General features: G+C 65.2%; 50 protein-coding genes and 8 pseudogenes (1 of these 58 only partly in view). 32 read left to right on the top strand and 26 right to left on the bottom strand.

Features of this window, described 5'->3' with window-relative positions:
* From ACFYVR_RS23810 to ACFYVR_RS23795, 4 genes are all read right to left on the bottom strand, one after another.
* On the bottom strand, positions 1-290 hold the 5' portion of the coding sequence (locus ACFYVR_RS23810; protein ID WP_387477845.1) for a DUF1330 domain-containing protein. Its footprint begins 19 nt before the window's first position; the window shows 290 of its 309 coding nt (coding positions 1-290); its start codon is at positions 288-290; its stop codon lies beyond the left edge, outside the window.
* A gap of 58 nt (positions 291-348) precedes the next feature.
* Positions 349-846 (bottom strand): VOC family protein, encoded by a 498-nt coding sequence (locus ACFYVR_RS23805; protein ID WP_387477843.1) that lies wholly within the window; start codon positions 844-846, stop codon positions 349-351.
* A gap of 496 nt (positions 847-1,342) precedes the next feature.
* On the bottom strand, positions 1,343-2,827 hold the full coding sequence (locus ACFYVR_RS23800) for an aldehyde dehydrogenase (RefSeq protein ID WP_387477840.1): 1,485 nt from the start codon (positions 2,825-2,827) through the stop codon (positions 1,343-1,345).
* Between the two features lie 92 nt (positions 2,828-2,919).
* Positions 2,920-3,699 carry an IclR family transcriptional regulator gene (locus ACFYVR_RS23795; RefSeq protein WP_387477838.1) on the bottom strand — a complete coding sequence of 260 codons (780 nt, stop codon included), beginning with the start codon at positions 3,697-3,699 and terminating at the stop codon, positions 2,920-2,922.
* Between the two features lie 469 nt (positions 3,700-4,168).
* On the opposite strand from ACFYVR_RS23795, the gene ACFYVR_RS23790 reads away from it, so the two are divergent.
* From ACFYVR_RS23790 to ACFYVR_RS23770, 5 genes and pseudogenes are all read left to right on the top strand, one after another.
* A complete protein-coding gene (locus tag ACFYVR_RS23790) occupies positions 4,169-4,753 on the top strand; it encodes a helix-turn-helix domain-containing protein (protein WP_387477836.1) in 585 nt (194 codons plus the stop codon).
* Positions 4,734-4,925: a ferredoxin gene (locus ACFYVR_RS23785; RefSeq protein WP_387477834.1), complete on the top strand. Its 192-nt coding sequence runs from the start codon at positions 4,734-4,736 to the stop codon at positions 4,923-4,925. The genes ACFYVR_RS23790 and ACFYVR_RS23785 overlap by 20 nt, the downstream gene beginning before the upstream one ends.
* Before the next feature lie 7 nt (positions 4,926-4,932).
* Positions 4,933-5,313 (top strand): annotated as a pseudogene (locus ACFYVR_RS23780) (CoA transferase); the annotation flags it as partial.
* A gap of 79 nt (positions 5,314-5,392) precedes the next feature.
* Positions 5,393-6,607 carry a cytochrome P450 gene (locus tag ACFYVR_RS23775; RefSeq protein ID WP_387477892.1) on the top strand — a complete coding sequence of 405 codons (1,215 nt, stop codon included), beginning with the start codon at positions 5,393-5,395 and terminating at the stop codon, positions 6,605-6,607.
* Positions 6,608-6,785: 178 nt separating this feature from the next.
* The gene (locus ACFYVR_RS23770; RefSeq protein WP_387477832.1) at positions 6,786-7,439 is read left to right on the top strand and encodes a transposase; all 654 of its coding nucleotides are present in this window, start codon (positions 6,786-6,788) and stop codon (positions 7,437-7,439) included.
* Positions 7,440-7,953: 514 nt separating this feature from the next.
* Here the strand turns inward: ACFYVR_RS23770 and ACFYVR_RS23765 are convergent.
* From ACFYVR_RS23765 to ACFYVR_RS23745, 5 genes are all read right to left on the bottom strand, one after another.
* The gene (locus ACFYVR_RS23765; protein WP_387477830.1) at positions 7,954-9,324 is read right to left on the bottom strand and encodes an alpha/beta hydrolase; all 1,371 of its coding nucleotides are present in this window, start codon (positions 9,322-9,324) and stop codon (positions 7,954-7,956) included.
* A complete protein-coding gene (locus ACFYVR_RS23760; protein WP_387477827.1) occupies positions 9,321-10,997 on the bottom strand; it encodes an FAD-dependent oxidoreductase in 1,677 nt (558 codons plus the stop codon). The genes ACFYVR_RS23765 and ACFYVR_RS23760 overlap by 4 nt, the downstream gene beginning before the upstream one ends.
* 107 nt (positions 10,998-11,104) lie before the next feature.
* A complete protein-coding gene (locus ACFYVR_RS23755; protein ID WP_387477825.1) occupies positions 11,105-11,596 on the bottom strand; it encodes a VOC family protein in 492 nt (163 codons plus the stop codon).
* Positions 11,593-12,195, bottom strand: coding sequence for a carboxymuconolactone decarboxylase family protein (locus ACFYVR_RS23750; RefSeq protein WP_387477824.1), 603 nt, complete (start codon positions 12,193-12,195; stop codon positions 11,593-11,595). Before ACFYVR_RS23750 ends, ACFYVR_RS23755 begins: the two co-directional genes overlap by 4 nt.
* Positions 12,196-12,435: 240 nt before the next feature.
* A complete protein-coding gene (locus ACFYVR_RS23745; RefSeq protein ID WP_387477821.1) occupies positions 12,436-13,302 on the bottom strand; it encodes a mycofactocin-coupled SDR family oxidoreductase in 867 nt (288 codons plus the stop codon).
* A 236-nt stretch (positions 13,303-13,538) separates the two neighbouring features.
* Here ACFYVR_RS23745 and ACFYVR_RS23740 point away from each other — a divergent pair, with 236 nt between their 5' ends.
* Together ACFYVR_RS23740 and ACFYVR_RS23735 are read left to right on the top strand one after the other, a co-directional pair.
* Positions 13,539-14,363 carry a TauD/TfdA dioxygenase family protein gene (locus tag ACFYVR_RS23740; protein ID WP_387477818.1) on the top strand — a complete coding sequence of 275 codons (825 nt, stop codon included), beginning with the start codon at positions 13,539-13,541 and terminating at the stop codon, positions 14,361-14,363.
* A gap of 108 nt (positions 14,364-14,471) precedes the next feature.
* Entirely contained in the window at positions 14,472-15,698 is a 1,227-nt protein-coding gene (locus ACFYVR_RS23735; RefSeq protein ID WP_387477815.1) for a cytochrome P450, read from the top strand.
* A 131-nt stretch (positions 15,699-15,829) separates the two neighbouring features.
* Here the strand turns inward: ACFYVR_RS23735 and ACFYVR_RS23730 are convergent.
* The 4 genes and pseudogenes from ACFYVR_RS23730 to ACFYVR_RS23715 form a co-directional block, all read right to left on the bottom strand.
* Positions 15,830-16,512, bottom strand: a pseudogene (locus tag ACFYVR_RS23730) (transposase); the annotation flags it as partial.
* A 425-nt stretch (positions 16,513-16,937) separates the two neighbouring features.
* Entirely contained in the window at positions 16,938-17,171 is a 234-nt protein-coding gene (locus ACFYVR_RS23725) for a DUF3263 domain-containing protein (RefSeq protein WP_387477889.1), read from the bottom strand.
* A 96-nt stretch (positions 17,172-17,267) separates the two neighbouring features.
* Entirely contained in the window at positions 17,268-17,636 is a 369-nt protein-coding gene (locus tag ACFYVR_RS23720; protein WP_387477813.1) for a hypothetical protein, read from the bottom strand.
* Positions 17,637-18,022: 386 nt separating this feature from the next.
* On the bottom strand, positions 18,023-18,418 hold the full coding sequence (locus ACFYVR_RS23715) for a nuclear transport factor 2 family protein (RefSeq protein WP_387477886.1): 396 nt from the start codon (positions 18,416-18,418) through the stop codon (positions 18,023-18,025).
* A 197-nt stretch (positions 18,419-18,615) separates the two neighbouring features.
* Here ACFYVR_RS23715 and ACFYVR_RS23710 point away from each other — a divergent pair, with 197 nt between their 5' ends.
* The gene (locus ACFYVR_RS23710; protein ID WP_387477810.1) at positions 18,616-19,575 is read left to right on the top strand and encodes an SDR family NAD(P)-dependent oxidoreductase; all 960 of its coding nucleotides are present in this window, start codon (positions 18,616-18,618) and stop codon (positions 19,573-19,575) included.
* A 166-nt stretch (positions 19,576-19,741) separates the two neighbouring features.
* A complete protein-coding gene (locus tag ACFYVR_RS23705; protein ID WP_387477807.1) occupies positions 19,742-19,990 on the top strand; it encodes a hypothetical protein in 249 nt (82 codons plus the stop codon).
* A 339-nt stretch (positions 19,991-20,329) separates the two neighbouring features.
* Here ACFYVR_RS23705 and ACFYVR_RS23700 read toward each other — a convergent pair whose 3' ends face one another.
* Complete coding sequence (locus tag ACFYVR_RS23700) at positions 20,330-21,142, bottom strand: mycofactocin-coupled SDR family oxidoreductase (RefSeq protein ID WP_387477804.1); 813 nt, start codon at positions 21,140-21,142, stop codon at positions 20,330-20,332.
* A 228-nt stretch (positions 21,143-21,370) separates the two neighbouring features.
* On the opposite strand from ACFYVR_RS23700, the gene ACFYVR_RS23695 reads away from it, so the two are divergent.
* On the top strand, positions 21,371-21,736 hold the full coding sequence (locus tag ACFYVR_RS23695) for a carboxymuconolactone decarboxylase family protein (protein WP_387477802.1): 366 nt from the start codon (positions 21,371-21,373) through the stop codon (positions 21,734-21,736).
* A 107-nt stretch (positions 21,737-21,843) separates the two neighbouring features.
* Complete coding sequence (locus ACFYVR_RS23690) at positions 21,844-22,185, top strand: alpha/beta fold hydrolase (protein ID WP_387477883.1); 342 nt, start codon at positions 21,844-21,846, stop codon at positions 22,183-22,185.
* A gap of 201 nt (positions 22,186-22,386) precedes the next feature.
* On the opposite strand, the gene ACFYVR_RS23685 is transcribed toward ACFYVR_RS23690, so the two are convergent.
* On the bottom strand, positions 22,387-22,851 hold the full coding sequence (locus tag ACFYVR_RS23685; RefSeq protein ID WP_387477800.1) for a cupin domain-containing protein: 465 nt from the start codon (positions 22,849-22,851) through the stop codon (positions 22,387-22,389).
* A gap of 120 nt (positions 22,852-22,971) precedes the next feature.
* On the opposite strand from ACFYVR_RS23685, the gene ACFYVR_RS23680 reads away from it, so the two are divergent.
* From ACFYVR_RS23680 to ACFYVR_RS23670, 3 genes and pseudogenes are all read left to right on the top strand, one after another.
* The gene (locus ACFYVR_RS23680) at positions 22,972-23,430 is read left to right on the top strand and encodes a hypothetical protein (RefSeq protein ID WP_387477798.1); all 459 of its coding nucleotides are present in this window, start codon (positions 22,972-22,974) and stop codon (positions 23,428-23,430) included.
* A 308-nt stretch (positions 23,431-23,738) separates the two neighbouring features.
* Positions 23,739-24,515 (top strand): SDR family NAD(P)-dependent oxidoreductase, encoded by a 777-nt coding sequence (locus ACFYVR_RS23675; protein ID WP_387477796.1) that lies wholly within the window; start codon positions 23,739-23,741, stop codon positions 24,513-24,515.
* 15 nt (positions 24,516-24,530) lie between these two features.
* A pseudogene (locus tag ACFYVR_RS23670) lies at positions 24,531-24,653 on the top strand (steroid 3-ketoacyl-CoA thiolase); the annotation flags it as partial.
* On the opposite strand, the gene ACFYVR_RS23665 reads toward ACFYVR_RS23670, so the two are convergent.
* From ACFYVR_RS23665 to ACFYVR_RS23650, 4 genes and pseudogenes are all read right to left on the bottom strand, one after another.
* The gene (locus tag ACFYVR_RS23665) at positions 24,637-25,083 is read right to left on the bottom strand and encodes a Zn-ribbon domain-containing OB-fold protein (protein ID WP_387477794.1); all 447 of its coding nucleotides are present in this window, start codon (positions 25,081-25,083) and stop codon (positions 24,637-24,639) included. The pseudogene ACFYVR_RS23670 and the gene ACFYVR_RS23665 overlap by 17 nt on opposite strands.
* The gene (locus tag ACFYVR_RS23660; RefSeq protein ID WP_387477791.1) at positions 25,080-26,147 is read right to left on the bottom strand and encodes a nonspecific lipid-transfer protein; all 1,068 of its coding nucleotides are present in this window, start codon (positions 26,145-26,147) and stop codon (positions 25,080-25,082) included. Before ACFYVR_RS23660 ends, ACFYVR_RS23665 begins: the two co-directional genes overlap by 4 nt.
* A gap of 239 nt (positions 26,148-26,386) precedes the next feature.
* Positions 26,387-26,574: pseudogene (locus ACFYVR_RS23655) on the bottom strand (CoA transferase); the annotation flags it as partial.
* A 113-nt stretch (positions 26,575-26,687) separates the two neighbouring features.
* On the bottom strand, positions 26,688-27,968 hold the full coding sequence (locus ACFYVR_RS23650) for an amidohydrolase family protein (protein ID WP_387477788.1): 1,281 nt from the start codon (positions 27,966-27,968) through the stop codon (positions 26,688-26,690).
* 236 nt (positions 27,969-28,204) lie between these two features.
* Between ACFYVR_RS23650 and ACFYVR_RS23645 the strand changes: the two genes are divergently transcribed.
* The 3 genes from ACFYVR_RS23645 (at position 28,205) to ACFYVR_RS23635 (ending at position 33,390) form a co-directional block, all read left to right on the top strand.
* Positions 28,205-29,665 carry an aldehyde dehydrogenase family protein gene (locus ACFYVR_RS23645; RefSeq protein WP_387477785.1) on the top strand — a complete coding sequence of 487 codons (1,461 nt, stop codon included), beginning with the start codon at positions 28,205-28,207 and terminating at the stop codon, positions 29,663-29,665.
* 193 nt (positions 29,666-29,858) lie between these two features.
* Positions 29,859-31,358 carry a class I adenylate-forming enzyme family protein gene (locus ACFYVR_RS23640; RefSeq protein ID WP_387477782.1) on the top strand — a complete coding sequence of 500 codons (1,500 nt, stop codon included), beginning with the start codon at positions 29,859-29,861 and terminating at the stop codon, positions 31,356-31,358.
* Positions 31,359-31,671: 313 nt separating this feature from the next.
* The gene (locus ACFYVR_RS23635; protein ID WP_387477779.1) at positions 31,672-33,390 is read left to right on the top strand and encodes an FAD-dependent oxidoreductase; all 1,719 of its coding nucleotides are present in this window, start codon (positions 31,672-31,674) and stop codon (positions 33,388-33,390) included.
* Between the two features lie 306 nt (positions 33,391-33,696).
* On the opposite strand, the gene ACFYVR_RS23630 is transcribed toward ACFYVR_RS23635, so the two are convergent.
* Positions 33,697-34,503 (bottom strand): FadR/GntR family transcriptional regulator, encoded by an 807-nt coding sequence (locus ACFYVR_RS23630; protein ID WP_387477777.1) that lies wholly within the window; start codon positions 34,501-34,503, stop codon positions 33,697-33,699.
* Between the two features lie 238 nt (positions 34,504-34,741).
* Between ACFYVR_RS23630 and ACFYVR_RS23625 the strand changes: the two genes are divergently transcribed.
* The 13 genes and pseudogenes from ACFYVR_RS23625 (at position 34,742) to ACFYVR_RS23565 (ending at position 48,702) form a co-directional block, all read left to right on the top strand.
* Positions 34,742-35,212, top strand: a complete 471-nt coding sequence (locus ACFYVR_RS23625; protein WP_387477775.1) for a nuclear transport factor 2 family protein — start codon at positions 34,742-34,744, stop codon at positions 35,210-35,212.
* A gap of 56 nt (positions 35,213-35,268) precedes the next feature.
* Positions 35,269-36,225: a zinc-binding dehydrogenase gene (locus ACFYVR_RS23620; RefSeq protein WP_387477773.1), complete on the top strand. Its 957-nt coding sequence runs from the start codon at positions 35,269-35,271 to the stop codon at positions 36,223-36,225.
* A gap of 1,304 nt (positions 36,226-37,529) precedes the next feature.
* Positions 37,530-38,102 carry a carboxymuconolactone decarboxylase family protein gene (locus ACFYVR_RS23615; protein ID WP_387477771.1) on the top strand — a complete coding sequence of 191 codons (573 nt, stop codon included), beginning with the start codon at positions 37,530-37,532 and terminating at the stop codon, positions 38,100-38,102.
* 66 nt (positions 38,103-38,168) lie between these two features.
* Positions 38,169-38,342, top strand: coding sequence for a hypothetical protein (locus tag ACFYVR_RS23610; protein ID WP_387477769.1), 174 nt, complete (start codon positions 38,169-38,171; stop codon positions 38,340-38,342).
* Between the two features lie 15 nt (positions 38,343-38,357).
* A pseudogene (locus ACFYVR_RS23605) lies at positions 38,358-38,675 on the top strand (ABC transporter permease subunit); the annotation flags it as partial.
* Between the two features lie 11 nt (positions 38,676-38,686).
* Positions 38,687-40,255, top strand: a complete 1,569-nt coding sequence (locus ACFYVR_RS23600; protein WP_387477766.1) for an ABC transporter substrate-binding protein — start codon at positions 38,687-38,689, stop codon at positions 40,253-40,255.
* Complete coding sequence (locus ACFYVR_RS23595) at positions 40,240-40,650, top strand: ATP-binding cassette domain-containing protein (RefSeq protein ID WP_387477763.1); 411 nt, start codon at positions 40,240-40,242, stop codon at positions 40,648-40,650. The genes ACFYVR_RS23600 and ACFYVR_RS23595 overlap by 16 nt, the downstream gene beginning before the upstream one ends.
* 986 nt (positions 40,651-41,636) lie before the next feature.
* A complete protein-coding gene (locus ACFYVR_RS23590) occupies positions 41,637-43,217 on the top strand; it encodes an ABC transporter substrate-binding protein (RefSeq protein WP_387477880.1) in 1,581 nt (526 codons plus the stop codon).
* Between the two features lie 58 nt (positions 43,218-43,275).
* Positions 43,276-43,347: pseudogene (locus ACFYVR_RS23585) on the top strand (hypothetical protein); the annotation flags it as partial.
* A gap of 175 nt (positions 43,348-43,522) precedes the next feature.
* The gene (locus ACFYVR_RS23580) at positions 43,523-44,470 is read left to right on the top strand and encodes an ABC transporter permease (RefSeq protein WP_387477761.1); all 948 of its coding nucleotides are present in this window, start codon (positions 43,523-43,525) and stop codon (positions 44,468-44,470) included.
* 40 nt (positions 44,471-44,510) lie between these two features.
* On the top strand, positions 44,511-46,451 hold the full coding sequence (locus ACFYVR_RS23575; protein ID WP_387477759.1) for a dipeptide/oligopeptide/nickel ABC transporter permease/ATP-binding protein: 1,941 nt from the start codon (positions 44,511-44,513) through the stop codon (positions 46,449-46,451).
* Between the two features lie 2 nt (positions 46,452-46,453).
* Positions 46,454-47,509: an ABC transporter ATP-binding protein gene (locus tag ACFYVR_RS23570; RefSeq protein ID WP_387477878.1), complete on the top strand. Its 1,056-nt coding sequence runs from the start codon at positions 46,454-46,456 to the stop codon at positions 47,507-47,509.
* Between the two features lie 407 nt (positions 47,510-47,916).
* Complete coding sequence (locus tag ACFYVR_RS23565) at positions 47,917-48,702, top strand: SDR family oxidoreductase (RefSeq protein WP_387477757.1); 786 nt, start codon at positions 47,917-47,919, stop codon at positions 48,700-48,702.
* A gap of 497 nt (positions 48,703-49,199) precedes the next feature.
* On the opposite strand, the pseudogene ACFYVR_RS23560 reads toward ACFYVR_RS23565, so the two are convergent.
* The 3 genes and pseudogenes from ACFYVR_RS23560 to ACFYVR_RS23550 form a co-directional block, all read right to left on the bottom strand.
* Positions 49,200-49,346: pseudogene (locus ACFYVR_RS23560) on the bottom strand (2-oxo acid dehydrogenase subunit E2); the annotation flags it as partial.
* 309 nt (positions 49,347-49,655) lie between these two features.
* Complete coding sequence (locus ACFYVR_RS23555) at positions 49,656-49,775, bottom strand: biotin/lipoyl-containing protein (RefSeq protein WP_387477755.1); 120 nt, start codon at positions 49,773-49,775, stop codon at positions 49,656-49,658.
* A gap of 42 nt (positions 49,776-49,817) precedes the next feature.
* On the bottom strand, positions 49,818-52,112 hold the full coding sequence (locus tag ACFYVR_RS23550; protein ID WP_387477876.1) for a pyruvate dehydrogenase: 2,295 nt from the start codon (positions 52,110-52,112) through the stop codon (positions 49,818-49,820).
* 319 nt (positions 52,113-52,431) lie between these two features.
* Here ACFYVR_RS23550 and ACFYVR_RS23545 point away from each other — a divergent pair, with 319 nt between their 5' ends.
* Positions 52,432-52,923 (top strand): Lrp/AsnC family transcriptional regulator, encoded by a 492-nt coding sequence (locus tag ACFYVR_RS23545; protein ID WP_387477874.1) that lies wholly within the window; start codon positions 52,432-52,434, stop codon positions 52,921-52,923.
* A gap of 261 nt (positions 52,924-53,184) precedes the next feature.
* Positions 53,185-53,535: pseudogene (locus ACFYVR_RS23540) on the top strand (ArsI/CadI family heavy metal resistance metalloenzyme); the annotation flags it as partial.
* A gap of 81 nt (positions 53,536-53,616) precedes the next feature.
* On the opposite strand, the gene arsA reads toward ACFYVR_RS23540, so the two are convergent.
* Genes arsA through ACFYVR_RS23525 form a run of 3 tightly spaced genes read right to left on the bottom strand, consistent with a single transcriptional unit; the run spans position 53,617 to position 56,321 of the window.
* The gene (gene arsA / locus ACFYVR_RS23535; protein WP_387477752.1) at positions 53,617-55,470 is read right to left on the bottom strand and encodes an arsenical pump-driving ATPase; all 1,854 of its coding nucleotides are present in this window, start codon (positions 55,468-55,470) and stop codon (positions 53,617-53,619) included.
* Positions 55,471-55,485: 15 nt separating this feature from the next.
* Positions 55,486-55,899, bottom strand: coding sequence for an arsenite efflux transporter metallochaperone ArsD (gene arsD / locus ACFYVR_RS23530; RefSeq protein ID WP_387477749.1), 414 nt, complete (start codon positions 55,897-55,899; stop codon positions 55,486-55,488).
* Complete coding sequence (locus ACFYVR_RS23525; RefSeq protein WP_387477746.1) at positions 55,896-56,321, bottom strand: low molecular weight phosphatase family protein; 426 nt, start codon at positions 56,319-56,321, stop codon at positions 55,896-55,898. Before ACFYVR_RS23525 ends, arsD begins: the two co-directional genes overlap by 4 nt.
* Positions 56,322-56,472: the final 151 nt, after the last annotated feature.

Genomic DNA, 56,472 nt, shown 5'->3' with positions numbered 1-56,472 from the left:
AGGCCCGACACGATGGTGATGTCGCAGTCCGAAGACGCTTGACGGAACTTGCGCGCGGCTCCGTACCCGGGAGACTCGTACCAGGCGTGCGCAGCAGCAACCGAGTCGAACTCGATCAGGACCACCATGGCCGATCCCGCGCCGCCCTCGAGCTCGTCCGGGCTCATCTGCGCGACGATCACTCTGCCGCCGTGTTCGCGCAGCACGGGTGGCGCGGCTGTCGCATAGTCGGCCATGCCGTCAGGGTCGTGGATGGTCCTGTAGTTGGCGATGACATATCCCTTGGGCACGGAACCTCCTTGGTTCGCTCGCTGGCTGCGTCTCTGCTCGGTCTGGGGGTTCGCTCGGTCAGAGGATTTTCATGTACTTGTTGTTGGGCGTGTGGTCGCCGCCAAGCCAACGAGCCAGTGTCTGGTGTGCGTTCTGCCGTTGGTCCTGCATGATCTCGTCGATGTTGTCCGGCTCGCTCACGAACTCCACGGTGGTGCCGTCGGGGTCCTTGCTGTAGAGCGACACGCAGTAGAAGTGGTCGATGAGCAACGGCTCCTGGCCGGCAGCCACGAGCTGGGCCTTGAGCTCGAGCTGATCCTCCCGGCTCACGTGCATCGCGATGTGTGCCAGGCCGTTCTGCTGGCGACCCCATTCGTAGACGTCGTCGTCGACGTAGCCGAAGAAGGCGATGGTCGACCCGTCGGCGAGTCCATAGAAGGCGTGCAGGTACTCGATCTTGCGCCCAGGGAAACTGGGGTATTCGTTGACCTCCGCCCAGGCAGCGATCAGTGGCATGCCGAGGACGTCCTCGTAGAAGTGCCGCGTCGCTTCGTGGTCCTTGCAGACGTAAGCCACGTGATGTCCCCGCTGGGGCATGATCCGGGCTGCGGTCGCGCGTGAAGCCGCCGCCGTCGAGGATTCCAGTGATTCCGTGTTGGTAGTCATGGACTTTCCCTCTCTCGATGATGGGCCTCTCGCGCTGGTATTCGCGAGTGAAGTCCCTCGATGGATAGTGCTCCGTGACGACGTGGGTCGTCGCCTCGATGTCTCGGTGAACGGAAAGCGCCACACCGTGTCCCACACCGTCAGGCCCGTTCGTATGTGCCCAAAGGGACCGGCCTGCCTCCGGAACGGAGGAGCGGTCCCTCGAGTGTCGTGGAAGTGGCGCCAACGGGCAGCGTCGTCGAGTGCAGGTCGCCCCATCGGTGCAGCTCTGCGGCCAGCAGGGTCAGCATCCGCGAGCGGGCGAGGGGGCCTCGAGGTGGAGGCCGTCCCCCATCCCGACCTCACGGATGTCGACGGTCGAAGGCATTGTGTCCGTGGGGTTTTCTGTTCCTGTTGACGGACGACGTCAGTAGCCGGCGGGAACGCCGTCGAGGATGACGGTTTTCGATTCGAGGTAGGACAGCAGGCCCTCGGTGCCGCCCTCGCGGCCGAGTCCGGACTGCTTGAACCCGCCGACCCCGATGCCGAGGTCCGCCCGCAATGCGTTGTGACCCACGGTGCCCGAGCGCAACCGTGCCGCGACTCGCCGGGCTCGCGTGGCGTCGGGCGTGAATACGGAGGCGTTCAGGCCGTAGATGGTGTCGTTCGCCATCGCGATCGCATGGTCCTCGCTGTCGGCGGGGATGACGCTGAGGACCGGACCGAAGATCTCCTCCTGCGCGATGGTGGAGGAGTTCTGGACGTTCGAGAAGACTGTGGGCTCGATGAACCAGCCACGGTCCAGGTGCTTGGGACGTTGTCCTCCGTGCATCAGCGTGGCGCCTTCCCCGATGCCCTTGGCGATGTAGCCCTCGACGCGATCGCGTTGACGCTCGAGCGCGAGTGGACCGATGCCCGATGCTGGATCGAAGGGGTCCCCCACCCGCACCTGCGCGAACACCGCTGCGATCGCCTCGGCGACCTCGTCATGATGCTCGCGGGGCACGATCACGCGGGTCAGGGAGAGACAGGCCTGGCCAGTGATGCCGAGCTCCGCGGTCGCCACCGTCCGCGCTGCGCTGACGGGGTCCGCATCATCGAGAATCACCGCAGCGGACTTGCCGCCGAGCTCCAGCGTGCACCGCGCGATCCGGTCGCCGCAGAGCGAGGCGATCCTGCGGCCGGCAGCAGTCGAGCCGGTGAAGCTGATCTTGTCGATCCTTGGATCGCGTACGAGCTGCTCGGACACCTCCCGTTCGGCGGTCACGACGTTGAGCACCCCGGGGGGCAGGCCGATCGCCTCGGCGATCTCTGCGAGAAGGTACCCCTCGCCCGGCGCCTCGGGCGAGAGCTTGAGCACGACCGTGCAACCGGCGAGCAACGCGGGCGGCAGCTTCGACGAGATGAGGGTCAGGGGAGCGTTCCACGGGATGATGGCTCCCACGACCCCGACGGGTTCGCGGACGAGGAGACCGAACTGACCGCCGCTGGTGGGCTCCACGAGTTGTTCGAACGCGTAGGTGTCGGCGTAGCCGGCGTACTGGTCGTACATCCCTGCGGCCATCGTGGAGACGTAGCCGGCAATGCCGTGCAGGACGCCGGCCTCGCGGGGCCAGATCTGTGCGAACTCCGCTCTGCGATCCCGGATCGCAGTCGCCATCGCCCGGAGGTAGCCGGCCCGTTCGGTGTGGCTCATCCGTGGCCACGGGCCTTCGTCGAATGCGAGGCGCGCGGCTGTGATCGCACGAGCCATGTCCCCCTCCCGCGCTTCAGCGACGCTGAGGATGACCTCTTCGGTGGCTGACTCGACCACCTCGAATGTGGCCGAGGTCGACGGAAGGACCCACTCCCCACCGATGTAGAAACGCTTCGGGTGCTTCACGACCGTAGTGAGGTCGGCGGTAACAGTCACGACTGCTCCTAATTCTTCGTAATGTGTATGCGTTGGATGTCCCTGGTCCTGGGCGGCACTGATTGCTGTGTCCGCACCTGGGCGTCCCGGACTCAGGTGGCGACGGCTGTGCTCTGTTGCGGCATCAGGTCGCAGGTCGCGTGTGGTCGACCCGCGGACACGCCGGCCTGTCCACTTGAAAGCTGAAGTGAGATGCGATGTGCCCGCTGCAGCAGCATTGGCGCGAAGCGGTCCAGGGGTGCGCCGGTGCCTGCGTCGCACAGCGAGATGCCCCCGACGATCCGCTCCTCGTTATCGAAGATGGGGGCTCCGACACATGAGACCCCCGTCAAACGGGTGCTGCGATGTTTGGCGAGACCGCCGCGCATACGCACCGCCGCCAGGTCACGGTGGAGCGAGAAGGGCGAGAGCGACGGGTCGATCGAGGGTCCCCGCTCCAGGATCGTGTCCAATGACTCTGCGTCGACGTAGGCCAACATGGCCTTGCCGACGGCGGTCGTGTAAGCCGGTGCGGAGCCGCCGACTCGCGTGGGGACGTTCCGCGCGGTTGCACCACCGACCTTGTCGAGGTACCGGATCACCGTGCCGTCGAGTACGGCAAGGTGGACGATGAGCTGGCTCTGAACGGCCAGCTCGTGGATGTGCGGTGCGGCCTCTACGCGCAGACGGGAGTCCTCGTTGGCGCGGGAGGAGAGATGACTGGCGCGCCAGCCCAACTGGTAGCCGGTCACACTGCGTTCGACCCAGCCCAGCTCAACCAGCTGGTCGAGGATTCGATGCGCGGTCGAGCGCGGGAGCCCAGTCAGCACGGCGATGTCATGAAGGCTTCGATTGCGCTGCGGTGAGTCGAACGTGTCGAGGATGATGGTCATTCGGGTGACCATCGACGGCAGTGGCCTCACTGGGCCCGACATAACTGTCATGTTCATCTCCTGGTTCACCTCTCCCCCTTCGGGGGAGCCCGGCTGGGGTGTCTTGTGCGTGCACCGGACGTGGTGTGGCCTACGTTACATCTGACTAATATAGATACGTTATATCTGACCGATTTAAAATAGGTAGATATTTGAACGGATTGCTCTGGCGGTGTCGTGATGCCCGAACTCAGTGCTCCGGGTGGATGGAACACGCGTGGCTCAGGCCAGGCGCCTCCCGGGAGTGGTCCCTGAAGTTGACAGCTCAATCAAACCTCATGCGGTGATGGATGTTTGAGCGCGGTACCCGTCGGGGCTGAGGTACTGTTGCGGCGGCGCACAGGCACTGCAATCCGAGCCCGCGCATAGTTGAGCACGGTCTTCTCGGGCACCCTCCACCCTGCAGGAGCAGGACGGAGAGGATGCGACGGTGCCCGAGACAGCGGATGGTGAGCGGCAACGCATCGCCACCCTCCGAGCAGCCGGACACTCGATTCGTGAGGTTGCCCGGCGACTGGGGCGATCGGCATCGACGATTAGCCGTGAGCTGCAGCGCAATACGATCCCGCACGATCGCGGCGGCTACGACGCCGTGCAGATGAACGCCGGATTCGGTTCATCACCCCGTCACGGTCGATCGATGCCCGCCCCTGAGTGGTCGAAACCCGCACCCGAACAGGAGATTGGGAAGGAGGACTCTGTCCCGGCGGGTGGGAGTGCCAATTGCCGGAGCTTCCATCGGCCCGCAGACTGCATCAAGGGCGCGGGCACGCCTCACAAGGGAGCTGGGGATGACCCGCCAGCTCTCCGACCAGAAGCGTTCCACGACCTTGCGTACCGCCTCTCGCCTGGCGTGGCGACAAGCGGCACAAGCGGACCCGAACTGTCGGTTGAAGGTCGACCACACAGGCCCGAGTGGAGTGTGCGCCCTGTCAGGGTGTGGATCACCTGCTACTCGCATGAGACATCGATGAAGAAGATGGAGAGGTACGCGTATGAAGATCCAATTCGATGAGGCCGTCTGCCAAGGACACGGACGTTGCTACGAGATTGCGCCGGACGTCTTCAGTGACGACGACCGCGGGCACGCAGAGCTCCGCGTGGCCGAAGTGACAGGCGATCTGGTCACACCTGCCCAGGAGGCGGCTTGGGCCTGCCCCGAGCGCGCCATCACCGTCACGGAGTGAGGGCCTGATGCATCAGCCGACGGCAGGCGTGCGGGTGCTCGAGGTCGCCGCGTTTACGGATGGTCCCATCCGCAGCAGCAGTGCTGGCCGAGTGGAGCGCTGAGGCCATCAAGGTCGAGCATGCTGAGCGAGGAGACGCCCAGCGCGGGTTGACCACGGTCCTCGGCATCGACGCCATCATCAACGACAGCAGCTTCTCGCCGATCCTCGACGCACCCAACCGAGGCAACGCAGCGTCGGCCTGGCCCTGGAGAAGCCGGAGGCCCGCGAGGCCCTGGAGGAGCTGATCCGCCGCAGCGACGTCTTCATGACCAACTACCTCCCCGGTGTCCGGGCGAAGCTCGGTAACGAGCTCGAGGACGTCCACAGGATCGACCCGGACATCATCTGATGTCCCGCACGATGGGGCCTTTGTTGCGGCCAAACGGTTCACCCCAAACACACACGCTGATTGGAAGGATTCCCAGATGACACACCTGGAGACAGTGACTGAAGAGGAACGGTTCCGGGATATCGCGTACCGGCGCTCTGCTGATCCCGCGGGCTACTACGAGGAGCAGCGTGCTCGGGGCCCTGTGATGACCGATCAGCACCCCTTGGGGCACGTCGAGGTGATCGACCGCGGGGATGTCGAGTACGTGCTCCGCAACCCTGACATCTTCTCCAGCAACAAGGGGATCATGGGCAGCGCCCAGCCGGTCATTCCGATCGGCATCGACCCGCCCCTGCTCTCGTCGTATCGACGCCTGCTCGACCCCGCGTTCTCGCCGCGACAGATGAACGGGCTGATTCCGAAGGTCGCCGACAAGGTGAACGCCCTCATCGACGAGATCATCGACAAGGGTGAGTGCGACTTCTCCGAGGCCATCTCCGTTCCGCTGCCGGCGACCACCTTCATCGATCTCCTGGGACTTCCACGGTCGAAGCTGCCGACGCTGCTGTACTGGAAGGAGGTGATGGTCCATCACGCCGATATGACCGAAAGCGCGGAGGCCGCTCAGGCACTCCTGGCTGAAACCGTGCCGAAGATCTACGAGTACATCTACAGCGTCATCGCCGATCGCCGGGGCAAGCCGGCCGACGACGTGGTCACCCGCCTGCTGGAGTCCAAGCTCGAGGACGGGCGTGCCCTGACCGACGACGAGATCGCGCGCACGCTGTTCCTGCTGATCTCGGCCGGGCTCGACACGGTGTCGATCTCCTTGCAGTGCATCTTCCACTTCCTGGCCACCCACCCCGAGGCCCGCGAGATGCTGGTCGAGGACCCGGATAGCACCAACAACCTGATCGAGGAGCTGATGCGCTGGGAGTCTCCGGTGCAGACGGTCCTCGGGCGGATCGCGACCCGCGATGTCGAAATCGGCGGGTGCCCCATCAAGGCCGGCTCCATAGTGGAGGTCTCCATCGGCGGCGCCAACCTCGATCCCACGGTACCTGGTGCCGACACGGTCGACCTGACGCGTGGCGACAAGCCGCACCTCGCCTTCGGTAGCGGACCGCACCGTTGCCTCGGTTCGCACCTTGCTCGCATGGAGCTGCGCACCGTGGTGCGGGAGTGGCACAAGCGGATCCCGAACTATCGCCTGAAGGCCGACTACACACCCGAGTGGAATTCGAACGTGCTGCGCGGCGTCAACCACCTGATGCTCGAGTGGGATCCCGAGGAGACCATGTCTGCCTAGACGACGGTATGGAGTGACACACGATTTGCGTTGGGAGGTCACCCTCCCGTGCCGGGGGCGTCCCCCTCCCGGTTGATGGGGAGGATCGCACGGCGCGGGTCGATGTCAACGTCGTTCATGCGCGCTGCGCTGCGTGTGCTCCACGTTGACATCGGCCGGATCGCCGGGCGGGTCAGCGGTGATCGAGGGGGACGCCCCCCAAGTGCTGTGGACCGCTCTTGCGGGCCGGGACCTCACTCACAAGATTCGTGGGTTACCGAGCAAACGAAACCGCCTGCTCGGCTACGTCGGCGCCGCCTGGACCGGAGCGCACGATCGGTGGCTGCGCACCGAAGCGGCACCGCAGTTGACTGCACTGGCGACACGGATGGCGTTCGCCGCCGCCGACGATCACGTCCTGACGGTGCAGGCCCGCCGCGGGCGCCTCGACACCGCGATCGAGGAGATGGCCGCCGACAGTGAGTTCACACCGGTCGTGCGCCGCATGTGTTGCCTGCGCGGGGTGAGCACCCTGACCGGATTCGCATTGGCTGTTGAGATCGGAGACTGGAATCGATTCACCGGCAACACCATCGGATCATTCGTCGGCCTGGTGCCATCGGAGTACTCGTCGGGGGCATCGCGGGTGCAGGGGGCGATCACCAGAACCGGGAACAACCACACCGGCGGCTGCCCGGGCCCGCTGCGACGAGGGCAACTGTTCGCCTGCACGCCAGGTGGGTGGGTTCCTCGAACGCCGCAAGCGCCCGCCGGTGGCGAACGTGGCCATCGCCCGCGAGCTTGCCGACTGGTGCTGATCCCTGGCGGTCATGAACGACTGACCGTCACCTGATCTGCTTCCTCCCCGAGTCGGTGGTGGCAGCGCGTGGGTCGACCCGCGCAACTACTATGAGCAGACCTTCCCGGTCGACGCTCGACGCTGGACAAGCGGATCTCGGTCCAGCCGAAACACCGTCCTGCGGTAACCAACCCGCGAATATGCCCCCAAGCAGTTCGTGCAGGGAGGGTCCCCCGGTCCGACCGCGCGTCGCCAACCGACCGGCTCACCACCAGGACTCTCGCCGAGGAAGCACCGAGGCGCGCCGTCGGGGTAGCTCCCCGGCGGCGCCCCATCATGCCTCCTGACAACCTCGCTACATATCAGTAGTGGGCCGGCGGCACCCCAGCGAGAGACTTTGATCGGCCATCCCGGACGGGGTGGCCGATCGGTCGTTTGTCGGTGAACGACGGCTCCGGTTCCCGTGTGGCTCGAAAGCTGCATCCGACAACGAGCTGATGCGGCAGGAAGTGCGTAGGGCCGGCACCCGCCTGGGTGCCGGCCCTACCCCCCCGGGGGTGAACTCATTTCAGGAGACCGGGTAACGCTCCTTCAGCCACGTCACGAGCTTGTCGGCGCCTTCGATGATGGGCGCGTCCACCGGCTCGGTCTGGGCGTGTGCGTAGTGGTCCCCCTCGACGAAGACCAGCGACTTGTCGTTGGTCGCAGCGTTCTCGTGCATGGCCTTCGCCTCGTGCGGAAGGATTCCCTCGTCTGCGGTGTAGCTGACCACCAGCACGGGCTGATCGACCTTCTTGATGTTCTCCAAGGCATTGGCGCGTGACGAGAGCCCGGACCAGGTCGACAGCCAGCCCTCGGGCGTCATCACGGAGGCGAACCCGCCGAGGAAGTAGTTGCCGATATGCGGGTCCGGGTGAAGCAGGGATCCGACGACCCGCGTCGAGGGGTCGATCGAGAGGTCTGCGTAGGCGGGGTTGGCGCCGACTCGAGCGACAGTGAGGTACTCGGAGGACGTTGCGAGCCGGGTGATCTGAAGGCGCTCGTGGAAGGGCAGATCAGCGAAGCTCGGATCCTGCATCTGAGTGCGGTACTTGCGCTTGCGCTCGACGATCTCACGTGCCTTGGCGTCCAGCCGCTCGCACCGCGCGACCTGGGCCGCACGGTAGCGCTCGAGGAACTCAGAGGTGTAGCTGCTCGAGAGCGGGGGCTCGCGATATCCGTTCTCCGGGTTGTACATGTCCAGCGAGGGGTCGCACGAGAGCGGGTCGTTCTCGTCGGTGACCGACGGGTCGAGGTTCTCCAGCCCGAAGAGGCCTTCACCAATGTGGGCGGCGAACAGGACGAGCCCGTCGGCCGGCGGCAGATCCAGCGTGTTCAGGTCGTAGGGGTCGCCGGCGGCGGTGTCGGTCAGGCGGTCCGGCGGCTGCGTGTTGGCCTGGGCCTGGTAGAAGGTCGAGAGGCTGCCGCCGCCACTGTTTCCGAGCAGCACGATCTTGTCGTAGCCCATCTTGCGGAGGTACTGGACCTGCGCGGCGATGTCTGCGAGGAGGTATTCGTGCACACACGGCGTGTCGTTGTGGAAGTTCCGCCCCATCGCGCCGAAGACGGCGAAGCCTGCTTCCAGCAGGAAGGGGGCGAGGTAGGGAGAGGGAAAGCCCGCGCGCGGATGGTTGAAGACCACGACGGTCTTCTCGCCGCCGCGTTGGTAGAGGATGCCCTGCGACTGTGCGTAGTCCTCGGCCTGCAGTCGGACGAAGGTCTGCCTCGTGTCCTCGGGAAGGGCGAACCGCGATGATCCCCACAGCGTCACTGGCTCCATGCCAGAGGGTGTCTCGGCCTCGGACCGCGCGAAACCGTGGGGTCCCTTTACCAGGTTTTTTGGCTTGACTGACAACGTCTTACCTCTCTCAGATGAGTTTCGGGTGTATTGAGCGGTCATTCACCGATGTCTCGCGGCGCCTTCGCCGCAAGGTGTCGGCCGGCGAGGTAGCCCGTGACCATGCTGGAGCCGACGGCGGCGCCACCGCCTGGGTAGGCGCCGCCGAGAACTGCCGCGGAGGTGTTGCCAGCCGCGTACAAGCCATCGATGACCGGCGTGTCCTCGCCGAGGACGCGGGCATCGGCATCGATCCGGCAACCGCCGTTCGTGCCGATGCTGCCCGGCCACTGCTGGATCGCCCCGTACACCGGTCCCTCGACGGGACTGTGGTTGAGGGTGTCCGGGCCGAACATGACCGATTTCTGCGCCGGAGCGCCCCAGTCGGGGTCCTCGCCGTTCTCGGCGAATTTGTTGTACCGGGTGACCGTCTCCTCGAGCGCGTCGGCGTCGACGTTCATCTTGGCGGCGAGCTCACGGATCGAGTTGGCCACCACCAGCCAGCCTGGAGAGGGGGTGCCGTCCGGTCCCTGCAAGGCAGGATCCTCGCCGGGAACGTAGCTCGAGCCGAACAGGCCCTTCTCGACGTGCTTGGCGCCGAACACAATCCAGCCCGGCGGCTTGTTGGGGAAGCCGGGGTCGCGCTGGTCGAAGATGCCGAAGGGGTGGGAGAAGTCGTTGTAGGTGTAGCCGCCGTGCATGAACCGCTGGCCCTGTTGGTTCACGATGATGGAACCGGAACCCAGTCCCTGCGTCATCTGCGGCAGCGGCTTGGCGTCGGGCCCCTTCAGCCACGGGTCGTAGACCACGCCGTGGCTGAAGAACGTGGTCATGCTACCCATCTTGGCGCCGACCGCCATGGCCATACGATGACCATCTCCGGTGTTCGCCCAGGGCGTGACCGGCTTGACGTCGAGGCCGATGTAGGTCTTGACCATCTCGGGGTTCCACTCGAACCCGCCGCATGCCAGCACGACGCCCCTGCGGGCCCCAACCCGAGTCTCTGCGCCATCCGCCTCGATGACCACGCCGATGACGGCACCGTCGTCGTCCGTGACGAGTCGGCGCGCCGGTGTCGAGGGACGGACCTCGACACCGCGGTCGAGGAGTGCCTTGAGCAGTGGAGCGATGAGCCCCCCACCCTTCGCCCGGTAGCCCTCACGCTGCCGCCGTGCGAGCTCGTCGGCGGAGATGTCGCTCTCACCGAATGCGATCTCCTGCGGCTGCACCCATGGGCTCGGGTGCACCAGCTTGGCATGTTCGCCGAGCTCGGCCTGGGCGGGATACGACTCGGCGGCCACCGTGCGGGGATAGATCTTTCCGCCGGGAATCCGACCAGGGATGACCGTGTAGTAGTCGCTCATCGCGAAGGTCGGTGTGATGCTCGGCCGGGAGGCGTAGCCAGTGTGCGACTCGAGGTAGTCGAGCGCCTCGGGAGCCGTGTCGACGTAGACCTCGATCATCTTCGGATCTGCGGCGCGTCCGTCGGAGAGCCGTGAGATGTAGGCGATGGCCTCCTCGCGAGAGTCCTGGTCGGCGATGTAGCGGTTGTTGGGGATCCACATCTCGCCGCCGGACGTCGCCGTTGTCCCACCGATGTATTCAGCCTTTTCGGCGACCATGACGCTGGCGCCGCCATCGCTGGCAAGCAGGGCAGCGGTCAACGCGCCGACGCCGCTCCCCACCACCACGACATCGACGATTTCGTCCCAACGAGCACTAGTTGTCTCAGGCATCGCTGCGCCTCACATTCTAATTTGGGTAACTGGAAGCTATTTGGGTAACTGGAAGATCGGTCAGTTCTTCTCGGGCTGATCGACCCACGAGCGGGTGCGCTGCTCGGTCATGCGCGCGCGCCCGGGATCAGGTCATCGCCGGCCCACCACCGCTCGTGACTGCTGCGCGAGATCGTCGAGACGGGCTCGTACAGGACCCCGCTCGGTGACCGAACGTAGGCGTATACCCCGAAGCCCTCCTCAGGGGAGGCGCCTGCCATCTCGACGACCCAATCTTGTTCCACCAGAGAGCGAACCGTCTCGCCGACGTCCTCCACCCAGAATCCGAAGTGGTGTAGTCCAGCGCCGAGTTCGGCATCCCAGATGCTGCCAGGAGGCCCTTGGGTGACCTCGGTGTGCACCGGTCCCTCGACGGACTCGGTCAGGATGATCTCGAGGTCCTGGTATCCCGTGTCGGGTAGCCAAGGACGCATCGCCACGCGTTGTGGTGGGGCCCACGCGAGACCGGTCGAGGCGGTGAGCTCCGCCATCGTGTGCCTGACGTCGGCCACGCGGAGACCCACGTGGAAGAGCTCTCCGAGCGGACTGGACGGACTCATCGTGCGGCGAATCCTTTCATTCCCGGCTCGAGCTCGACGCCGAAGGTGTTCAGGGTGGCTGCGAGGGCGATGTACGTCGTGATCACCACCACGAGGTCCATCCTCTGCTGAAGATCGAACTCGGCGCAGAGCCGCTTCCAGTTCTCGTCGCCGACCTTCTGTTTCTCACAGAGGTCGTCGACCGCGTGGAGGAGCGCTGCCTCGGCAGGTGTCCACGAGGGGTCGTCGCCCCCGACGATGAGCGCCTCGACCTCTGTCTCAGAGATGTCCCAGGCGCGGACCAGCCGACAGTGTGTCGCCCACTCGTACTCGCCGTTCTGGAGCCAGCTCGTGCGTAGCACCGCCAACTCGTAGAGGCGAGGCGTCAAGGTCTCGGACCACAGGTAGGCGAGGAAGGTGTAGTAGGCCTCTGTCAGGGCCGGGTGCCGGAGGAACGTGCCCAACGAGTGGGCGACCGGCCTCTCCTCGGGATCGAGGTTGCGGAAGCCGTCGAGGCTTCTGGAAATTCCATCCGGCGACTGCGGCGCAGGGATTTTCGACAGTATGTCGAAGATGCTCTCGTCCCAATCCTTCGGGTTGAGCGGAGTGATACGCGCCATGTTTCTCGATCTCCTGTCGATCATTGTCGGCCAGTCCCTGCTGCGCAGACGGGAGAGGCTTGTCGCTGTGCTTCGGAAACCTGGGAGTCCTGGCCGGAGAGTTCCACCACCGGAACCAAGGGGGCTCGTGGGTTCATCCCGGGTATCCGGCGGGGTGCGATGCCGCTGCTCCTTCACGGGATGAACCGCCGCTGGAACCCGGCGGCGGTTCACTCTCGCACCGCTGTGGACGCCGTCAGGTCACATGTAGAGGTGGCCGTTCTTCAGCTTCGCTCCGCCGTCGATCCTGATGTTCTCGCCGGTGATGTAGCGGGCCTCGTCGCTGGCGAGGAACAGCACGAGGTTGGACGTGTCCTCCACCTCCAGGTACGGGATGGGGAGCGCCTGCCAGTTGTAGAACGCGGGCATGACGTCCTCGAGGGTCGGCTCTTCCAGGTCGGGCCGGAAGCCCTTGTAGAGCTCACGGTTGTGCAGGAGGGCCGTGTTGACATTGGTCGGGTGCACTGCATTGACCCGGATCGACCGCGGGGCCAGGAGCGACGCCATCTTCTCGGTGTACTCCTGGAGCTGGCGCTTGGACCAGGCATACCCAGCGCCTCCAGGACCGAAGGCGGGGTTGTCCGCAGCCCCCTTCATCATGCCGGCCGTCGAACCGATGATGATGACGGAGCCGTGGTCGCGCAGGCGGGGCAGAGCCACCGCGACGGTGTTCATCACGCCGATCAGGTCGACATCGGTGACGTCCACGAAGTCCATCGGATTCGCCTCGTCGCCCTTGCCCATCGGCATGATGCCGGCGTTGGGCACGACGATGTCGAGGCCGCCGAGCTCGGCGACACCCTGCTCGACGGCTGCCTTCAGCTGGGAGCGCTCGCGCACGTCGGCCTTTACGGCGACGGCTCGGCGACCGGTCTTCTCGACGAGCTTCCTGGTCTCCTCGAGGTCCTCCGGAGTGGCCAGCGGATAGAGGTTCGACTCGATCTGCTCGCAGATGTCGACTGCGATGATGTCGGCACCCTCTTCGGCCAGGCGCACAGCGTGGCTGCGTCCCTGGCCCCGGCCTGCGCCGGTGATGAACGCGACCTTGTCTTCAACCCGTCCTGCCATGGTTTCTCCGTATCTCTGAATTATCCACGCTCGGGGTGCATCTCGGCTTGGGCTCGGCCCCTTGTGCGATGCGTGCGTGTTCACTCAGGGTGCGCACTGTGCGGCTCTTGTGCACGGACGGCTCCCGGCTAGCGGAACGCACCAAGCAGACGGTGAGAACCGGTCCTACTCTGCCCATCGTGGGCTTCCAAGAGTGGAGCGCCCTATGCCACCAGCGCGAATGAGAGGACCGGGAAATGGGCACCCTGACCATCAATCCACTGACGGAGCACGTCGGAGCAGAAGTCATCGGAGTCGAGGTTGATCGTCTACTGAATGATGAGTCGCTTCCGGGCCAGATCAATGAGCTCTTGGAAGAGCGCGGCGTTCTCGTGTTCCCGAAGCTGAGTCCCGACCCCGAGAGCCAACTCGCGATCTGTCACCGTCTCGGCGAGGTCGACATGGGTCAGGGCGTCATGGTCGTCTCGCTCGACGAGGCCAAGACGCACCAGGCCATTCACCTTCGCGCTGCCTTCATGTGGCACATGGACGGCGTCACTCTGCGAGAGGGCCTGTACCCCCAGAAGGCCACCTTCCTGACGGCGGTCTCGCTCTCGGACGAGGGGGGCGAGACGGAGTTTGCCAGCACGTACTCGGCGTACGACGCCCTCACCGACGAGGAGAAGGAGCGCTTCGAGAATCTCCGTGTCGTTCACAATCTTTCGGTGATCGAGCGGCGCGTCACGGAGAACCCGACGCCCGAGCAGGAGGAGGCGTGGTCCAAGTGCTGGGACCGCGAGCACCCGCTGGTGTGGACGCGGCGTTCGGGCCGAAAGTCGCTCCTGGTCCCCATGTCTGCTGACTACATCGTGGGTATGGATCGTGCTGAAGGGCGCGCTCTGCTCGAAGACCTGACCCGGCGTTCGACGACGCCGGACCGTGTGTACCGGCACCACTGGTCCGTCGGGGACACCGTGCTGTGGGACAACCGCGGTGCGCTGCACCGTGTTGAGCCGTACGCCGCGGATTCCGGACGGGAGATGATCCGGACCACTTTCGTCGGCGACGAGCCCATCCAGTAGTTCCACGAGGCGGACCGCACGGGTCGCCGGGCCAGGTGTGACTCGACGTCCCTTCCGCATCCGTCGCTGACGTAGTGCGTTTCGATTGCAGGATTGAGGAGCCCGAGTATGAAAACAAGCAGTGCCTGTCCGGTGGTCCGCTTTGATCACCACTCTGCGGAGTTCAATGCCGATCCCCACGGGGCCTGGCTGGCGCTCCAGGACACGCCGTTGGCCTGGTCCGAGGAGTACGGTGGCTTCTGGGTGGTTTCGGACCATCAGGGCAATGCCGATGTCCTGCAGAACGCCGACGTCTTCACGTCCACACGCTTCCGCCCGAACGCCGGTCTGAACATCCCCAGCTACGCCGACCCCAACGGTGAGCCGGTCCTGCCGATGGAGGTCGATCCACCGGAGCACGGTCCGATACGGGGGCTGTTGAACTCCCACCTGTCGCCGGGAGCGGTCCGGAAGATGTTGCCGCTCATCGAATCCTGGACGACGAAGTGCATCGACGAGGTGATCGAGTCGGGAGAAGCCGATCTGCTCTACGACGTCGCAGGCCCGGTGCCCGCGTACATCACGATGAACTGGCTGGGGTTCCCGGAGGAGCACATCCTCGAGGTCGCCGAGACCGTTCACCACTTCGTCGGGTATCCGCCCGGATCGCCGGAGTTCGAGAAGGCTCGGGTGGAGAACGACAAGATCATTCCGACGCTTCTCCAGACGTGTGCGGCTCGGCGGGCAGAGCCGCGCGACGACCTGATCAGCAGGCTCATGACCCAGACGCTCAACGGTGAGCCGGTCACGGACAGCGTCATTGCCAGGTTGTCCTACATCCTCGTGCTCGGTGGGGTCGACACGACGACGTCGTTGACGTCGAGTGCCCTCGTCCACCTGAACCGCGACACCGAGCTGCGGCGACGCCTGATCGACAACCCGGAGCTGATCGAGTCGGCGACGGAGGAGTTCCTGCGGGTCTACCCGCCTTTGGCGTCCATCGGACGCGTCGCCCGGCAGGACTCCGAGTACCGAGGGTGTCCGATCAGCTCCGGCGACCAGGTGCTCATCAGCCGCCACGCGGCCAACTTCGACGACGAGGTGTTCGACAACCCGGACGAGTTCCGGCCGGATCGCTTCCCGAACCGGCACGTGTCCTTCGGGCTCGGTCCACACAGGTGCGTGGGTTCGCACCTCGCGCGACTCATGTTCCAGGAGATCATCCGTCAGGTGCTCACGCGGATGCCCGATTACGAGCTGGACGAGTCCCGCATCGCTCCCTACCCGGACCGGGGGGTCTTTGCGGGCTGGACCGCCCTGCCCGCTCGTTTCACTCCGGGGCCGCGCCTCGCGTGAGCATCGTCGCCCACCGGATCAGCACGTAGCAGAGCGGGTCGAAATCTCCGACGACTCGGAAACCTCCTGACTTGCACAGGTTTAGTGCCCCGTTCAGCGGGTCGGTACGTCCAGCGAGGTGGGGATGCGGACTGCGTCTGGGGTGAGTGGTCGGCGGCGGTATGAGGATGGCCGGCGATGGTCATGGTGATCTCTTGCAGCGGACGCAGGGTCCGGACCAGGGAACGGATCGAGGTCCCGGTCTCGGTCTGCAGGGAGCGGGCGACGGCGAGTGCGGTGAACACGACGGTGAGGTGGGCTTCGATGGCGTCGCGGGTGTGATGGAACATCGGCCGCGTCCTCGGGTCGGTTTTCGGCATGCGCCAGCGACTGCTCGACCTGCCAGAGGTCGTGGTACTTCGCGATGACCTCGCCCGGTCCCATGACCTGGGCGGGAAGATTGGTGAGGTAGCCCTTCAGCCCGATCAGTGACCGGGCCCGATCGATGATCTGCCCGTCGGCGAAAGCGTCTCCGTTCCAATGGAAATGGTTCACGAGATCGGCTGGTGCTTTCGTGACGCGGGACCCGACGACGAACTCGAGCCCGGCCTCGTCGAGGGCAGTGAGGTTGCCGGCGGAGAGCATCCCGGCGTCGGCGGCGATCACCATCTCGACACCGGCGATGTCATGGCGGTTTTGCCGGATCATGGGCACGATGGTGTGGGTTTCGGCCTTGTTGCCCTCGAAGCAGCCGATCTCGGGCGGAAACCCGGTCCGGTCGACGAGCAGGCCGACCACGATCTGCGGGATCGACCCGCCGCTCTCTCAAGTACCCGACTTTGCGGAGTTCGTCTTCCTTCTCCGCCTCGAAGTACAAGGTGGTGACGTCGTAGAGCACCAGCGACAGCCCGCCGGTCGCCGCGTGCTCGAAGCATTTCTTCGCGACCAGATTCCGGTAATCGCCTGTGGTGCAACGTGTCAATGCGTTGGCGTAGGTTGCGGTGCGCCGGTGTCAAGCCGATCTCGCTGACGGCGCGGGCCGTGTCGCTCATCGAGGTCGGCTCCACGAGCCGACTGAGGACCAGTTGGAAGAACGCCTCGTCGTCGACAACGTCGAACCCCAGTCGGGACCATGCCATGGTGATCGTCTCGATCAGCCAGCGGGACCGCTTCGCGGTGATCACCGACGGGCCGCCACCGGGGCCGGCGAGCGTATAGGCAGCCACGACCGGCGATCTCACCGGCCTGTTAGGCCGTGTTTCACAAGTGGTCACTCGGACGTCGACCCGGTGGGGCCGTGTCGGTGGCCTCCGAACAAGTGAGGTCTCCGGTAGTTGGGTACAACCGGCTGCGCTGATGCCGTAGCTCCTCGAGCCGCTCAGAGAACCGGCTCGGTGTCATCCCGAATTCGACGAGGATGTCGGCGTCACTCGGACCGCCGAAGTGCTCCCAACGTCGTGCGAATTCGAGCAGTTCTCGGTCGTGTGGGTCCATCACGATCCTGCTCCTAGCGCTGGCCCGCTGATCAGCGAGCCAAGGGGTGTCTGCTCGGCGGATGATTCGCGCGGCCGCCAGATCCGGCCATACACATCACATCCCGACCCAGCACAGGTCTTGCCCCCAGCCGTCGTCGGTGTCCGGCCGATGTCGTCCACCGTGTCCACGCGGCAAGCAGCAGACAGGCGGGTCACCGGCGTCGATCCGCGGACCATGCGCACCGCACTCGACCTGCACCTCCTCGACGTAGTCCATCAGCGCTCCGCGGGAATGCCACGTGAGCTGGGAGATTGCACGATCTGCACCTGTCGAATCAGACGGCCGCGCAGGAATGCCGGTGTCCATCCTGCGGATCGCGGCCCGTGTCAGCGCGCCCACCGCTCGAGCCTGGACCTCGATCGTCGCATCGACAGCCGACAGTGCAATCACAGCCGGGCCGGCGATCCACAGCGGAATCCGCATTACTCCTCCTCGGGAGATCTCTACTTTTGAAACACGCCTTAGTGCCCCAACTCGACAACCCGCTACCAGCGCTACCAGCGCAACCACCAGCCGAACCCAGAAATCACCGCCGACTTGTGCAAGTCAGGTTTCACTCCGGGCCGCGCCTCGCGTGAGCATCGTCGCCCACCGGATCAGCACGTAGCAGAGCGGGGGGGGGGGGGCGGCGCCCCGGGGGCCGCCCCCCCCCCCGGCGCGGGGGGGGGCCGGGGGGGGGGGGGGGCCGGGCGGGCCCGCCCCGGGGGGCCCCCCCCCCCCCCCCGGCCCCCCCCCCCCCCGGGGGGGGGGGGGGGGGGGGCCCCCCCGCCCCCCCCCCCCCGCTCTGGCGCTCGCTGGGAACGAGGCTGTCAGTCGGACTGGAAGCGGCGCGACTTGAAGCGCCACCCGTCCGAGGTGCGCACCAGTTCGTCGGTGTACATGCCGGTGGAGATGAGCGAGCCCTTCAAAGGATCCGGTCCGGGTCTGCTCGCGTACATCACGGCGGTCTGGCGTGCGGTGTCGCCATCGATCTCGATCTGCCAATCCGTCGACATGTGGACCGCGCTGTTACCAACCTGGGAAGCGCTGCGCGCAAGCTCCTCATGTCCTCGGAACGTCCCCGTGCCCACGATCTCGAGCACTCCGTCCTCGGTCCACACCTTGGCGTAGGCCTTGCCGTCGGCGCGATTCGTCGTGCGGTTGTACTCCACCGAAAGCTCTCGAATCGCGAGGTAATCAAGCAGATACTGAAGGTCTGGGACCATGGTGTTCAATTTTCCTCTCAGGGCGCTTGCCGAGGCGCCGCTCCGGCGCTGGAGCGGTTTTATGCCATCGTAACGACAGGCTTTTCCCATGCCATTTACCATCCTGCTCAGCGGGATATTCTCCCAGGCGTGGCGTCACTGTCGCTAGCATCAAATGACTCCCCACATGCTGCTTAATCGGAGATGGAGAATGAGACGTGTCTGTTGAATTTGAGGGACGAGTAGCGGTGGTGACGGGCGCCGGTGGTGGACTGGGCCGTACCTACGCCCGTGAGCTCGCTGCCCGCGGTGCAGCGGTCGTAGTGAACGACATTGGGCTCACGGCAGCCGGGGACAGTCGGGCCGAGGAGGTTGTGAACGAGATCCGTGCGGCCGGCGGAATCGCGATGGCGCATCAGGGCTCCGTCGCGGATCCCGACCAGGCGCGTTCCCTTATCAGCGACACGGTCGATGAATACGGCAAAGTCGATGTTCTGATCAACAATGCGGGAATTACGGCGATGATCGACTTCGCCTCGCACAGCCTGGCGGATCTCGACGACCTTCTCGCTATTCATCTCCGTGGGCCCTTTGCAGCGACCCAAGAGGCATATCGGCACATGGAGCGAAACGGTTATGGACGTATTGTGATCACGAGTTCGTCCGCCGGTGTCTTCGGGCGGCACAACGGTGGTGGCTACACCATCGGCAAGGCTGCCCTCATCGGCCTCACGAACCTGGTGTCGATCGAGGGCGCGAAGTCGGGGATCCTTGCCAACGCACTGCTCCCGAGTGGCAGCACCAAGATGGAGGTGCGCAGGGACCGCGACGCGGTCGCCGGTGACACAGGGGCGACTGCCAGCGAGCGTTTGCGCGACGCCTTCGTTCGTCTGCAGCCGTACCTCGCCCCGGAGTTCGTCACCCCCTTGGCTGTGTATCTCAGCAGCGAGCAGTGCGATGTGTCTCACCGCATGTACTCGGTGATCGGAGGTCGCTACGCACGTGCGTTCATCGGGGTGAGCGATGGCTGGCTCGTCGATTCCTCGACGCCTCCGTCGGTGGAGGAGCTTGTCGAGCACCTTCCCGAGATCGAGTCGCTCGAGAGCTGGACCATGCCCATGAGCGCGGAGGACGAGATGACCGGGGTCGCGGAGCTGCGCCAGACCTCTCCGGTGTGATCGGATCCTGCACATGACGAAGCCTGCCCCGCTGCGCTGAGCGGCAGGGCCGGCTTCGTGGTGCCGGTTCGGGTCACGCCGGACCTCTCCGGCACGAACTCGGATGCGTACCGGGATCCCACTCCGGTTCGGCGTGTCGTCGCACGTTGTTGACAACGCTCTTCCCATGCAGGGGCGTAACCGTGTCGATGATTTGACTGTCGGCGAAAACGTCACCGTTCCAATGAAAATGGTTCGCGAGGTCACAGGGTGGCTTGGTGACACGGGAGCCGACGATGAACTTCAGCCCGGCCTCGTCGAGAGACTTCAGGTTGCTGGCGGAAAGCATGCCGGCATCGGCGGCGACGACCATCTCCACACCGGCGATATCGTGACGGTCCTGGTACTGGCGGATTATCGAAGTACAGGGCCGTGACGTCGTAAAGCACCAGCGACAGGCCATCGGTTTCGGTGGCGTACTCGAAACATTTCGTGGCGGACCGATCCAGGTAATCGATTGCAGCGCAACGTTTGAGCACGTTGGTGTAGGTGTTGCGGTGAACCGGTGCCATGTCGATCTCCCCGACGACCCGGCGCGTGTCGGTCATCTGACGTCGGCTCGACGAAACCGCTACCAGCACACACTGTCAGCCAGATCCGGAAGTCGCCTCCACGCTGTGCAAGTCAGGTCGGATCCTGCACATGCCGAAGCCGGCCCTGCTGCGTTGAGCGGCAGGGCCAGCTTCGTGGTGCGTGGTTCGGATGGTGTTCGGACTCAGTAGGCCGTGGCTCCGGCGTCGACTTTGAACTCGGTCGACGTGATCATGCGGGCCTCGTCGCTGGCGAGGAACAGCACGCCGTTCGACTGGTCGATGGGCTGGGAGATCTGGACCGGGAGTTGGTTGACCATCATGCCGCCCAGCTGGGGGTGGCGTTCGAGGAAGCCGGCGATGAGCGGCTGGATGTGGGCGGTCATCTCGGTCTCGACACCGGTGGGGTGCAGGGTGTTGACCCGGATGTTGTGCTCGGCCAGCTCGCTGGCGAATGCCCGCATCAGACCGACGACGCCGTGCTTGGCGGCGGTATAGGGGTTCAGGAACGGGGTGCCCTTGAGTCCGGAGGTGGAGGCGGTGAGGATCATGGACCCGCCGCCGGAGTCGATCATGTGCTGGGCCGTGGCCATGATCGTGTTCCAGACGCCGGTGAGGTTGGTGGCGATGGTGTAGTCCCAGATCTCGGGCGTACCGTCCTGCCACTCGTGGAACACCATGATGCCGGCGTTGGCGCACACGATGTCGAGGTGGCCGAACTCGGCGACGCCCTCGTCGACCACCGCCTTCACACTGGCGAGGTCACGGACGTCGCCCTTGCGTGCGATGATCCGCTGACCTGTCTTCTCGACCAGGCGGACCGTCTCGTCGAGATCCTCCTGGGTCGAGCCGGGATACGTCACGAACGGAATTGGCTCGAGCAGGTCGAGGGCGATGATGTCGGCGCCCTCTTCGGCGAGGCGTACGGCATGGCTGCGGCCTTGTCCGCGTGCTGCGCCTGTGATGAAGGCGACCTTGTTCTCAACCCGACCAGGCACGGGATTCTCCACTCTCTCGACGGATGCTGACGCTCTGCCACGGTCGTGGGTCGACGGGGGTGGGTCAGCCGATTCGACCAACCTAGGGTCTGCTGCGGGGGAATCAAAAGGTGCGTCCTGCTGGCCGGGATCGCCTCGGGCGCAAAGATTCCCGCGCGGCTTACAGTGCCGATTACAAGGTTCCAGCACGCTGGAGCGACCGCGTCGACCTACGATGAGGAACAACCAATGACAATGGACGAGACGTCCGCCCCGGACGCCGGGCCCCAGTTCGCCTCCGGTGCACGAGGGCCGCTGCCGGCGTGGGGTGTGCCGGACGCGGTGAACAGCACGGTCATCGATTTTCTCGGCGGACTATGGCGTCGGGACACCCTGAGTGTCCGTGACCGCCAACTTGTCACGATCGCGGTGAACGTCGCACTCGGTGTCAACGAGGCGCTCCCCATCCACGTGCACAACGCACTGAAGGGGGGTCTGACAGAAGAGGAAGTCTACGAGCTCATCCTGCACGTCGGTGCCTATGCCGGGTTCTCCCGTGCCACAGATGCTTTCAAGGTCACCAAGGACGTCCTGGCTGCCGGGCGGGCCGGTTAGGAGGCCAGGGGTCAGGTGACAGACCTGACGTACGAGTCGACCAGCCGCTTCCTGGAGACCGAGAAGGGAAGCTCCGCTACCACGTTGCCGGAGAAGGTCCGCCGCTTCTGCTGCTCCACGGCTCAGGGCCGGGTGTCAGCGGGTGGGCGAACTACCGCGGCAATCTGGCCGCCTTCGCGGCGCACTTCACGACCTATGTCCTGGACATGTCGGGATACGGCAAGAGCTACCCCCTTGACGGCAACCCCTTCCAGGTCACCGGGGGCATCCTCGACTTCCTGGACGGTCTCGGGCTGCAGGCGCTACCGATGGTGGGGAACTCCTTCGGCGGCGCGATGGCGGTGCGGATCGCCGCTGACCACGCCGATCGTGTGAGTCGTCTCGTCACGATCGGCGGGGTGGCTTCACCCTGTTCAGCGCTGCTCCGTCCGAGGGCATCGAGCTGCTGATCGACTTTGTGGAGGACCCCACCCGTGAGCGACTCGTGACCTGGATGGAGTCAATGATCTACGACCCGGCCATCCTCACCGAGGAGTTCGTCCAGTTTCGCTGGGATCCTTCCGTTGCGCGACGTCACGAGCTGACCCCCAGCACGCACGAAGCTGGCGCTCCCGACCGGGGGCGCCAGCTTCGTCTCGTAGGTCAGGGGATCAGCGGGCGACCCAGCCGATGTCCTCCCAGATCGTCTTCAGCGCTCCCACGGGAACACCCCAGGTCTCGATGTAGGTGACACCTTCCGGGCCCGCCGTCATGGTGTAGGACGTGCCGGCACGGCTGTGGAACAACTGGCCGGGCGTGACCACGACCGTCTCCAGCGCGTCGAGCGGGCCGTACTCGATCGTGTACTGCCCTTGCAGGACGAGCACGATCTCATCGATGTTGTGCGAGTGGCGGGGGACCATGAAGCCCGGCTTGACTCGGAGCGGGTTCCGGTTGAACGCCGGGATGTCGATGGGGCCGCGGTAGCTGGACATGTTGTCGGCGAAGGTCGCAGGAAAGTCCACGGGCGCATCGGCGAGCGGGGTGCCGTCCTGCCACAGGTAGCTGGGGTAGACCGCAAGGGTCATGTCCACCCAGTCAGCGTCGTCGGTCAGGCTGGCGTGTGCGATCGGCATGGATCGACGGTTTCACAGTCACGTCTGCGGGTTATGGCGATCGTTTCACTGGGCAGGACAGATCCCGGCCAGTGAGCCGCTCATTTGACGGCATCATGGCGTTGCCCCAACCTTCGAGCTGTGCCTGCCAACTACGCAGATCTCCTGTCCGATGACGGGTGGGAGCCGCTTGACTTCTCAGCCCCGAACCCGAACTTCTACTGGCACGACGGGGGGTTCCTCGCGGATGCTCCCGTCGACGTCGAAGCCACTCTCGGCGGTGCCCTGTTCGGCACGACGGTCGTCGACCCTTGGTTCCAGTGGCGTCCTCGGCGCGTCAAGCCCGGCTTCACCATCCCGACGTGCCACCACAACCTCGGTCAGATGGTGATCGTGCTGGACGGCGACATCGAGGTTGCGTACGGCCAGGAGGAGGGCGCGCAGACGATCGGAGCGACCGAGTTCTGGGTCTGCGAGGCCGGCACGCCCTACTCCGTGACGGCGGGGCCGCAGGGAGCGACGTACGTCGAGAGCTGGGACGGCCCGATGGCACTCATCGAGACGTACTGGCACGACGACGCGACCTGGGTCCGTCGGTGAACTCTACGAATGGACATCCCTGATGCCTGTTGAGTCCCTCGGATATCTCCGGCTCGAATCGACCGATCTCCCAGCGTGGGAGAAGTTCGCAGGCGAGTTCCTCACGGACGACCCGGCGTCTACTCGCCTGAGCGCTATGCGATCGAGTGCAGTTTCGCCGGCCTGCGGGTCAAGGGTGAGAAGCCGACGTACGCGATCACCGAGGGCGCTTTCTGGGGCCACAAGTTCACACCGCCACCCGCCTGAGCCACCGTGCGTGCGCGAGGATCCATGTCCAGCAGGCCTCAGGGCAGCCGGGGGAGTCGACGATGAGGCTTGAGCGAGAACGCGTCGCGGTCGTGACGGGAGGCGCGAGCGGTATCGGCCTCGGCTTGGCGGAGGCGGCCGCGCGCCAAGGCATGCGGCTTCTCCTCGTCGACCTGGACGAGGAGGGGCTCGAGCAGGCCGCAGCGCGCGTACGTGAGACGGGTTCGCGAGTCGAGACGGTCGTTGCCGACGTCTCCGACGCCGGCGCGGTCGAGCGGGTGGCGGACCGGGCCTTCGCCGCGGGCTCCGTCCAGCTCGTCTGCTCGAACGCCGGCGTGGTCGTGCACGGGAACGCGTGGCAGATCTCGGCCGCCGACTGGGAGCGCGTCCTCGGCGTCGACCTCATGGGGACGGTCCACGTCATCCGCGCATTCGTCCCCGGGCTGCTCCAAGCACACCGGCCCGCGCGGCTGCTGGTCACGGGATCGATGCAATCGGTGACCGCCCGCGCCGGGATCAGTCCGTACGTCGCCGCGAAGCACGGCCTGCTCGGCCTGTGTGAGTCGCTTCATCACGACCTCGCCGCCGTCCACGCGCCGATCGGCGTCACACTGATGATGCCGGGCCTGGTCGGCACCGCCATGAGCGCGGAGATGCGGCCGGAGTCGATCTCACCCGCAGAGGCGGCGAAGATCGCCTTCGCTGCGATCGAGGGGGACCGATTGTTCGCGTTCACCCATCGGGACCGGATTCCCGAGGTCGAGCGTCGCTTCGCGGCGATCCTCGGCGACGGGGTGCTGCCCGGTGCCGTGGACCCGGCGAGTCCGACCTACTCCTGAGTCAACGATCACGGTTCCGGGCTGCATCTGATGTCGACCCTCCTCAACCACCTCGAAGACACGGAAGGTCGTTACGGCCTCCAGACGATGTGCGAGGGCGGCGGCATGGCCATCGCCACCGTCATCGAGCGGCTGTGACCGTTCGGTCGTCGGTCAACCGGTAGGCGATGGCCCGCTCGTCGGTGCCCGGAACGTCCATCAGCTCAGCCTGAACGCGCTGGCCGATCGCGATGCCGGGAGCCTTCGCGTCGAGTACGATGCCGGGCAGCCGCGGACCTTCGTCGAACTCGACGATGGCGACGATGTACGGCACGAGGTGTGCGTAGGCCGGGATCACCGGGCGGTGCACCACGACGAAGGTGTAGACCGTGCCCCTGCCGCTCACGTCGGAGAACTCGGTCGGGCCGGCGCAGACGTTGCAGCGCTCGAGCGGACGCGCGAGCCATGCACCGCATCCGGTGCAGTGGCACAGCGCGATCCGGCCCTCGCGGGTGGCCTCCCAGAAGCGGCGGCTGTCCTCGTCGATCAGCGGAGCCGGGGGAGGGGACGGGGTTGCAGTGGTGTTCATCGGACCGCCTGGTAGATCAGGGCGCCGCCACCGGGGCCGGCGCCAGCCGTGACGAGCGCGTTGGTCGCGTTCTCGACCTGTCGTACGCCGGCCTGTGCACGGAGCTGCAGGACCGCCTCGTAATGGTGGTTGAGGCCGTGGATGTAGCCCTCGGACAGCAGGCCGCCGTGGGGGTTGACGACCACGTCGCCACCGTACGTGGCTCTCCCCTCGGCGTAGAACGCCCCCGTCTCGCCCTTGTCGCAGAAGCCGAAGTCACCGACGGTCGCGAAGGTCGTGGCCGTGAAGCAGTCGTACATCAACGCGAGGTCCATGTCGGACGGTCGTAGGTCGGTGCTGTTCCACAGGCGCTTGGCGGCGTACGCGGAGTACATCTCTGAGTAGTCGGGGAAGCCGCCGGTCCAGGAGCCGCCGTTGGTGTGGGCCTCACCGAAGCCCACCACCCGGATCGGCGTCTGGGGTAGGTCCTTGGCCCGGTCGAGCGTGGTGATCACGAGGGCGACGGCGCCATCGGTCTCCAGGCAGCAGTCGAGCATGCGGAACGGCTCATTGATCCAGGGCGAGGCCAGGTACGCGTCCATGTCGAGCGGCTTGCGCTGCATGGCGTGCTCGTTCGCGACGGCGTGCCGGCGCGTCGTGATGGCGATGTGCCCGTAGTCCTCATCGGTGACGCCGTAGACGTGACGCTGCCGCTGACCGAACGCCGCGAGCCACATCGATGGCACGACGTACCCGCTGAGCGCGGCGAACTGCATGTCGCTACGAAGCTGGATGCTGGCCTTGGTGCCGTACCGATTGCCGGAACGGCCGTTGAACGAACGGAAGACGACGGCGGTGGTGCAGTGACCGGCCTGAACCGCGGCTACCGCTTGGCCGACGACGGTGACGGCGATGTTGCCCCCACCGCTGAGGTCGAGCGCTACGCCGAGGTCGAGCGCACCGATGGCTCGACCGACGTCGGCCGCCGCAGCCGAGTCGTTGGTGTGGAAGTCCAGGACGCCGTCGACCTCGTGCGCGGGGATGCCGGCGTCGGCAAGTGCCCGGCGGGCAGCCTCTGCTGCCATCGCCAGCGGCGTACGCCCCGATTCCCTGCTGAACGATGTCCTACCGATACCGACCACAACAGCTTCACGCTGAGTCACGGGACCTCACTCTCTCTCTCGTCCTGCAGGACGTCTGATCGACAACAGAATTACCGACACCGGGAAGCTCCTGCGTCGACGGTTCCGGCCTTGGTCGGTGACGCAGCCGAGGGCGCGATCACAGTCTCCGTCTGATCACTCGCGCGAAGCCGAGGCCTCGGCAGGCCGGCGATGGTGTCCGCGATCGAGAGCCCGACGCGCGACGGCGGCCGATCCGGCTCGCCGACGAGCGCGCGCATGCCCCCATGGGCTTCGGCAACGGCCGCGAAACCGGGTTGGTGCGCTCGAGCTCCTCCGGCCCGAGGCCCCAGCGTTCGAGCGTGCCGGGACGGAAATTCTCGATCACGACGCACATCGCCGGTGTCAGGGTGTGAAGCGCTCACAGGTCTGGTCCGCATCTTTCAAGACACGTGCTCCGACCCGGGTTGTGGGTCGGAGCACGTGTATCGAGGTTGTCGAGGCTCAGGCCGCGGGAGGGCCGCCCACGAAGGTCGGGCACGTGGTCTGGCCAGGGTTCTGCGGCCACTCGGCGGCGGTCAGCGGTGCGCCGACCACGCTGGCGAGGGGACCGAACTCAGCTGCAGCCTTCTCCAGCGTCGGGACGTCGAACCCGTAGACGTCGATGGCATTGCCGGAGAGGATCTGCTTGGTCTCCGCCAGCGGGACCTCACTGAAGACCGCGCGCAGGGCCTCGACGGTGAAGGGATGGGTGCCCTCGGAATGCGGGAGGTCCGAGCCCCACATCAGCCGGTCGACGCCGATCTGGTCGCGCATCGCGCTCTCGGCCGGCGACATGAACGACGCACCGACCCAGACGTTCGTCTTGAAGTACTCGCTCGGTGCCTTCGGGAGCGCCTGGGCGGCCGGTCCACCGAAGTACTCCGTGGCGCTTCCCGGCTCCAGGGCCGAGCGGTAGACCGCGTCGCAGGCCGCGAGATAGCCGGGAACCCAGCTCGCACCGACCTCCGTGTAGACGAACTTGAGATCGGGGTGGCGCTCGAAGACGCCAGACAACAGCAGATGGGCGAGACCACGGCGGTTCCAGGTCATGCCCTCGAGCATGCCGATGATGCCGGCAGCGGGTCCGAATTCAACGGTGTTCGGGTGACCTGCGTAGTTGCCGTGCTTGTGCGGGATGACACCGAGCTCCGCACAGAGCTCCCACAGCGGCTCGTAGCGCGGCAGGTAGAGCGGCACGAGTCCCCCGGGTGTGTCCGACGGAAGCAGGATCGACTTCAGTCCCAGATCGGCGATCCGTCGCACCTCGGCGAGCGTGTCATCGATGTTGTTCAGGAAGACCTGGGCGATGCCGACCCGACGCCCCGGAAGGGCGTCGCAGAACTCGGCGAGCCACGTGTTGTGAGCCCGGATCCCGGCCATGCGCCGCTCGTACTCGCGGGTCGACTGTGGGACGGAGACGCTCAGGACACCGCTCGGGAAGAAGGGCGGAGCGGTGTTCGGAAAGATGACCTCGCCGACGATGCCGTCGCCCTCGAGCACCTTCTGGCGCAGGTCGTGATCCCAGCTGATCTCGGATTCGAAGCTCGCCACGCCCAACTTGATCTCGTGCTTGTCGACCTCCGTCCACGGGTCGTGGAACTCCTTTGTCCACTCATCGAACTCAGCGTGCCAGTGCTTCGGCAGGTATTCGCGGTATCCGAGCAGCGGTGCACCGCCGTGACAGTCCGCTGAGATGACGACAAGGCGCTCGTCTGAAGACGCCGGGTTGGATAACTTGGCCATTCGTACAACCTCCGTTGTGAAACTTCGGGCATGCTCTGCGGGCGCCACGTAACTGGAACACGCTTATCCTCCAAAGTGATTCACCTGTTGTCGAAGGCCTGTCCCGCTCACCGCAACGGGTCGTTCGACGTACTGATGGCGACGGCTAACGTCCTGGGGTGTGGAGGCTCGACCGGTGAGGTGCGGCCACCCTGACCCTCAGACGTGCAAGGCCGTAGCGGAGGTAGGTAAGAGCAATGTGGAGAGAAGAGCGTCTGCTCATCGGCGGCGAGCTGGTGGCGGCAGAGGATGGCGCCACCTACGAGAACTACTCGCCGTACACGGAGGAACTGATCGGTGTCGCTGCCGATGCCAGCCTGGCGGACGTGCGGCGCGCGATCTCCGCTGCTCGGACAGCGTTCGACACGAGCGAGTGGTCCCGCGACACGGCGCTGCGCGTCCGATGCCTGCGGCAGCTGCACCAAGCCCTGGTGGACCACGCCGATCACCTGCGCCAGATCCTGGTCCAGGAGCTCGGAATGCCGCTCAGGTCCACCTATGGTGCCGGACTGGACGCGCCGACGAGCTCGATCGGGTGGTACGCAGAGGCTCTCGAAACCTTCGACTTCACTACGGATCTCGGTGTCGTCGAAGTGTTCGGTGGCAAGCATCGGCGGTGGGTCGAGAAGGAGGCGGCAGGGGTCGTCGCCGCGATCGTGGCCTACAACTACCCATTTCAGCTCGCCCTCGCCAAGCTCGCTCCAGCTCTCGCAGCCGGTTGCACGGTGGTGTTGAAGGGCGCGCCGCAGACTCCGTGGTCGGCCCTTGCGCTCGGCAGGCTGATCGCGGAGAACACCGACATCCCCGCGGGTGTCGTCAACGTGATCACTTCATCATCCGCTGACGTCAGTGCAGAGCTGACCGTCAGCGCAGAGGTCGACCTGGTGACCTTCACGGGTTCGACGCCGGTCGGCAAGAGGATCATGGCCTCGGCGAGCGGGACCGTGAAGCGGGTCTTCCTCGAGCTCGGCGGGAAGTCGGCGCTGGTCGTCCTCGACGACGCCGACCTCGATGCGGCCGCGATGACGGCCGCGTACCACGTCGTCTCGCACTCGGGGCAGGGTTGTGCGGTCCTGTCGCGGATGATCGTGCCCCGCGCCCGGTACGACGACATCGCCGCCCGTGTCACGAAGGTGCTGGAGTCGGTCAAGGTCGGTGATCCGGCAGACCCGCAGACCTTCATGGGGCCGCTCGTCAGCGCCGAGCAGCGGGAGAAGGTCAGCGGCTACGTCGACCGGGCGATCACGGCCGGCGCGAAGGCTGTCATCGGTGGACGGGTGCCGGAGGACCAAGACAAGGGCCACTTCTATGCGCCCACTCTGATCGTCGGCGCGGACGAGGACTCCGAGATCGCGCAGGACGAGCTGTTCGGCCCGGTTCTGGTGATGCTGCCTCATGATGGTGACGAGGACGCGATCCGGATCGCCAACAACTCCCCGTTCGGGCTTTCCGGCGGTGTGATGTCACAGGACCGTGAGCGGGCGCTCAAGGTGGCTCGCGGCGTGCGGACCGGTACGTTCAGCGTCAATGGTGGCGTGTACTTCGGGCCCGATGCGCCGTTCGGCGGCTACAAGCAGTCTGGTTTTGGACGCGAGATGGGCCTGGCGTCGTTCGACGAGTTCCTCGAGGGCAAGACCCTCGCCGAGCCGGTCGTCTGACACTCCTCCGCCATCGACTGTCGCAGACCTAGGCGCAGGGTTTATTTGGTAAAATTATTAAGCTATTAGTGCCGCGACAGGAGCATCCCATGAGCCCCTTGGTTCCCTTGGCTGTAGATCCAGACCTGAGCCCACTTTTCGCCCTGCCGAGGGTCTTTCATCGTCCGGCTGCTGTGATGACCGGATCCGCATCATGAACCTCACGATGTTGCTCGAATCCGCCGCTCAGCGTTTCGGTGACCGGGTCCTCGTCGGGCGCCGCGCCGATGGGTTGACTGCGGCCCAGCTCCGACGTGCCGCACTTCGCGGCGCCGAGCTGGTACGTGAGGCCAATGCTGGGTCGATCATCTACGGCTCGGGCAATGGTCCGGGTTTCGTGGTGGCGCTCTTCGCCGCCGCCTACGCGGGGGTGCCGCTGGTGCCAGCACAGCCCAGGCTGGAGACTGATGAGCTCGACAAGCTCTTCACGGCCCATCCCCACGCCTTGGCGATCGTCGAACCGGACGCCTCCACGCTGTGGGAGCGAAGCGAGGATCGAGCTCTCACGAGCGCGCAATGGCTCGCGGTGACGACTCGGACCGAGGGAGGGGAACCGGACCGAAGCGTCACGGAGAGCGACGCGCCGGCCGTCATCGCACACACGGCGGGCGCGACCTCGTCCCCGAAGGGCGTGGTGCTGCGGCACGCCCCGCTTACCGCCAGGGTGCTCGACACGGTCGAGGTCGGCTCCGCCCAGCCGGATGAGGCGGCCCTGCTCGGCGTCCCGATCTTCGAGGCGTCGGCCGTCGCCCACCTGGTCCAGAATGTCTATGCCGGGCGGCGGACCATGCTGCTCAAGCGTCCCGACGCTGAGGAGTGGCTGGAAACGGTGCGCGCCGAAGGCATCACCAGTGCGCTCGTGGTTCCTGCACTGCTGGCGCGAATCCTCGACAGTGATGACGACAAGTCCACGCCCTCCCTCCGTACGCTCGAGTACGGCGGCGCCCCCATGCCCCCCTCGCTCATCCAGAGCGCACGGGCGAGGTGGCCGAGCCTCGACTTCGTCCACGGGTACTGGCTGGCCGAGTTGAGCTCAACGGTGGCGGAGCTCACCCGGGACGACTACCAGGCGGTGTTCGCGTCGTGGGATCCGTTCGTCCGTGCACGGCTGGGCTCCGTGGGCCGGCCGGTCCCCGGTGTGGAGATCCAGATCCGTAACAGCGCGGGCACTGTGGTGGATCCCGGGGAACGTGGTCGGATCTGGATCCGTGGCGCGCACGTGTGGGTCGAGTACATCGCGGGTGGGCCCGCACTGGGCGAGGATGGGTTCTTCGATACTCGTGACGTGGGCTTCTTCGACGAGGACGGGTACCTGTTCATCTCTGGGCGTAGTGACGATGCGATCGTCACTGCAGGCGAGAGCATCGCCCCGTGGGGCATCGAGGCCGCGCTCCGACGGCACCCCGCCGTCTCCGACGTCGCAGTGGTCGGGTTGCCCGATGCCGCGGGTGACCAGCAGAACGTCGCTGTCGTCGTGCTGCGCTCGGGGATGCAGGTGGCAGCCGACGATCTCCGCCGCTACGTGCGCGCCGCCCAGCCGTTCCTGAAGGGGCCCGACGAGATCGTGTTCTGGATGGAGCTGCCACGTACGGCGACGGGAAAGCTGGTCCGGCGCAACATCGTGGATCAGCTGCGCGCATTGGCTGGTTGGTAGACCGGACTGACACGGGAGGTGTCGCGAAGCCGCACCCCTGCTGTTCGAGGAGCCGCACGCGACTCGTTCGATCTCCTCATGCGAAGGTCGCTCGCGGGCGACCGCCCAGAGTCGGCGATGCGCCACGATCGGGAGCGCCTCGTCTCCACAACCAAACCTTCGAGGTTCATTTAGGGCTCAGGATTTTTATTAGATAAATTATTATACTATACGAGGGGCTATCGCAGTGATCGCAGCCATAACCTGTGCGGTGGTCCGTGTGAAGCGAGGAGTGCGGTCCTGGTCGGCCTCGCCACGCTCTCGTGCTGTCGTCATGGGCACTGTGTCGAACACAGATTCCTGTCCCACATGTGGAGGTTTGAGAATGGCGTACGTCATCGCCCAGAACTGCTGTAACGATGCTTCGTGCATCCCGGTGTGTCCGGTGAACTGCATCCATCCGACTCCCGATGAGCCCGACTTCGCGACAGCCGAGATGCTCTACATCGACCCGGACGGCTGCATCGACTGTGGCGCCTGCTTCGATGCATGTCCGGTCTCGGCGATCCATCCCGACTACGAGCTGCCGGCCGAACAGAGCGTCTTCGGAGAGTGGAACGGCCGCTACTTCGACGGTGGCGCGGTCACGTACTCGGCCGTGCCTTCGTCTCCTCCTCGACGTTCCGCCGATGCGGCCAACGGGCCGTTGGCCGTCGCGATCGTCGGCTCAGGTCCATCGGGCTTCTATGCGGCCACAGAGCTCCTTGGTGTCCGCTCGCTGGACGTGAGCGTCGACATGTTCGAACGCCTCCCCGTGCCGGGAGGCCTGGTCCGGTTCGGCGTCGCCCCCGATCATCAGGACACCAAGGGGGTGTTCAGGTCGTTCGCGTCCACCCTGGCCCACAAGAACTTCCGATTCTTCGGGAACACCGAGATCGGTCGGGACATCTCCCACGAGGAGCTTGCTGCGCGCTACCACGCCGTCATCTACGCGGTCGGTGCGTCGTCGGACCGGCGGCTGAACATTCCCGGGGAGGACCTTTCCGGCAGCCACTCCGCGACCGAGTTCGTGGCCTGGTACAACGGCCACCCCGAGTACCGGGACGCCGACTTCGACCTCGGCGTAGAACGCGCAGTGATCATCGGCAACGGCAACGTGGCTATGGACGTCGCCCGTATCCTGCTCAGTGACATCGACCGACTGCGGACCACCGACATCGCCGATCACGCCCTCGAGAGGCTCAAGGCCTCCAAGGTCCGTGAGGTTGTCCTCGTCGGACGACGCGGCCCCAGCGAGGCCGCCTTCTCCGCCCCCGAGCTGTTCGGGCTGGGCAGTCTCGAGTGCGCCTCGGTGCGCATCGCCAGCCCTGAGCACTACCCGAGTGCGATCCAGTCCGGGGCGGGGTCCGGTCGGATGACGGAGGCGAAGCTGCGCCTCCTCGATGACCTCCATGCCCGTCCTGAGGAGCATGACAAGGTCGTCCGGATGGCCTTCCTGCGGTCGCCGCTCGAAGTGCTCGGCACTGACTGCGTCACCGGGATCCGCCTGTCCCACAACGCCTTGGTCGTCGACGACAACGGCTCGGTCCGGGCTGTGGCGAGCGACGAGGTCGAGGAGATCGAGTGCGGGCTCGTGTTCCGTGCCGTCGGCTATCGCGGCGTTCCCATGGACTCGGTTCCGTTCGACGACGAGCGCGGTGTGCTGCCCAATGTTGGAGGACGGATTGTGGAGTCCGCCGGTGGGCCGGTCCGGACGGGTCTCTACACGGTCGGCTGGGTCAAGCGCGGCCCCTCCGGAGTGATCGGCTCCAACAAGGTCTGTGCCGCAGAGACGGTCGACGCCCTGCTGGCGGACTTCGCTGCCGGACGCCTGACGCGCACCTCCGAGGTTGACGTGGCTGACGAGCTGTCGGGAGTCGTCGACAAGGCCGGCTGGCGCGCGATCGACACTCACGAGCGCAACCTGGGCAAGGAGAGCTCTCGGCCCCGGGTCAAGCTCACCAGTGTCGAGGAGATGCTTGCCGCCGGCGGGGTTCTGACCGCTGATCTCTGAGGGACGCTGGTGACCGCGCACTGCGTGAACGGGGTCTTCGGTGCCGGAGATCGGACCGTCACGACTCGGTGGTTCGTCGGATGAGTGTCCGGGTACCCCGGTCCGTCCACTTCATCGATGGATTGTCCGCTTTCGCTGGGATACCGCTGTACGACTCACGGAGTCTCACGACGGAAGCTGACCGTGTCGAGGAGAAAGCCGGTCCGAAGCCGTCTTCTACCGTGGGTCGCGCACAGCCATAGGGCGGGCCGCCCAGTCACGGTGCGCCTCGCGGCGCGATCGGCATGGCTTGCCTCAGAGCTCGGGTCAGGTGAACAGACTGATGGAGTGGACGCTCTGCTCGCGACTAAACAGATACTGCGTCTCGTTCTCCATGTGTGAACGCCAGTGGTTCTCTGCGCCGTCCGCATCACGGGCCTCGACCAGGTCCACGAGCTTGGTGTAGGACTTCAAGCTCCGCCGGCAGCGCCGCGTGAACTCCTGCTCGGTCACATCCGAGGAAATGACCTGTGCCAGGTGGGCGTCGATGATGTCGGCCAGGACTGCTGCCTGGACAGCCAGCGTCTTGTTGCCGCATCGGTGCATGATCATCTCGTGGAAGCGGTACGACGCCCGAGACCAGATGACACGGTCCGGCGTCGCCTCGAGACCTGTCTCCCCGAGCTTACGGAAACGTTCCACCTGCGCACGGAGGTCCTCGACGTCCTTCTTGCTCCGCCGCCTGGCGAGAAGTCGCGCGCAGGCGGGTTCGGTGACTAGCCGCGCTTCGTAGACGTCCTGGAGGGTCGCACCCTGGAGCTGCAGCAGCAGGCCAACGTGGCGAGCTGCGACCTTGGGGTCAGGTTCCAGCACCCGAGCGCCCCCACCAGCGCCGCGGCGTACCCCGATCAGGGACTCCGCCTCGAGGATGCGGAAGGCCTCGCGGAGCGTGGGCCGGGAGACCCCGAACTGCTCCATGAGGTTGCTCTCGGGAGGCAGAATCTCTCCGGCCTTCAGTTCTCCGCGCACGATCTGCCGGCGCAGGTTCGTGGCGATCAGCTCGGCGGTCTTCGGTGCGCGCATCAGCGTGCCCACCCGATGCATGGGAGTGGGGCGCTCGAACTGGAAGTCCATCATGTGAATGTTACTCGTCTGTTAGATACCGGGTGTCTTCCGGTGTGGCGCGTACCGGATGGTCGGTACGGCGTGTCTCGCTGGTCGGGATCCTGCGTTGTCGCGGTCCACCACCACTGCGATATTCGTCTCGGCGTGAGTCCGGCCAGCCGACGGGAGAGCACATGGCACACGAGATTACACATGGTTGGTGCCCGGACCGGGGACAAATGTTCTTGCCCCCAGCAGGTGACCGGCGGTGACGAGAGCCGCCCTGACGGAGGCTGCCATCGCCGGCGCGCAGCTGCAGAATGCCTACGCCCTGGCCGTCGACACCCGCGACTGGGCCTACTTCGCGACGTTGTTCACGCCGGAGGTGCTCGCCACCTACCCGAACCGTGAGTACGACGGCATGAACGACTGGCTCTCGCACTTCATCCCGTTCCACGACGAGTGCACATGGACACTGCACGTGATGAGCAACAACGTCGTCGGAGCTGACGGCCACGGGCTCTGGGCGGCTTGTCACGGTGCCGTGCAGTGGTGTCACAGCAGCCAGCCGGGGGAGATCAACCGTGCCTCGGTGCACTACCGGGATCGGCTGGTCAACCAGGACGGCCGGTGGTTGATCGGCAGGCGCAGGCTCGACCTGCTGATGATCGAGCGTGACCAGCTGCCGTCCAGGGTCTCCCTGCCGAACTCGTTGACTGAGCTTGTCGATCGGTCCTGACGCGGCGCTTCGTTCAGAAGCAGCCCCGCCTTGAACCCCCGTGAGAGGACCCTCCAGTGAGAGCATGGCAGTACCCCGGCGGTCAGCAGCCCATCACGATGAACGAGGTCGACGAGCCCGTCCCGGGTCCGACCCAGGTGATCATCGACGTCAAGGCGGCGGGCCTGTGCCACTCCGACATTCTCTACATGGAGAAGGGTGACGGTGTGATGCCCTTCCTGCCGATGACCCAGGGGCACGAGAACGCCGGTGTCATCTCTGCCATCGGATCCGAGGTGGAGTGCTTCCAGATCGGCGACGTCGTCGGCGTCAACTCTGGAGGAATCCAGCCGCCGCTGGGCATGTTCACCCCCGGCGGCTTCGCCGACAAGCTCGCCGCTGACTACCGCGACCTGGCGCGAGTGCCCGATGGGCTCGACATCTGCTTGGCGGCGCTGGCCACCGACGCGGGTATGACCAGCTACCACGCCATCATCAAGGAGGGTGGCGCGCGGGCCGGGATGAAGGTCGGCGTCATCGGGTTCGGTGGTCTGGGTCAGATCGGTGCCCGGGCCGCCGTGCTCGCGGGTGCTGAGGTCCACGTCGCGGAGATGAAGGAGGAGGTCTGGCCCCTGGCCCTGGAAGCCGGTGTCGCCGCTTGCGTCAAGGACGCCGACGAGTGGGTCGCAGGCGGTGGGTGGGGCGATGACTCGGGATTCGACCTGATTGTCGACTACGCCGGCTTCGACACCACGCAGAAGGCCCTCAACGCCGTCAAACGTGGTGGCACCGTGGTGCAGGTCGGGTTGGGGTCGCCGACCTGCACGATCATCACGCCGACGATCCTCGGCAAGCGCATCATCGGTTCGCTCGCTGGCACGGTCGCCGACATCGAGGAGGTCTTCGACCTGATGCACAAGGGCGAGATCGCCCCTGTGTACGAGGAGATCTCGTTCGACGCCATCGGTGAGGGCTTGGATCGTCTCAAGGCCAACCAGGTCATCGGGCGCCTTGTTGCGCGGTTCGGAGACTGACATCGCCAGCCGCTCAACAGCGTCATCCTCGAACCCGCTGCCCGACTCTGACCACAAACCGGACCAGCAGCGTTTCCCGGCTCCGTCGTGAGCTGCCGCCCGCCAGGCGACAGTGGGCGTCGACGCCCTCGAACCGCTGGACCTGCCGTGCGTTCGGACTGACCCGGACCCACCGGCTCTTTTCGCGGGTCGGTGGATTGCGTTTATCAGCGACCGTGGCTGTGCTGTGGGCACGGCGAATTCGCCTGGCGTGATCCAGGCGTCCACGTTCGGAGTTCGGGTCGGGCTGTGCGGCGATGCGGGCGAGCCGGGTCGGTGTGCCGGTGGGACGTGGGTGGCGGTGAACAGTGCTGTGAATGGGTCCGTCCAGGGTCAGTGTGATGGCAGGTGCACGGTGGTGCGGCGACCGAAACGGGCGGTGCGCGCGGCGATGGCGACCAGGTGCCGTCGGATCGTTGCGGTACGGGCTTTGGCGTGGAACGGTTCCCGGGGCCCTGCCCCCGGTTCGTGGACACGGGATGTGATTACGCGGCGGTTGGCAGCGTTGCGGTGTGGGCGGTATCGAAGGCGATCGGGGATCGGTAGCGGGCACCAGGTCTGGCGTCTTCGGTGTTGTAGCGGTCCGCCAGCGGAGGACCTGGCGGCGGGGTGTGAGCTCGTCGGGCCAGTAGGCAGCGTCTTGGAGAACTCGTGCTCGAGGCCGATCATCCAACCGACGACCTCTCGGGACATCACACCAGCCTCTCCCGTACTGCTGAGCGGGACCCGTACTGCTGAGCGAGATCGAAATTCGACAGGAGTGCAAGGTCATCGCACGCTAACCGCAATCCTCGTATCTACGAACGGATCACCGATGACAGAGCGCAGTCTTTTGTTCCTCTACGGCAACTCCCTCGGAGACCAGGAGGAGGCTTACCATGCATGGCACGAACAGCACGTCCGTGAGATGGTCCTTCTGCCTGACGTGCAGAGCGCGCAGCGCTTCACCGCGTTGAACCCGGACTTCGCCACGGCCTTCCCGCCACCTCCTGCTCCATATCTCGCGATCTACCGATCTCGTTCATCCGAGCGCAGGACGTCTCGAACACAGTACTGTTCCTGGCATCCGACGAGTCACGCTTCCTCACTGGATGCAGATGCACGTGGACGCCGGCGCAACGCTGCCCACGACATCGATCGGTATTCCGCAATGAACGCTCGCGGCGGCGTTGCACCCTGGAGAGCAGCCCCGGGCCAGCTGGCAGATCGCCGCGGGTCATGTTCACACAACGCATGCTGGAATCCGGCTGGCCACAGGAGTATTGATGAGTAAGCAGCCTGTTTCCGCCAAGACGAGCGTCGGCTACCGTAAGAGAACCCCCGTCGTCCTGGTTCAGGTGACCGACGATCCGGAGGTGAACGAAACCTTCAAGCGCGTACTCGAGCGCGGGGCGCCGACAGTTCCCAACATTCATCGAACGATCGCAAATAGTCCATCTGTGTCTGCACGTTTCGCAGACTTGACTAATGCCCTTCGCTTTCACACGGAAATCAAACCTGCCGATCGGGAGCTTGCGATCCTTTGCGTGCTAGAGAGGCACCGCGGCGACTATGAACTGAAGAAGCATCGGCCTTACGGCCGGATGCTCGGCCTGACGGCAGATCAGGTGGCAAACGTCTGCAATCCAAACGGTGCAGAATACTATGATGATCGTCAGCGAGAGATACTTCGTTTTGCGGAGCGGTTCGCTGCGGACCCGAGCGAGGTCGATACTTTGCCGGCGGATAATATCGAGAAGTACCTGAACAACCGAGAGCGGATTGAACTCGCAATGACGCTTGCCCTGTACATGGGAGTCGCTCATTTCACGAGTGTGTTGGACGTTCCTGACGACTGATGATCAAAGCGCCGACTGGCTTGCTGTCGAATAGGTCTTCGAGATAAGAGCGCTGACCCTCTTCGTTTGTCCATCTCAATCTTCTCGGTCGATCAGCCGTTGTGGCTGAACTCGATCCTGACGCCGAGCGTCACGACGATCCTGGTCGGCCTGACGCTGGTCACGATTCCGGCGTTCATGCGGTTCGCTCGCGCAAACACCATCTCGTGGTCGTTCCGCGAGTTCATCCGTGCTGCATAGAATCTCGGCACCGGACACAAGAGGATCCTGCTGAAGGAGATCGTCCCGAACGTGGTGGCGACGCTCGGAGCCTTCTTCCCGATCGTCATCGCGACGCTCATCGTGGGGGAGGGCTCGCTGAGCTTCTTCGGCTTGGGAATTCCTCCGCCGCAGCCGAGCTGGGGCGGGATGATCAGCGAGGGCAAGGCCGCGATCGCCACGGCGCCGCACATGGTGCTGGTCCCGGCGACCGTCATCTTCTTCACGGTGTTCGCACTCAACCAGATCGGTGACCACCTCCGCTTGCGGTTCGACCGCACCCTGCAGGACGGACCGGTCACTCGGAACCAATGAAAGGTATGGACATGTCCATAAGGAAGCGTGCGCTGGTGGCGTTGGGTGCTGTGGCAGTGCTCTTCGTCAGCGCCTGTGGAAGCAGTGTCGCCGATTCCGCGGAGGCGGCGGGGGTTGCCGGTCCGTCCGGTGATCCGGTGTCCGGAGGCACTCTTCAGGCGATCCAGCTCACGGAGCCGCGGACGTTGGACCCGGCGGTGAACTCGAATTACTGGTCGAACTCTCCGTTGCTGTTCAACGCCCTGTACGGAACGTTGATGATCGGGAACGAGGCGACCGGAGAGATCGAGTACAAGATTGCCGAGAGCTTCTCGTCCGACGACAAGGGAAAGACCTTCACCCTGGTGCTGCGTGACGGGGTCGAGTTCTCCGACGGCACCCCTCTGAACGCGGAAGCGGTGAAGATCGCGTGGGACCACGTGAAGGATCCGGCAACAGCCTCAGGCGACATCGCGCATGCTCAGATGATCGAGGCCACCGAGGTTGTGGACGCGCGGACGCTGAAGGTCACTCTCGTCGATCCGGTACCGAGCTTCCCTCAGGCGGTTCTGCAGACCTCGCTGAACTGGATCGCCTCGCCCGCGACATTGGCCGCCGATAAGTCGGTACGCGATTCCAACCCGATCGGGGCCGGGCCCTTCACGCTCGAGCGGTGGTCGCGTCAGGACGTGATCGTGTTGACGAAGAACGAGAACTACTACGACGCGCCGCGTCCGTACCTGGACAAGCTCGAGATCCGTACGATGGGTGACCCGGATCAGCGCTACAACACCGTTCTCAGTGGTGGTGCGGATCTTGCCACCGAGAACCGGTGGCAGAACCTGGACAAGGCCTCGGCCGCTGCACTGCAGAGCTCGGTCCTTCCGCTCAACGGTGGTGTGGGCCTGGTGTTGAACATGCAGAAGGCTCCGTTCGACGATCCGCGTGCTCGGCAGGCACTGTCGATGGCGTTGAACATCGAGACGCTCAATTCGGCGGTGTACGAGGGTACGGGGCAGGTTCCGACGACTCTGTTCCAAGAGTCCTCTCCGTTTTTCAAGGACATTCCGCTCGCTGAGTACAACCCCGAGAAGGCGCAGGCGCTGTTCGACGAACTGGCCGCCGAGGGCAAGCCGCTGAACTTCACGATGTTGCTGTTCGCGAACATCAAGGACGTCGGCGAAGCGGTCCAAACCCAGCTGAGCACCTTCTCCAACGTCGAGGCCAACGTCAAGATCCTCGATGCGGCCGACTACGGAAGGGTCATGTATCAGAGGGACTACGAGGTCGTCTCCAACGCTGTCATCTTCGGTGAACCCGAGCCGCGGATGTGGATCGGCCTCCACAGCACGTCGAGTGCCAACTACAGCGGCATCAACGATGCCGAGCTCGACGCGGCGCTGGACAAGGGCCGCACGTCCGAGGACGATGCCGAGCGTGATGCCGCCTACGAGGTGGTGCAGGAGCGGCTCGTCGAGCTCAACCCGACCGTCTTCTACACCCGTGGCGCGGCGGGCGTGATCGCCGGCGCCACTGTCGGTGGAGTCCAGCAGTACGGACTCGGGTCCATGTTCCCCGACAACCTGTGGATCCAGCACTAGGCACCGGCTCGCCAGGTGACGAGGCCGTTCTCGCCGATGAAGGTAACGGGAAGACGAGTGAACCCCCTCTCCTGCACGTCCGGAATCTGCACACCCACATCGGTTCCGCACGTGGTGTCGTGCGGGCAGTCGACGACGTGTCCTTCGACGTCGCTGTGTCGGAGGCGCTGGGCGTGGTGGGTGAATCCGGATCCGGGAAGTCGGTGATGGCGCGGTCCATCACGGGCTTGATGCCGACTCATTCCGCGCAGGCCGGCGAGGTCTACTTCCAGGGTCGAGATCAGCTCACGCTCAAGCAGAAAGAGCGCGAGGGATCTGGGGCAAGCAGATCGCGAGGGTGTTCCAGGAACCGAGGCGATCCCTCAACCCTGTCGTGCGCATCGATCGGCAGCTGACCGAGGGATGAGACGCCACCTCGGCGTCTCATCGCCCGAGTCGCGAACCCGTGCACTGAACCTGCTCGAAGGAGGTCGGCGTTCCCGATCCGGAACGGCGACTGCGCAACTATCCACACGAGTTGTCGGGAGCTATGCGGCAGCGTTCGGGTCTACCGGCCATGCCATCTGGCGGAAGGCATTTGAAGCGCCGAATGCTCTGCACGGGGCTCTCGGGGCCGACGTGGTCCCAGCACATGCCGGTTGCTCCCATCGAACGCTCCAGACCATGACGCTCACAGGCCTGGGTCGTGACCTCCGCGGGTGTAGTGACTGCCGCGGTCCGAGTGGACAATCGTGCCGGTCACATCGCCGCCACACGCGCTGACGGTCATCTCCAGTGCCTCGATGACCAACTCGGCTCGCATGTGGTCAGCCACCGACCAGCCGAGGACCTCTACTTCCAGATCGGCACGGCGCTGCACTGCTCGTTCAATCGTGTTCGTGCACTTCGCCCTTGGTGCTTGTAGAAGCCGGACGGTGCCACGCCGAGATGGCGTGCCATCAGCGGGCAGTTCTCGTGGCCGCCGACAGTGTCATAAGTCGAGGGTGGTGTCCTGCTCAGCGGAACGTGCGCCCGCGGTTCCTGTTTCAGCCCTTAGAATCGTGAGGAACGTCATAGCAGTGACCATCGGCGGAGCAGTGACCATCGGCGGACTCGTCACCACGCGTTCACCACACCTCCTGAGTCAACGATGAGAAGTGCGCGACGGCGGACAAGCAGCCACTTCCCAGAGGATCTCGGCGCTTCCGTTAGCCCCATTGTCGACTCGCAACATCCGTGAGAGGGCAGTGTCGCCCTCTCCTAGCCGCTGAAGGAAAATCAATGACGGACATCGCGTATTTCGCCGCGCATTATTTCGACCCGCCAGTTGACCTCTCACGACAGATCGCTGAGAGTTCCAAGGTCGCCCGTACGCACGGCTTGGGAGTGTGACGTGAACAGTATGCCCACGCGTTCCGGACGGTCACTCGCGGCGCTGGCTGTCGCAGGCCTCCTCGCCTTTGCGGTAACAGCATGCGGCGGCAGTAGCTCCGCCGATTCCTCAGGACCGGGCGAGATCGACAGGGATGCCACCTTGACTCTGGGGGCCCCCAACCGAACGTCGGTCGCTTTCAATCCGCTGCGATACATTGGACCGAACTACGGGATGTGGAACAGCTTCCTGTACGACGCCATGATCCACGACGCCCCGGACGGCGGCCTGGAGCCTGGCCTGGCCGAGTCGTGGTCGTACCCCGATGCCTCAACGATGAGGATCACCCTTCGGCCCGACCTGAAGTTCCAGGACGGCACGGCGCTGAATGCTGAGGCGGTCAAGTACAACTGGGACCGGGTCATCAAGACGCCCGCCGGAGTGGGACCCGGCCAGGTGCTGAAGGACGTGGCCACCGCGGCGATGGAGTCCGTGACGGTCGAAGATCCTCGAACCGTGGCGGTGCACTTCAGCAAGCCCGACCTGCTGGGAATCTTCCTCGGTCAGCTGCGTGGCGGCCCGTCCTTTGTTCTGTCTCTCGCATCGCCGAAGGCACTGGAGGGCGGAGACGAGGCGTACGAGAAGAACCCGGTCGGAGCAGGTCCGTACAAGTTCGTCGAAATGTCCAACGAGTCGGTGACGCTGGAACGCTGGGACGGGTACTGGAATCCGGACCAGCAGCTGGCGGCGAAGGTCAAGGTTGCGTTCGTCCCGGTGGACGGCGCGCAGCAGGTCAATGCTGTGGCCAGCGGCAAGGTGGACGCGGTCGGTTCGAGCGTGGCGGTCGCCGACAGTGCCAAGGCCGCAGGCGCGCAGGTCGCATTCGTCCCGCCGGTCACGGAGATGCCCATGTACAGCTATCTGTGCGCGACCAAGGCTCCGTTCGACAAGCTCGAGGCGCGGCAGGCGCTCGAGTATGCCATCGACCGTGAGCAGTTCGTCCAGCCGGCGTTCTCCGGCTACGGGAGCGCGTCTGACAAGGTGACGGCGAAGGCGTTCAAGTTCGCTCCGACGGTTGAGAGCTCTTACAGCTATGACCCAGCCAAGGCGAAGAAGCTTCTGACCGATGCCGGCCTGGTTGGATCGAAGGTCAACATCCTCGTCGATCCGGATTCCTCACGGACCGCTGCCGCCCAGGTGCTGCAGACGCAGCTGAACGCGGTTGGTTTCAGTGCGGAGGTCAAGGTGGTCGAGAGCGCATTTGCGGCTATTCGAAGCACGCCCTGGAACTTGGTCGTCAACAGTGGACCAAATGTGCTTGGCACGTTGAGCACCTATCTGCTGCCTGGCGGAGGTGGCAACGCCTGCAACAACAACTTCCCGCAGTTCAATGATGCGCTCGGCTACCTGCTGAGTAACCCGGGAGCGCCCGACGCCGAGCAGCAGGAGGGTTGGAACAACCTGCAGAAGGCAATCTGGGATGAAGCAGCGCTGCTCAGCATTGGCGAGCCCGACCAGGTCGTTTTGCACGACGAGAAGGTTGGTGGCGTCGTGGGGGACATTGCGGATGGCTACATGTACGACCTGCTCTCGGTCTACGTGAAGAAGTAGGGAATCTCGCCTCATTGCCTGGCGAGCAGCGACCTGTTCGTTCTCGCCAGGCAGTGCCGTCGACGGCGACGACGTCGTCGGCGACGCGATGATCGACCGGCTCGTCCACCACGCCGAAGTCATCGCCTTGGGGGCCAGCGTGATTACCGACCGGCTCGCAGAGTCCGGCTGGCCTACGTCGAGGCCGTGACCGACTCCGTTCATGCGCTGACCCAGTTGTTGACCAGCCGCCCTCGAGGCAGCCCGAACCGGAGGTGGAACTTGTCTGATATGGCTACGGATTACCGGTCCTGTTGGAGACTCACATGATTTCGTTCATTATTCGTCGCACGGCAGTGATGGTTCCGATCATGCTGATCGACTCATTCCTCATTTTTCTGCTGGTGTCCGCTGTGCCAGGTGACAGGGCGCGCGTGCTTGCCGGAACGCCGGATGCAACCGCAGAACAGCTCCAGCAGATCCGCATCGAGCACCACCTCGACGAGTCTGTCTTCGTGCAGTATTGGTACTGGCTCGTCGATGTTCTGAAGTTGGATTTCGGGTGGTCACGTACAACCAATACGACGGTCGCGCAAGAAATCTCGGAGCGGCTGCCGATCACGGCCGCGATTGTTCTTGCGACCGTCGTCATCGCGCTTGTGGTCGCAGTGCCCATCGGAATCGTTTCAGGCATTCGTCCAGGGCACGCCCTCGACAATCTCGGTCGGCTGAACGCGACCATCGGGCTTGCGGTCCCCAGCTTCGTCGTGGCGATCCTTGGCGTCTACTACTTCGGAGTCAAGTTGAAATGGCTGCCGATCGTCGGCTACGTGTCGCTCACTGAGTCCCCTTCTGAATGGTTGCAGCATGTCATCCTCCCGGCCATCGCGCTCGGCGGTGCCCTTGCCGCCTATGTCATACGACAACTACGTGCAGGAATGATCGATACGCTCGACTCGAGCTACGTTCGCGCTGCTTGGGCCCGCGGCGGGCGACCACGGCGGGTCATCGGTCTGCACGCCTTGAAGAACGCGTCGCTGCCGACGGTGACGGTTCTGGGTTTCGCCATTGCGGCGATTCTCGGAGGGTCCGCCATTATCGAGGAAATTTTCGACATTCCGGGTCTTGGCTCGTACATCGTGGCCTCGGTCGTGGCTCTGGACGTTCCGCCCATTCTGGCTGTGACCATGTTGCTGGTGCTGATCCAGCTTGTTACTTCGTTGCTGCTTGACATCTCGTATGGCTGGCTGAACCCGAAGATCCGGGTCTCGTGAACACGATCGCAAGTTCTTTGAAAGGGACATGGGTGGGTCGATGAGCCAAGGCACCGGAAGTAGAACACAGCGTGCGATGCGCCGTTTCGCCCGCAACTACGTGGCGATGGCAGCTGCCGTATACCTGTTGGTAACCGTCGTCTTGACGGCGATTGCTGGGCTCATCACCCCCAGCCCCTCCGAGACGGTCGGCGCGCCGTACGAGCCACCGTCGTCAGAGCACTGGCTGGGGACAGATAACCTCGGACGAGATGAACTGAGCCGACTGCTGCACGGTGGGCAGATCTCGCTGGGCGTCAGCGTGCTTGTTGTCGTCGCCGTCGTCTTGCTGGCGATACCGTTGGGATTGACCGCCGGCTATTTCGGTGGCCGGACGGACTCCATCATGATGCGAGTGGCCGATGCCGTCTCCGGCTTCCCCTCACTGGTGCTCATGATCGTCCTCGCCGGTATCCTGCAGCCCGGCGCGCGAAGCACGATCATCGCGCTGACTGTCGTGGTGACACCCACCATGGTGAGGCTGGTACGGGCACAGGCCATGGCCGTGCGGGCGGAGACCTACGTCGAAGCGTCCCGCGGGATCGGTACGCCCAACTGGCGAATCCTTTTCAAGCGAGTACTGCCCGGTGTGTCGTCACCCGTCATCGTCCAGGCAACGATTCTTCTGGGTACGGCGATGCTCGCCGAGGCGTCCTTGAGCTTCCTCGGGTTGGGTACGCAACTGCCGACTCCCAGTTGGGGGAACATGTTGCGCGACGCCTATTCGACGTCCATCTACTCGCATCCCGAGCTCGTGGCCATACCCGGAATCGCGATTGCTCTCACGATCCTCGCGTTCAACCTGGTCGGCGATGGTTTGCGGGACGCGTTCGGGACGGCTCGCCAAGGGCCGAAGGGACGCAGCCAACGCCGCGGTATCACGACGGTCGATCGTGGAGGCCGCCCAGTGGAACCTGTCGCTCCGGCGTCGGCGGCCGATGTCGGCGACGATCTGCTCAGGATCGAGAATCTCAGCGTCGAGTTCGCCGGCAGTGACAGGGCCCTGAAGGTCCTGGACGGCTTCAATCTCACGATCCGATCTGGTGAGATGCATTGCATCGTGGGGGAAAGCGGTTGCGGAAAGAGCGTGACCTGCTTGTCCATTCTGCGGCTGCTTGAATCGCCACCGGCGCGGATCACCAGCGGCCGCATCATGTTTGAAGGCCAAGACCTCCTGTCCTTGTCGCTACGTGAGATGCGTGCCATCCGGGGCAGTTCGATCTCGATGATCTTCCAGGATCCGATGACGTCGCTCAATCCTGCGATGACCATCGGGGCTCACTTGATCGAGGCGCAGCGCAACCATGGGCCGGTCAGTAAGGACGTGGCGCGCAAGCGCGCCATCGAGATGCTCGAGCTCGTCGAGGTTCCTGACCCCACGCGACGGCTCAAGCAGTTTCCGCACGAGTTGTCCGGCGGCTTGCGACAGCGCGTCATGATCGCGGCTGCATTGATCAACCGGCCGAAGCTTCTTCTGGCGGACGAACCGACGACAGCGCTCGACGTCACCGTGCAGGCACAGATCCTCGAGATCTTGAAGTCCCTGCAGAAGGAACTCGATATGGCCGTCGTGTTCGTCACCCACGATCTGGGCGTGGTCGCGGACATTGCTGACCGAGTGACCGTGATGTACGCCGGCCAGGTGGTGGAGCAGGCCGAGGTTCATGACCTGTTCGCGGCACCGCAGCATCCATACACCAGGGGCCTTATCGAGTCCTCGCCCCGAGACGACGTCGACGCCCAGGAGCGTCTCACGGTGATTCCCGGTTCGGTGCCGACACCGGATCAGTATCCCGCCGGTTGCCGGTTCGCCGCTCGCTGTGGCCACGCCACTGAGGAGTGCTCGGCGGCGCCCGTCGAGCTCGACCTGATCACACCGGCGTCCAGTGTGCGGTGCATCCATGCCGACGAAACGACACTTGTGCTTTCCAGGAGGCTGTGACGATGACCATTGGGGGCCACACCTCAGAAATTGACATGCCGGCGGTGGCGGATACGCCAGTCGCGGCGCGGCTGACCGACGTCGTCAAGACCTACCAGTTGCGCCATACCTCTCTCTTCGGGCCACGTCCCACCCTCCAGGCGGTGGCGGGAGTCAACCTGACAATCGGCCGCGGCGAATCTGTCGGGCTCGTGGGGGAGTCGGGCTCGGGCAAGAGCACCGTCGCCCGGCTTCTCATGCGACTGGTGCCTGCCACGGCTGGGAAGATCGAGGTCGGTGGTCAAGACATCACCAATCTGCGCGGGGAGGCTTTGCGCACTGTGCGCCGCCGCGTGCAGATGGTCTTTCAGGACCCGTACTCCTCGTTGGACCCGACCTCAACCATTGGCGATTCGATCGCCGAGCCGTTGGTCAATCATTTCAAGGACATGAGCGCCAACGACCGGAATCGTCGAGTGCGGGAGCTGCTCGAGCACGTCAACCTCAGCGCGAGGCACCTCGAGCGGTACCCGTTCGAAATGTCGGGCGGACAGCTGCAGCGGGCTGCGATCGCGCGCGCGATCTCGGTGAAGCCGGAGCTGCTGGTGCTCGACGAGCCGGTGAGCGCGCTGGACGTCTCCACCCAGTCACAGGTGCTGAACCTGTTGAAGGACCTCCAGGAACAGGATGGACTGTCCTACCTGTTCATCTCCCACGACCTGTCGATCGTCCGCTACATCAGCCAGCGGATCGCGGTGATGTATCTCGGGCGCATCGTCGAAACCGGTCCAGTGCAGCGCATCTATGGCCAGGCCTTGCATCCCTATACGCGAAGCCTGCTATCAGCGGTGCCAGTGCCGGACCCTGCGAGGCAACGAAGCGCCAAGCGGCAGGTCCTCAAGGGGGACATCCCATCACCGACGTCCCCACCGAGCGGTTGCCGGTTCCGCACCCGGTGCCCGGTCGCCATGCCGGTCTGCTCGGTGGAAGACCCACCGCCGTACACACTCCCGGACGGTGGCGGAGTCTCGTTCTGCCACCTCAACCACCCGTCACCCGACGGCCACCGCCCAGCCTGAACGGTGTGCTCGTAGCGGCGACGGCCCAGTACCGAACCGCCGCCATTGCGAAAGGTAGTGACCGAGCACCTTGCGCGGCTCCAAGAGCTGCTCGGAGCGCAACTGACGATGATGTGGTGAGCGAATGGCGTCCCACAGCGCGGCCACACTCAGGCGTTGGGTTGTTTGGCGGCCTTTCACGCAGTGGACGATGCGGGCATGACTCGAAGGCAACCATCAATCCGACAACCGAAAGAGACTCACACGTTGGATCGTCGAGTGAACGCGCGCGAGGTCCTCGACTTCCCACGCCGCTGACTCGGCACCGCACGACGAACAGCAAGCCGGCGGCTTCATGGCGCCCAGCAGGCGTCGACTGCTGGGCGCCATGAACGTTCCGCGACGCCCTTTCGAGAGAGGCAGAACAGATGGAGTTGGCAGGCAAGGTCGCGGTGATGACCGGCTCGGGGAACGGCATCGGGGAGGCGATCGCGAAGCGGTTCGCCGCAGGCGGCGCCACGGTGGTGGTCACCGATGTCGAGGCGGAGCAGGTGGCACGGGTGTCGGCGGAGATCGGCACCTTGGGGATCGCCGCTGACATGACGGTCGAGGCAGATGTCCAGCGAGTCGCTGCCCAGGCTCTGGAGGAGTTCGGCCGGATCGATATCTGGCACTCGAACGCCGGGGTGGCCGGGCCACGCCAGGCTGCTGACCTCCAGGACGAGCGACTGTGGCAGATGATGTGGCAGTTGCACGTCATGTCCCACGTCTACGCTGCCCGCGCCGTCCTTCCTTCGATGCTCGAGCGGGGAGACGGTTACCTGATCGCCACCTCGAGCAGCACGGGACTGTCCATGCAGTTGGAGAAGGTCGCATACACGGTGACCAAGCACGGGTCCGTGGCGCTCTCGGAGTGGCTGGCGGCGACTTATCGGAGCCGGGGCATCAAGGTCTCGTGCTTCTGCCCTGGAGCGATGCAGACTCGCATGTTCGCGGCAAACGGCTTCGGACCGGGCAGCCCGGCGTTCGACAATGCGCTGACCCCTGAGCAGGTGGCTGAGATCATCGCCGAGGGAGTCCGCAAGGAGAAGTTCCTGATCCTCACGAATCCGGGTGATGAGAAGGCCTTGAGCGACCGGGTGGAGGACTACGACCTCTGGCTCGACGGGGTGGCGACGACGTTTGCCTCCCGGGTCGGCCCGACGGCTGGCTGAGGCACCCGTCCTGGTTCTCCCGGGGCGGGCGCCTCGTGCTTCGTCGGCCCGTCGGGGGTGCCGGATCGCGGTTGATCTGCGGCGTGACCCTGCGGACGGCGTCGGCGCTTTCGCTGCGGCGGAGCTCGACCGCAAGCTGAAGTGAACACCGCGGTGCTGCGCAGGGCAGGGACGCCGCTTCATCGCAGTCATCCTCGACCGACTCCTCGGATACCAGGCCTTCATCCCGGGACTTGGGGGCGATTCTGAGGGCGCTCGCTGAAATTCCCCACCCGTGTGGCACCGCCAACGAGGGCGGGTCTCCTTCGAAGCCGATGGTTTCCGGCCACGCATCGGCTATCGAAGGAGACCCGCTTTCTCATGCGCGACATGGGAGAACGATGTGGAAGTACATGCCCTGGGTTGGGCGATCTCGGTGATCGCCCGACACACCGGGAGACATCCGGGTTCAGCGAGGCGTTGAGCATGCGGTGCTGAGCCAACGCTTCGGTCGCGGCCTTGGCGAAGAACGGCAGGAACGACAGTTTGATGCCGGTCCGCGTGTGGAAGGCGTCCTTGTGCACCGCCCGCAGGGCCGCGATCGCGGTGACGTCGACTTCCACCACCGACGTCAATTGCGCTGCAACCTGGAGTGATTCGACCATCCTTCGGGCAATCGTCCGCCGGACCCGGGGAGTGTTTCCATCACAATGCCGTCCGAATCGGGACCGTGCGGTGCAGCGACCGGGGTGGGGTGGGGCACTGCTGCGGCAGGGGTGTCGGATCCGCGGGCGGTGCCGGTACGGAAGGGACAGGGGGTACGTTCACAGATTCGGTACCGGCTTCGGCGATGCCGGCCAGGTCGCACCGACGGCGACGATATCGTTTTCCTCGGCCAGGATGCGTTGCAGGACATCGGTTACCGGAGAAGGGATTTCGGTGTCGACCTTGTCGGTGGCGGCCTCGAGCAGGGACTATTCGACGGTGATGAGGTCACCGGGTTGTTTGAGCCAGCGGGTGACCGTGCCCTCGTCGACGCTCTCTCCGAGGTCCGGCATGTGCACGATGGTTCCGGTGAGTTGTTCGGTGCTCATGATGATCTTTGTTCCTGGGGGAGTGGGGGCCACGGGAGCCGGTCAGGGGAGGATGTCGAGCGCGGCGGTGACGATGCTGTCGGTGTCGATGCCGTGATAGCGGTAGACATCGTCGAGGGAGCCGACCTGCCCGAAGCGAGAGACCCCAAGTTGGGTGCTGTGCACTCGGTTGATTCCGGCAAGGAAGGCCAGGGTGTGCGGGTGGCCGTCGAGGACGGTGACCATCGGCTTCGCGCGGTCGGTGGGGAAGAGTTGATCGAGGATCCAGCTCTCACCGGAACCGCGGCCCTGGCGGGTCTGCCAGGCCTCGAACAGCAGACCGGGGCTGGTGATGCACAGTACGTCGGCGTTCACCCCGGAGGTCTCCAGTCGGTCCGCGGCAGCGAGCGCCTCGGTGATCATTGCGCCCATCGCTGCGATCGTCACCTGGGCGTTGTCGCGGCGCCGGATCGGATAACCACCGGCGATGACCTGTCGGCGGCGCCGCTCGCGGGCGGCCGGATCCGTCGGGACCGCGGCGAGGGACTGATCGACCGGACGGGTGGACAGACGCAGATATGCGGAGGTGCCGTCCGGGCGGCCGAGCCGAGCGAGGGAGGCCAGCAGGGTCCATTCGACGTCGATCGCGAAGGCCGGTTCGTAGCTGACACAGCCGGGTTGCTCGAGCCCGATGGAGGGGGTTTTGATTGACTGGTGGGCGCCGCCTTCGGCGGCGAGGGTGACCCCGGATGGGGTGCCGACGAGGATGGACTGCCCACCAGCGTAGATGCCGTAGGACCACGGTTCGAGAGCACGTTCGACGAAGGGATCGTAGAGCACACCGATCGGCAGCAGAGGCTGGCCCCAGCGGCTCCAGGTGGCGCCGAGTTCGCCTATCAGTCCGACCAGGTTGGTTTCGGCGATGCCCAGTTCCATGTGTTGGCCGGTGGGTCGTTCGTTCCAGTGCATGATCGTCTCAGAGTCGTCGGCGAACCAGTTGTGCCGCTCGGCCGAGGACCACACTCCGACCTTGTTGACCCAGCCACCGAGGTTGGTGGTGGAGCTGACGTCGGGGCTGACGGTAACCACCCGCTGGGCAGCCTCGGGGGATTCCCGGGTCAGATCCAGCAGCACCCGACCGAGTGCGGCCTGGGTGGTGGCGGTGCCCTTCGGGGTCCGACCGATATCGGTGGGAAGTGTCAGTTCTGGCAGTGAAGGGACTGGTTCGCGGCGCAGTCGCTCGGAGGTGGACCGGCACAGCTGACCCGCTGGACTGTCGTCGGCGAATCGACCCCACGGATTCTGGGCATCCATCTCGAGGGCCGTGGCGAGGTGGGCGTATTCATCCACGGTCAGCAAAGCCGAGTGGTTCTGCGGGTGGCCTTCGGTGGGCAGTCCGTAGCCTTTGATGGTGTAGGCGATGATCACCGTGGGGCGGGTGTCGTCGATCTGTCGGTACGCCTCCGAGAGGGCTTGCAGATCGTGGCCGCCGAGATTGCGGACCGCCGCGGTCAGTGTCGCATCGTCCAGCGTGGCGACAAGTTCGGTGATCTGTGGGCTACTGGGACCGGTCCCGGGCAGCCGGTCACGAACCTCGGCGGCGGTGCAGCGCAGCAGTCGCTGGTATTCCGGATTCGGCATCTCCAGGATGCGGATACGCAGCGCGTCGCCGCCGGGGCGGGCGAACAGTGATTCGAGTAGCCGCCCGAACGTGACGGTGATGACCTGCCAACCCGCTGCGTCGAACATTTTCTCCAGGCGGCGGGCGGCGATATTGGGTACCACCCGATCCAGCGACTGGCGATTCAGGTCGACGATCCACACCACCTCGCCGAGATCGGCGATTCCCGGATCGAGGATGGCCTCCCACACTGCTCCCTCATCGAGTTCGGCGTCGCCGACCAACGAGTACTGCCGGCCGCGGCCGGTGTCGCCGAGATGGGTGTCGACGTAGCGGCGGGCCATCGCACCCCAGATCGGGGCGGTGGCGCCGATGCCGACCGAGCCGGTGGAGTAGTCGACCGTGTCCGGGTCCTTCGACCGGCTCGGGTACGACTGGAGGCCGCCGAATTCGCGCAGGGTGGTCAGGTACTTCTCGTCGAGTTCGCCGAGCAGGTAGTTGATGCTGTGCAGCACCGGTGAGGCGTGGGGTTTGACCGACACGCGGTCCCCGGGGCGCAGATGCTCGAACCACAGTGCGGTCATGATCGAGACCATCGACGCGCAGGATGATTGGTGGCCACCGACTTTCAGGCCGGTAGGGTTCGTCCGGACCCGGTTCGCGTGGTGGATCATCGAGGTCGACAGCCACAGCACCCGTTGCCGAATCGACTCGAGGCCAGCGAGATCATCGGACATCTCGGTGAGGCCGGTCAGGTGGGTCACGGAGTCGAGGGACGCAGGCTGGGACATCGGAATTCTCCTTCGAGGACAGAACACGGAACCGGGCAGGGACACTGCAGTAGGTGCCGGAAGAGCCGGCTCAGCCGACGACGGGTCGGACGCGGCCGAGCGGCGAAGGGATGGGAACGCCAACCGGATTGTGTCAGTGGAGGCTTCCCAGACTTGCGGGGGTGCGGTCAGTTCATCAGCAGGTCGCTGTGTGCGCAATACTGATGTCGAAGATTGAGCATTGTGCACCCCGCTGGCGGGTGTGAACGAAAGCGGGGTTGGCACTTTGCCCAGTACACACCGAGCCGACCGGATCGACGCTCGAATCATGACCGCTCTGTCCGACGACCCACGCGCCACCGTGATGGCCATAGCCGAGCGAACAGGTTTGTCCCGCAACACTGTTCAGGCGCGGTTGAGAAGGCTGGACGAGGCCGGGGCGCTGCGCTCGTTCGAAACTCGGATCGACCCGGCGATTCTCGGTTATCCGCTGCAGGCCTATGTGCTCACCAATGTCACGCAGCGCAGGCTCGACCGGGTCGGGGCCGCGCTCGACGCGATACCCGAAGTCCTCGAAGTGCACGGCCTCAGCGGCGTCGCCGACCTGCTCGTCCACGTCGCAGCCAAAGACGCGGACGATCTGTATCGCATCGCCGGGGACATCCTGAACATCAAAGGTGTCAAACGCACTACGACGGCGTTGGTGATGCGGGAGATGGTGGACTATCGAATGCGTCCATTGCTCGACGGGCTGACGCGGCAGGCACGCGACGAGTAGCACCTGCGATGACGCCGGGTTCTACGTCCTATCCATCGCGACGTCGTTCGGTGCCTCGTTTTCTTCCGCGCCCGGCGGCCTTGCTCGCCTTGTCCTGCTCAGGCAACAGAAGCTCGATGGATTGGTCGACTCCCATCGTGGGATCCAATTCTGCCGCTCCTTGCACCCCCCTGCGCGTGGTGACCAAGGCGCCGGCGACGCGGCGCGTACTGCCGAAGCGGCGAAACGGTTCCCAGCCCTTCGACACATTCGACGCCAGGACTATCCAAACTGGTGCTGCTCGAGAACCCCGGCAAGGGCGGCACCATCAACCACCTCGGAGTCGAGGTCGAATCGTCGGAGAAAGTGCACGCCGAGATCGCCCGCCTGACCGGTGAGGGGCTGTTCACCGACGAGGAGATCGGCACCACCTGTTGCTTCGCCACCCAGGACAAGGTGTGGGTCACCGGCCCGGCAGGGGAGAAGTGGGAGGTCTACACCGTCCTCGCCGACTCGGAGACCTTCGGATCGAGCCCGCAGCACCCGGGCGAACGGCAGGGCGCGGAGGACGCGGTGTGCTGCGGCACCGCCGCCGCGGGCGAGAAGGCGACCGCCGAAACGTCCTGCTGCTGAACATCGCAACACCCGTGTCTCGGCCGCCCCACCGGGGCGGCCGACACTTGTCTTCATGTCCCGAGACGGCGGCGACGATGTTCACTGGGTAGCCAGCGCCGGCCCACTCTCGAAGGATGACACCTGCGATGTTGTCGAGGTTACGCAGCTCGTCGGCGGTTGTGATGTCGTCGCGGGAACCGTGAGCAAGTCCCTCAGTGCCGTAACTCCCACGGGTTCGGCGGCGAGCATGGGCAGGACCGCATACCGCTGTGTGTGCTCGGCGGTGATGGTGGCCAGTTCGGTGGCCTCCGCGCTCGCGCGACACCGCAACAGCGGGGAGGACGGTGCCGCGGCGGCGAGGGAGTTGTTGACCACCCACGCCCACGGGTGGATGCCGGCGCGTTCGAGGTCGGCCTGCAGGCCGGCGGCTTCGAGGCGCGGGGTGGTTTCGGCGAGGGTGACCAGGACGACCTTGGTCTCGTCGGGGTTCTGCAGCCGCATCAACGGGGTGGTGAAGTTCGAGTTCTCGCCCATCTGCCGGGCGATCTCGCGGTGGTAGGAACCGGTGGCGTCGAGCAGCAGCAGGGTGTGCCCGGTGGGGGCGGTGTCGACGACGACGAACTTGCGCCGCGATTCGTGAATGACTCGTGAGAAGGCCTGGAAGACGGCAACCTCCTCGGTGCACGGCGATTTCAGGTCCTCGGCGAGATTCGCGCGGCCCTGCTCGTCGAGGGCCGCGCCCTTGGTCTTCAGGACGCGTGAGCGGTACTGCTCGGTCGCCTCGGACGGGTCGATGCGTGAGACCTCGAGGTTGTCGATGTTGCCGGCGAGGGTCTCGGTCAGGTGTGCGGCGGGATCGGTGGTGGTCAGGTGTACCTGATGGCCGCGCTCGGCCAGAGCCACGGCGATCGCGGCGGCGATGGTGGTCTTGCCGACGCCGCCCTTGCCCATGCACATGATCAGGCCGTGGTCGTCGACGGCGAGTTTGTCGACCAGCCGCAACAGCGGTGCATCGGAAACGTCGAGCCCGGCCGGACCAGATCCTGATGATTGGTCTTCTGCGGCGGTTGTCGAGGTGAACAAAGAGTCGAGGGCGTCGATGCCGACCATGTTCGTTGGCTTGAGCTCGACTTCGTCGATCGGCAGGGTCCGCAGGTCCTCCGGGAGGCTGTCGAGGAGTGCCTGTTCGCGCCGGTGGATCGCGGTTCCGAGGGCGTCGCACCCGTCCGGTGCCGGGAGGAGTCCGTTGACGACGACGTACTGGTGGGCCAGTCCGATGTCGGCGAGTTCGGTGTGGGTGCGGGCGATTTCCGCGATCGGTGCCCGCTGCGCGCGGGTCACCAGCACCAGGCGGGTGCGGTCGGGGTCGGCGAGGGCGCCGACGGCGTCGGCGTAGATGCTGCGTTGCTTGTCGAGGCCGGCGAGCGGGCCGAGGCACGAGGCGTCGCCCTTGCCGTCGTCGAGGAACTCGGTCCACGATCCGGGGAGCTGGAGCAGTCGGATGGTGTGGCCGGTCGGGGCCGTGTCGAACAGGACGTGGTCGAATCCGTCGGTGACACCGTCGGTGTCGGTGAGCAGGGCGGTGAACTCGTTGAACGAGGCGATCTCGGTGGTGCACGAACCGGAGAGCTGTTCGGTGATCGAGGCGATCTCGGCGTCGGGCAGCAGCCCGCGGACCGGCCCGACGATCCGTTCCCGGTAGGCGTCGGCGGCCTGCTGCGGGTCGATCTCGAGCGCGGACAGTCCGGGCACGGCCGGCACCGCGGTGATGGTGTTGCCGATGCTCAGCCTGAACACCTGCCCGACGTTCGAGGCCGGGTCGGTGGACACGAGCAGCACCTTTTTGCCGGCGCGGGCGAGGCTGATCGCCGACGCGCATGCGATGGAGGTCTTCCCGACCCCGCCCTTACCGGTGAAGAACAGGAAGCGGGGCGGGTTGTCGAGAAACTTCATGTGGAGCAGCCCTTCTCAGCAGCAGGTCGAGTTCGTGTCGTCGGCGCAGCAGGATCCGGTGTCGGTGGTGTCGGTCAATCCGAGCATCGTTGTCCCCGTGGGTGCGGCCGCAGCGGGTGCGGGGGCGTCGAGGGCGGCCCACTTCGCGAGCTGGGCCCGGTCCGGGTAGCGGCCGGTGATCGCGGTGACACCGTCGACGAGGACCAGCGGAAGCCCCTCCGAGCCCGAGAGTTTCAGGAACGCGGCGACCGGTTCACGCTGCGCGAAGGCCAGCGGCTCACTGGCCAGGTTGAATCGGGCGATCTCGCCGCCCTGGGAGCGGACCCAGTCCATGTCGGCGGAGAACGTCACCAACGCCTGGTCGACGTCGTCACCGCAGACGCCGGTGTTGCAGCACAGGGCGGGTTCGAAAACTTCGATGGTGCTCAACGGATCTCCTGCTGGTGTTGGGTGAGTCGGGTGGCGAGGTCGGTGACGCGGGCGGCGATGTCGTCGCGCACGAGACGCATCCGCTCGATGCCGTCGACACCGCGGTCGGACGGCTCAATGGTGTCCCAGTTCTCGAATGCGGTGCCCGGCACCTCGTCGACGTGGGCTTCACGACCGAGGGTGACCACGACGTCGACATCGCGAACAAGTTGCGGATCAAACGGTTTCGGGGTTCCGTCGGTGATGTCGACGCCGACCTCGAGCAGGACCTCGGCCGAGAGGGCGTTGACCGCGGTACCGGGTGCGGTGCCGGCGGAGTACACGGTGACGGTGTCACCCGCGGCGGCGCGCATCAGACCGGCCGCCATCTGGGACTTGCCGCCGTTCTTCACACACACGAACAGCACGGACGGGGTGCTCATCGAAGAAAGGTCCTCACTTCACAGCGACGGGGGTGGTGGTGACCGGGGAGCCGGCTGCCTCGACGGTGTTGGCGGAGATGTCGCCGCGCTCGGCGAGCCAGCGCTCCGCGTCGATCGCGGCCGACGCTCCGGTGCCCGCCGCCGTGATCGC

Source organism: Rhodococcus sp. NPDC003318 (assembly GCF_042879035.1).
Taxonomy (GTDB): domain Bacteria; phylum Actinomycetota; class Actinomycetes; order Mycobacteriales; family Mycobacteriaceae; genus Rhodococcus_G.
Note: the sequence above shows the minus strand (reverse complement) of the source record. Positions and strands in the feature narration are given on the sequence as shown.

What these genes read in the sequence shown, in the direction of transcription:
- ACFYVR_RS23615 (WP_387477771.1), top strand. Translation starts at nt 37,530, where the DNA reads ATGAGTAAGCAGCCTGTTTCCGCCAAGACGAGCGTCGGCTACCGTAAG.
- ACFYVR_RS23775 (WP_387477892.1), top strand. Translation starts at nt 5,393, where the DNA reads ATGACACACCTGGAGACAGTGACTGAAGAGGAACGGTTCCGGGATATC.
- ACFYVR_RS23745 (WP_387477821.1), bottom strand. Translation starts at nt 13,302, where the DNA reads ATGGCAGGACGGGTTGAAGACAAGGTCGCGTTCATCACCGGCGCAGGC.
- ACFYVR_RS23735 (WP_387477815.1), top strand. Translation starts at nt 14,472, where the DNA reads ATGAAAACAAGCAGTGCCTGTCCGGTGGTCCGCTTTGATCACCACTCT.
- ACFYVR_RS23650 (WP_387477788.1), bottom strand. Translation starts at nt 27,968, where the DNA reads ATGGCCAAGTTATCCAACCCGGCGTCTTCAGACGAGCGCCTTGTCGTC.
- arsA (WP_387477752.1), bottom strand. Translation starts at nt 55,470, where the DNA reads ATGAAGTTTCTCGACAACCCGCCCCGCTTCCTGTTCTTCACCGGTAAG.
- ACFYVR_RS23765 (WP_387477830.1), bottom strand. Translation starts at nt 9,324, where the DNA reads ATGACCGCTCAATACACCCGAAACTCATCTGAGAGAGGTAAGACGTTG.
- ACFYVR_RS23755 (WP_387477825.1), bottom strand. Translation starts at nt 11,596, where the DNA reads ATGAGTCCGTCCAGTCCGCTCGGAGAGCTCTTCCACGTGGGTCTCCGC.
- ACFYVR_RS23795 (WP_387477838.1), bottom strand. Translation starts at nt 3,699, where the DNA reads ATGACCATCATCCTCGACACGTTCGACTCACCGCAGCGCAATCGAAGC.
- ACFYVR_RS23550 (WP_387477876.1), bottom strand. Translation starts at nt 52,112, where the DNA reads ATGTCCGATGATCTCGCTGGCCTCGAGTCGATTCGGCAACGGGTGCTG.
- ACFYVR_RS23695 (WP_387477802.1), top strand. Translation starts at nt 21,371, where the DNA reads ATGACAATGGACGAGACGTCCGCCCCGGACGCCGGGCCCCAGTTCGCC.
- ACFYVR_RS23720 (WP_387477813.1), bottom strand. Translation starts at nt 17,636, where the DNA reads ATGCGGATTCCGCTGTGGATCGCCGGCCCGGCTGTGATTGCACTGTCG.
- ACFYVR_RS23665 (WP_387477794.1), bottom strand. Translation starts at nt 25,083, where the DNA reads ATGAACACCACTGCAACCCCGTCCCCTCCCCCGGCTCCGCTGATCGAC.
- ACFYVR_RS23630 (WP_387477777.1), bottom strand. Translation starts at nt 34,503, where the DNA reads ATGGACTTCCAGTTCGAGCGCCCCACTCCCATGCATCGGGTGGGCACG.
- ACFYVR_RS23565 (WP_387477757.1), top strand. Translation starts at nt 47,917, where the DNA reads ATGGAGTTGGCAGGCAAGGTCGCGGTGATGACCGGCTCGGGGAACGGC.
- ACFYVR_RS23760 (WP_387477827.1), bottom strand. Translation starts at nt 10,997, where the DNA reads ATGCCTGAGACAACTAGTGCTCGTTGGGACGAAATCGTCGATGTCGTG.
- ACFYVR_RS23555 (WP_387477755.1), bottom strand. Translation starts at nt 49,775, where the DNA reads ATGAGCACCGAACAACTCACCGGAACCATCGTGCACATGCCGGACCTC.
- ACFYVR_RS23785 (WP_387477834.1), top strand. Translation starts at nt 4,734, where the DNA reads ATGAAGATCCAATTCGATGAGGCCGTCTGCCAAGGACACGGACGTTGC.
- ACFYVR_RS23635 (WP_387477779.1), top strand. Translation starts at nt 31,672, where the DNA reads ATGGGCACTGTGTCGAACACAGATTCCTGTCCCACATGTGGAGGTTTG.
- ACFYVR_RS23750 (WP_387477824.1), bottom strand. Translation starts at nt 12,195, where the DNA reads ATGGCGCGTATCACTCCGCTCAACCCGAAGGATTGGGACGAGAGCATC.
- ACFYVR_RS23740 (WP_387477818.1), top strand. Translation starts at nt 13,539, where the DNA reads ATGGGCACCCTGACCATCAATCCACTGACGGAGCACGTCGGAGCAGAA.
- ACFYVR_RS23600 (WP_387477766.1), top strand. Translation starts at nt 38,687, where the DNA reads ATGTCCATAAGGAAGCGTGCGCTGGTGGCGTTGGGTGCTGTGGCAGTG.
- ACFYVR_RS23685 (WP_387477800.1), bottom strand. Translation starts at nt 22,851, where the DNA reads ATGCCGATCGCACACGCCAGCCTGACCGACGACGCTGACTGGGTGGAC.
- ACFYVR_RS23580 (WP_387477761.1), top strand. Translation starts at nt 43,523, where the DNA reads ATGATTTCGTTCATTATTCGTCGCACGGCAGTGATGGTTCCGATCATG.
- ACFYVR_RS23705 (WP_387477807.1), top strand. Translation starts at nt 19,742, where the DNA reads ATGCAGGGGCGTAACCGTGTCGATGATTTGACTGTCGGCGAAAACGTC.
- ACFYVR_RS23640 (WP_387477782.1), top strand. Translation starts at nt 29,859, where the DNA reads ATGAACCTCACGATGTTGCTCGAATCCGCCGCTCAGCGTTTCGGTGAC.
- ACFYVR_RS23590 (WP_387477880.1), top strand. Translation starts at nt 41,637, where the DNA reads ATGCCCACGCGTTCCGGACGGTCACTCGCGGCGCTGGCTGTCGCAGGC.
- ACFYVR_RS23645 (WP_387477785.1), top strand. Translation starts at nt 28,205, where the DNA reads ATGTGGAGAGAAGAGCGTCTGCTCATCGGCGGCGAGCTGGTGGCGGCA.
- ACFYVR_RS23675 (WP_387477796.1), top strand. Translation starts at nt 23,739, where the DNA reads ATGAGGCTTGAGCGAGAACGCGTCGCGGTCGTGACGGGAGGCGCGAGC.
- ACFYVR_RS23575 (WP_387477759.1), top strand. Translation starts at nt 44,511, where the DNA reads ATGAGCCAAGGCACCGGAAGTAGAACACAGCGTGCGATGCGCCGTTTC.
- ACFYVR_RS23570 (WP_387477878.1), top strand. Translation starts at nt 46,454, where the DNA reads ATGACCATTGGGGGCCACACCTCAGAAATTGACATGCCGGCGGTGGCG.
- ACFYVR_RS23715 (WP_387477886.1), bottom strand. Translation starts at nt 18,418, where the DNA reads ATGGTCCCAGACCTTCAGTATCTGCTTGATTACCTCGCGATTCGAGAG.
- ACFYVR_RS23725 (WP_387477889.1), bottom strand. Translation starts at nt 17,171, where the DNA reads ATGGACCCACACGACCGAGAACTGCTCGAATTCGCACGACGTTGGGAG.
- ACFYVR_RS23660 (WP_387477791.1), bottom strand. Translation starts at nt 26,147, where the DNA reads ATGGCAGCAGAGGCTGCCCGCCGGGCACTTGCCGACGCCGGCATCCCC.
- ACFYVR_RS23525 (WP_387477746.1), bottom strand. Translation starts at nt 56,321, where the DNA reads ATGAGCACCCCGTCCGTGCTGTTCGTGTGTGTGAAGAACGGCGGCAAG.